Origin of the sequence: Streptomyces sp. NPDC102451, assembly GCF_044765485.1 — a bacterium.
Classification (GTDB): Bacteria; Actinomycetota; Actinomycetes; order Streptomycetales; family Streptomycetaceae; genus Streptomyces.
On record NZ_JBIWKD010000017.1, the window covers coordinates 114,955 to 172,625 of the forward strand.

At 71.7% G+C, this 57,671-nt stretch carries 47 protein-coding genes, 1 pseudogene and 1 riboswitch (2 of these 49 only partly in view); of the genes and pseudogenes, 31 read left to right on the forward strand and 17 right to left on the reverse strand.

What is annotated here, in order from left to right; translation table 11 throughout:
• On the reverse strand, positions 1–881 hold the 5' portion of the coding sequence (locus ACIRD8_RS29950; RefSeq protein WP_403998279.1) for a citrate/2-methylcitrate synthase. Its footprint begins 436 nt before the window's first position; 881 of the gene's 1,317 nt are visible here — the first part of the coding sequence; the start codon lies at positions 879–881; its stop codon lies beyond the left edge, outside the window.
• Positions 882–1,046: 165 nt separating this feature from the next.
• On the opposite strand from ACIRD8_RS29950, the gene ACIRD8_RS29955 reads away from it, so the two are divergent.
• Positions 1,047–2,210 carry a citrate synthase/methylcitrate synthase gene (locus ACIRD8_RS29955; RefSeq protein ID WP_403998430.1) on the forward strand — a complete coding sequence of 388 codons (1,164 nt, stop codon included), beginning with the start codon at positions 1,047–1,049 and terminating at the stop codon, positions 2,208–2,210.
• 21 nt (positions 2,211–2,231) lie between these two features.
• Positions 2,232–3,296, forward strand: coding sequence for a CobW family GTP-binding protein (locus tag ACIRD8_RS29960; RefSeq protein ID WP_403998282.1), 1,065 nt, complete (start codon positions 2,232–2,234; stop codon positions 3,294–3,296).
• Between the two features lie 76 nt (positions 3,297–3,372).
• Here the strand turns inward: ACIRD8_RS29960 and ACIRD8_RS29965 are convergent, their stop codons facing one another.
• Positions 3,373–5,823, reverse strand: coding sequence for a DNA topoisomerase (ATP-hydrolyzing) subunit A (locus ACIRD8_RS29965; protein ID WP_403998285.1), 2,451 nt, complete (start codon positions 5,821–5,823; stop codon positions 3,373–3,375).
• A 246-nt stretch (positions 5,824–6,069) separates the two neighbouring features.
• On the opposite strand from ACIRD8_RS29965, the gene ACIRD8_RS29970 reads away from it, so the two are divergent.
• From ACIRD8_RS29970 to ACIRD8_RS29985, 4 genes are all read left to right on the forward strand, one after another.
• Positions 6,070–7,422: a M16 family metallopeptidase gene (locus ACIRD8_RS29970; RefSeq protein WP_403998288.1), complete on the forward strand. Its 1,353-nt coding sequence runs from the start codon at positions 6,070–6,072 to the stop codon at positions 7,420–7,422.
• Positions 7,423–7,448: 26 nt separating this feature from the next.
• Positions 7,449–8,831: a M16 family metallopeptidase gene (locus tag ACIRD8_RS29975; RefSeq protein WP_403998433.1), complete on the forward strand. Its 1,383-nt coding sequence runs from the start codon at positions 7,449–7,451 to the stop codon at positions 8,829–8,831.
• A 191-nt stretch (positions 8,832–9,022) separates the two neighbouring features.
• Positions 9,023–9,222: riboswitch (cyclic di-AMP (ydaO/yuaA leader) on the forward strand.
• A 12-nt stretch (positions 9,223–9,234) separates the two neighbouring features.
• Positions 9,235–10,011, forward strand: a complete 777-nt coding sequence (locus tag ACIRD8_RS29980; protein WP_403998290.1) for a M23 family metallopeptidase — start codon at positions 9,235–9,237, stop codon at positions 10,009–10,011.
• Between the two features lie 223 nt (positions 10,012–10,234).
• Positions 10,235–10,933: a GntR family transcriptional regulator gene (locus tag ACIRD8_RS29985; protein WP_403998293.1), complete on the forward strand. Its 699-nt coding sequence runs from the start codon at positions 10,235–10,237 to the stop codon at positions 10,931–10,933.
• Positions 10,934–11,105: 172 nt separating this feature from the next.
• Here ACIRD8_RS29985 and ACIRD8_RS29990 read toward each other — a convergent pair whose 3' ends face one another.
• Positions 11,106–11,387: an HPr family phosphocarrier protein gene (locus tag ACIRD8_RS29990; protein ID WP_385507198.1), complete on the reverse strand. Its 282-nt coding sequence runs from the start codon at positions 11,385–11,387 to the stop codon at positions 11,106–11,108.
• Between the two features lie 214 nt (positions 11,388–11,601).
• Between ACIRD8_RS29990 and ACIRD8_RS29995 the strand changes: the two genes are divergently transcribed.
• The 12 genes from ACIRD8_RS29995 to ACIRD8_RS30050 all read left to right on the forward strand — a co-directional run bounded on the left by ACIRD8_RS29995 (position 11,602) and on the right by ACIRD8_RS30050 (position 26,107).
• Positions 11,602–14,595, forward strand: coding sequence for a GNAT family N-acetyltransferase (locus ACIRD8_RS29995; protein WP_403998296.1), 2,994 nt, complete (start codon positions 11,602–11,604; stop codon positions 14,593–14,595).
• A gap of 61 nt (positions 14,596–14,656) precedes the next feature.
• A complete protein-coding gene (locus tag ACIRD8_RS30000; RefSeq protein ID WP_403998299.1) occupies positions 14,657–15,253 on the forward strand; it encodes a DUF5998 family protein in 597 nt (198 codons plus the stop codon).
• The gene (locus tag ACIRD8_RS30005) at positions 15,253–16,440 is read left to right on the forward strand and encodes an alkaline phosphatase family protein (protein WP_403998302.1); all 1,188 of its coding nucleotides are present in this window, start codon (positions 15,253–15,255) and stop codon (positions 16,438–16,440) included. The genes ACIRD8_RS30000 and ACIRD8_RS30005 overlap by 1 nt, the downstream gene beginning before the upstream one ends.
• A 52-nt stretch (positions 16,441–16,492) precedes the next feature.
• Positions 16,493–17,143 carry a thymidine kinase gene (locus ACIRD8_RS30010; protein WP_403998305.1) on the forward strand — a complete coding sequence of 217 codons (651 nt, stop codon included), beginning with the start codon at positions 16,493–16,495 and terminating at the stop codon, positions 17,141–17,143.
• A 150-nt stretch (positions 17,144–17,293) separates the two neighbouring features.
• Positions 17,294–18,526, forward strand: a complete 1,233-nt coding sequence (locus tag ACIRD8_RS30015) for a sensor histidine kinase (RefSeq protein WP_403998308.1) — start codon at positions 17,294–17,296, stop codon at positions 18,524–18,526.
• Positions 18,526–19,200: a response regulator gene (locus ACIRD8_RS30020; protein WP_403998311.1), complete on the forward strand. Its 675-nt coding sequence runs from the start codon at positions 18,526–18,528 to the stop codon at positions 19,198–19,200. The genes ACIRD8_RS30015 and ACIRD8_RS30020 overlap by 1 nt, the downstream gene beginning before the upstream one ends.
• 170 nt (positions 19,201–19,370) lie before the next feature.
• Positions 19,371–19,802 (forward strand): hypothetical protein, encoded by a 432-nt coding sequence (locus ACIRD8_RS30025; protein ID WP_403998314.1) that lies wholly within the window; start codon positions 19,371–19,373, stop codon positions 19,800–19,802.
• 23 nt (positions 19,803–19,825) lie between these two features.
• Entirely contained in the window at positions 19,826–20,590 is a 765-nt protein-coding gene (locus ACIRD8_RS30030) for an ABC transporter ATP-binding protein (protein WP_403998317.1), read from the forward strand.
• Entirely contained in the window at positions 20,587–23,157 is a 2,571-nt protein-coding gene (locus tag ACIRD8_RS30035; RefSeq protein WP_403998320.1) for an FtsX-like permease family protein, read from the forward strand. Before ACIRD8_RS30030 ends, ACIRD8_RS30035 begins: the two co-directional genes overlap by 4 nt.
• Positions 23,158–23,339: 182 nt before the next feature.
• Positions 23,340–24,548: an MFS transporter gene (locus tag ACIRD8_RS30040; protein WP_403998323.1), complete on the forward strand. Its 1,209-nt coding sequence runs from the start codon at positions 23,340–23,342 to the stop codon at positions 24,546–24,548.
• Positions 24,549–24,692: 144 nt separating this feature from the next.
• Positions 24,693–25,553: an LLM class flavin-dependent oxidoreductase gene (locus ACIRD8_RS30045; RefSeq protein WP_403998326.1), complete on the forward strand. Its 861-nt coding sequence runs from the start codon at positions 24,693–24,695 to the stop codon at positions 25,551–25,553.
• Between the two features lie 2 nt (positions 25,554–25,555).
• Positions 25,556–26,107, forward strand: a complete 552-nt coding sequence (locus ACIRD8_RS30050; RefSeq protein WP_403998329.1) for a nucleoside deaminase — start codon at positions 25,556–25,558, stop codon at positions 26,105–26,107.
• Positions 26,108–26,178: 71 nt separating this feature from the next.
• Here the strand turns inward: ACIRD8_RS30050 and ACIRD8_RS30055 are convergent, their stop codons facing one another.
• From ACIRD8_RS30055 to ACIRD8_RS30095, 9 genes and pseudogenes are all read right to left on the reverse strand, one after another.
• Complete coding sequence (locus ACIRD8_RS30055) at positions 26,179–26,631, reverse strand: cupin domain-containing protein (RefSeq protein ID WP_403998332.1); 453 nt, start codon at positions 26,629–26,631, stop codon at positions 26,179–26,181.
• 70 nt (positions 26,632–26,701) lie between these two features.
• The gene (locus ACIRD8_RS30060) at positions 26,702–27,967 is read right to left on the reverse strand and encodes an MFS transporter (protein WP_403998335.1); all 1,266 of its coding nucleotides are present in this window, start codon (positions 27,965–27,967) and stop codon (positions 26,702–26,704) included.
• 8 nt (positions 27,968–27,975) lie between these two features.
• Positions 27,976–29,232 carry an ATP-grasp domain-containing protein gene (locus ACIRD8_RS30065; protein WP_403998338.1) on the reverse strand — a complete coding sequence of 419 codons (1,257 nt, stop codon included), beginning with the start codon at positions 29,230–29,232 and terminating at the stop codon, positions 27,976–27,978.
• 82 nt (positions 29,233–29,314) lie between these two features.
• On the reverse strand, positions 29,315–30,586 hold the full coding sequence (locus ACIRD8_RS30070) for an ATP-grasp domain-containing protein (RefSeq protein WP_403998341.1): 1,272 nt from the start codon (positions 30,584–30,586) through the stop codon (positions 29,315–29,317).
• Positions 30,583–31,881: a pyridoxal-phosphate dependent enzyme gene (locus ACIRD8_RS30075; protein ID WP_403998436.1), complete on the reverse strand. Its 1,299-nt coding sequence runs from the start codon at positions 31,879–31,881 to the stop codon at positions 30,583–30,585. Before ACIRD8_RS30075 ends, ACIRD8_RS30070 begins: the two co-directional genes overlap by 4 nt.
• A gap of 57 nt (positions 31,882–31,938) precedes the next feature.
• Positions 31,939–32,841, reverse strand: a pseudogene (locus tag ACIRD8_RS30080) (acetyl-CoA carboxylase biotin carboxylase subunit family protein); the annotation flags it as partial.
• A 49-nt stretch (positions 32,842–32,890) separates the two neighbouring features.
• Positions 32,891–33,499, reverse strand: coding sequence for a serine O-acetyltransferase EpsC (gene epsC / locus ACIRD8_RS30085; RefSeq protein ID WP_403998344.1), 609 nt, complete (start codon positions 33,497–33,499; stop codon positions 32,891–32,893).
• Positions 33,500–33,558: 59 nt separating this feature from the next.
• Entirely contained in the window at positions 33,559–37,566 is a 4,008-nt protein-coding gene (locus tag ACIRD8_RS30090) for an amino acid adenylation domain-containing protein (protein ID WP_403998347.1), read from the reverse strand.
• Positions 37,567–38,449: 883 nt separating this feature from the next.
• Positions 38,450–39,226: a VOC family protein gene (locus tag ACIRD8_RS30095; RefSeq protein WP_403998350.1), complete on the reverse strand. Its 777-nt coding sequence runs from the start codon at positions 39,224–39,226 to the stop codon at positions 38,450–38,452.
• A gap of 242 nt (positions 39,227–39,468) precedes the next feature.
• On the opposite strand from ACIRD8_RS30095, the gene ACIRD8_RS30100 reads away from it, so the two are divergent.
• Positions 39,469–40,296 carry a sulfurtransferase gene (locus tag ACIRD8_RS30100; RefSeq protein ID WP_403998352.1) on the forward strand — a complete coding sequence of 276 codons (828 nt, stop codon included), beginning with the start codon at positions 39,469–39,471 and terminating at the stop codon, positions 40,294–40,296.
• Between the two features lie 83 nt (positions 40,297–40,379).
• Here ACIRD8_RS30100 and sepH read toward each other — a convergent pair whose 3' ends face one another.
• The gene (gene sepH / locus ACIRD8_RS30105; protein ID WP_403998355.1) at positions 40,380–41,444 is read right to left on the reverse strand and encodes a septation protein SepH; all 1,065 of its coding nucleotides are present in this window, start codon (positions 41,442–41,444) and stop codon (positions 40,380–40,382) included.
• A gap of 498 nt (positions 41,445–41,942) precedes the next feature.
• On the opposite strand from sepH, the gene ACIRD8_RS30110 reads away from it, so the two are divergent.
• Positions 41,943–42,971: a hypothetical protein gene (locus tag ACIRD8_RS30110; RefSeq protein ID WP_403998357.1), complete on the forward strand. Its 1,029-nt coding sequence runs from the start codon at positions 41,943–41,945 to the stop codon at positions 42,969–42,971.
• Between the two features lie 13 nt (positions 42,972–42,984).
• Here the strand turns inward: ACIRD8_RS30110 and ACIRD8_RS30115 are convergent, their stop codons facing one another.
• On the reverse strand, positions 42,985–44,304 hold the full coding sequence (locus ACIRD8_RS30115) for a D-arabinono-1,4-lactone oxidase (protein WP_403998360.1): 1,320 nt from the start codon (positions 44,302–44,304) through the stop codon (positions 42,985–42,987).
• On the reverse strand, positions 44,264–45,520 hold the full coding sequence (locus ACIRD8_RS30120; protein WP_403998362.1) for an MFS transporter: 1,257 nt from the start codon (positions 45,518–45,520) through the stop codon (positions 44,264–44,266). The genes ACIRD8_RS30115 and ACIRD8_RS30120 overlap by 41 nt, the downstream gene beginning before the upstream one ends.
• A gap of 114 nt (positions 45,521–45,634) precedes the next feature.
• On the opposite strand from ACIRD8_RS30120, the gene ACIRD8_RS30125 reads away from it, so the two are divergent.
• Positions 45,635–46,759, forward strand: a complete 1,125-nt coding sequence (locus ACIRD8_RS30125; protein WP_403998365.1) for a ferrochelatase — start codon at positions 45,635–45,637, stop codon at positions 46,757–46,759.
• Between the two features lie 76 nt (positions 46,760–46,835).
• Positions 46,836–47,636 carry an inositol monophosphatase family protein gene (locus ACIRD8_RS30130; RefSeq protein WP_403998368.1) on the forward strand — a complete coding sequence of 267 codons (801 nt, stop codon included), beginning with the start codon at positions 46,836–46,838 and terminating at the stop codon, positions 47,634–47,636.
• Positions 47,637–47,736: 100 nt separating this feature from the next.
• On the opposite strand, the gene ACIRD8_RS30135 is transcribed toward ACIRD8_RS30130, so the two are convergent.
• Positions 47,737–47,910: a hypothetical protein gene (locus ACIRD8_RS30135; RefSeq protein WP_164992724.1), complete on the reverse strand. Its 174-nt coding sequence runs from the start codon at positions 47,908–47,910 to the stop codon at positions 47,737–47,739.
• Positions 47,911–48,273: 363 nt separating this feature from the next.
• Here ACIRD8_RS30135 and ACIRD8_RS30140 point away from each other — a divergent pair, with 363 nt between their 5' ends.
• The 4 genes from ACIRD8_RS30140 to ACIRD8_RS30155 all read left to right on the forward strand — a co-directional run bounded on the left by ACIRD8_RS30140 (position 48,274) and on the right by ACIRD8_RS30155 (position 51,840).
• Positions 48,274–48,927, forward strand: coding sequence for a response regulator transcription factor (locus tag ACIRD8_RS30140; RefSeq protein ID WP_359466041.1), 654 nt, complete (start codon positions 48,274–48,276; stop codon positions 48,925–48,927).
• A gap of 7 nt (positions 48,928–48,934) precedes the next feature.
• On the forward strand, positions 48,935–50,176 hold the full coding sequence (locus tag ACIRD8_RS30145; protein WP_403998371.1) for a sensor histidine kinase: 1,242 nt from the start codon (positions 48,935–48,937) through the stop codon (positions 50,174–50,176).
• A gap of 404 nt (positions 50,177–50,580) precedes the next feature.
• On the forward strand, positions 50,581–50,877 hold the full coding sequence (locus ACIRD8_RS30150; RefSeq protein ID WP_003965732.1) for a DUF4193 domain-containing protein: 297 nt from the start codon (positions 50,581–50,583) through the stop codon (positions 50,875–50,877).
• A 12-nt stretch (positions 50,878–50,889) separates the two neighbouring features.
• Positions 50,890–51,840, forward strand: a complete 951-nt coding sequence (locus tag ACIRD8_RS30155; protein ID WP_403998374.1) for a hypothetical protein — start codon at positions 50,890–50,892, stop codon at positions 51,838–51,840.
• Between the two features lie 4 nt (positions 51,841–51,844).
• Here ACIRD8_RS30155 and ACIRD8_RS30160 read toward each other — a convergent pair whose 3' ends face one another.
• Positions 51,845–52,300: a DUF3093 domain-containing protein gene (locus tag ACIRD8_RS30160; protein ID WP_403998377.1), complete on the reverse strand. Its 456-nt coding sequence runs from the start codon at positions 52,298–52,300 to the stop codon at positions 51,845–51,847.
• Between the two features lie 58 nt (positions 52,301–52,358).
• Here ACIRD8_RS30160 and ACIRD8_RS30165 point away from each other — a divergent pair, with 58 nt between their 5' ends.
• From ACIRD8_RS30165 to ACIRD8_RS30185, 5 genes are all read left to right on the forward strand, one after another.
• Entirely contained in the window at positions 52,359–52,943 is a 585-nt protein-coding gene (locus ACIRD8_RS30165) for a PaaI family thioesterase (RefSeq protein WP_403998380.1), read from the forward strand.
• Positions 52,943–53,470, forward strand: coding sequence for a dUTP diphosphatase (gene dut, locus ACIRD8_RS30170; RefSeq protein ID WP_403998383.1), 528 nt, complete (start codon positions 52,943–52,945; stop codon positions 53,468–53,470). Before ACIRD8_RS30165 ends, dut begins: the two co-directional genes overlap by 1 nt.
• A gap of 1 nt (position 53,471) precedes the next feature.
• On the forward strand, positions 53,472–54,242 hold the full coding sequence (locus tag ACIRD8_RS30175) for a DUF3710 domain-containing protein (RefSeq protein ID WP_403998386.1): 771 nt from the start codon (positions 53,472–53,474) through the stop codon (positions 54,240–54,242).
• A 155-nt stretch (positions 54,243–54,397) separates the two neighbouring features.
• Positions 54,398–55,132, forward strand: coding sequence for an ABC transporter ATP-binding protein (locus ACIRD8_RS30180; protein WP_403998388.1), 735 nt, complete (start codon positions 54,398–54,400; stop codon positions 55,130–55,132).
• A gap of 161 nt (positions 55,133–55,293) precedes the next feature.
• A protein-coding gene (locus ACIRD8_RS30185; protein WP_403998391.1) for an ATP-binding protein crosses the window boundary here: on the forward strand, positions 55,294–57,671 show its 5' portion. Its footprint extends 166 nt past the window's final position; only the first 2,378 of its 2,544 coding nucleotides appear in the window; its start codon is at positions 55,294–55,296; its stop codon lies off the right edge, out of view.

Sequence of the window (57,671 nt, forward strand, 5' to 3'; positions counted from 1 at the left end):
TCGGACAGCATGCGGTGCGCCAGCCCGCTCGCGGCACCGTGCAGCGGGCCCTCCAGCACGCCCAGCCCCGCGGAGACCACGGCGTACGGATGCGCGTGGGTCGACGCGGCGACGCGTGCCGCCAGGGTCGAGGCCGCGAGATCGTGGTCGGCCAGCAGTGCGAGCGCGGTGTCAAGCACGGCCAGTGCGGCCGCGTCGGCGGGACGTGCGGAGAGCTTGGGCCAGAGCCGGGCGGCGAGAGGGCCGTCGGCCGTGTCCCCGCCCTCCGGCCCCCCGGCCGTCGGCAATGCGCCCACCAGTGTGGGGATCAGGCTGCGCGCACTGTTGAGCACCCCCTCGGGGGAGAGGTCGAAGCGCAGCGGGTCGGCGGACGCGGCAGCGGCGACGGCGGCACGCAGCCGGTCCGTCGCGCTGCTGTGCCGCGGCATCGCGGCGGCCGTGCGCCGTGCCGCCGCGAGGGGTTCGGGCGCCGCGGCGAAGCGGATGCCCGGGCGGAGCTCCCCGGTCCAGATCCACTCGGCGACCTCCTCGTAGCCGTGGTGGCGGGCGAGCTCGGTCGCGTCGACGCCGCGGAAGAAGTAGCGGTCCGGCTCGATGAGCGTGATCCCGGTACGGAAGACCAGGTCCCCCGCGGCGGAAGGCGAAGGCTCCTTGCGGCCGGTGCGGCGGGCCAGGGCGTCGACCTCGGCCGCGTCGAACGTACTGCCGCGCCCGCCGGGGGTCCGCCTGCTGGCGAGCTGCCCCCGGCTCACGTACGCGTACACGGTCTCGGGCTTCACCCCGAGGCGTTCGGCCGCCTCCCGGGTGGTGAGCCTGGAGGTGGCCGCCCCTGCGGTTCCCGTGACCTGTGTACCGCTTCCGTGTGCCGCGTCATGCGTCATGGCGCCCACCGTATCCGTATCCATGGATGCCGGATCACTCCCAACGGGATTTCATATTGATTCAATCAACATTGACACCCGTTGAGTCAATCATGGACAGTCGAATCAATGTTCAGCTCATCGGTGGAGGAGAGACCTGCCATGCGTCCTGCCATGCAACCCGCCATGCCCGCCCCGCAGACGGAAGCCGCCCCGCCCGCCGTGCCCCGGGGTCTCGCCGGTGTGATCGTCACCGACACCGCCCTCGGAGATGTGCGCGGGCGTGAGGGCTTCTACCACTACCGGCAGTACTCGGCGATCGACCTCGCGCAGAGCCGCAGCTTCGAGGACGTCTGGTACCTGATGTTCCACGGCGAGCTGCCGGGGCGGGTGGAGAGCGAAGGCTTCGCCGCCCGTACGGCGGCCCTGCGCCGGCTGCCCGCCGAGGTGCGGGAGGCACTGCCCGCCATCGCGCGCGCCGGCATGGTCTCCGGCCCGCTCGCCGGACTGCGTACGGCGCTCTCGCTGCTCGGGGCCTCGGAGGGATTCCGCCCGGTGTACGACATCGACGCGGACCGGCGCCGCGAGGACGCGCTCGCCGTGTGTGCCGCGGTCCCGACCGTCCTGACCTCCCTGTACCGCCTCGGCCAGGGACTGGAGCCGGTCGAACCGCGTGACGACCTCCCGTTCGCCGCGAACTACCTGTACATGCTCACCGGCGAGGAGCCGGACGCCGCGCGGACCGCCGCCGTCGAGCGGTACCTCGTCTCCACCGTCGACCACGGTTTCAACGCCTCCACGTTCACCGCCAGGGTGATCGCCTCCACCGGTGCGGACGTCGCAGCCTGCCTCGGCGGAGCCGTCGGCGCGCTCTCAGGCCCGCTGCACGGCGGCGCACCCAGCCGGGCACTGGACACCCTGGACGCCATCGGCACCCCCGACCGTACCGACGGCTGGATCCGTGAACGGGTCCTCGCGGGGGAGCGGATCATGGGCTTCGGGCACCCCGTCTACCGTACGGAGGACCCGCGCTCACGCATGCTCCGCTCGGTCGCGCAGAGCTTCGGCGGCCCGCTCGTCGACTTCGCCGTCGAGGTGGAGCGCCAGGTGGAGGCGATCCTCGCCGAGCTCAAGCCGGGGCGCGAACTGCACACGAACGTGGAGTTCTACGCCGGAGTCGTCATGGAGCTCTGCGGACTGCCGCGTGAGATGTTCACCCCCACCTTCTGCGCCGCGCGCATGGTGGGCTGGAGCGCCAATATCCTGGAGCAGGCGGAGGACTCGAAGATCATCCGCCCGGCGGCCCGCTACACCGGGACCCCGCCCCCGCAGCCCGTACCGGCACTCTGAACGACCCGAGGAAGGCCCCCGTTGACCCCGCCCCACGCCCCGCAGATCCCGGTCGTCGTCCTCGCGGGGTTCCTCGGATCCGGCAAGACGACCCTGCTCAACCACCTGCTCCGCAACAGGGCGGGCAACCGGATCGGCGTCATCGTCAACGATTTCGGGGCCATCGAGATCGACGCCATGACCGTGGCGGGGCAGGTCGGTTCCACGGTCTCGCTGGGCAACGGCTGCCTGTGCTGCGCGGTCGACGCGAGTGAGCTCGACACCTACCTGGAGACACTGACCGGTCCGGCCGCCCGGCTCGACGTGATCGTCATCGAGGCGAGCGGTCTCGCCGAGCCCCAGGAGCTCGTACGGATGCTGCTGGCCAGCGACAATCCGCACATCCGGTACGGCGGACTGGTCGAGGTCGTCGACGCCGCCGAGTTCCCCGCCACCCGGGAGCGGCACCCCGAGATCGACCGCCACCTCGCGGTCGCCGACCTGGTCGTCCTCAACAAGACCGACCGGGTCGCGGACACGGAACTGCGGGCCGTGCGGGAGGCGGTCGGTGCGGCGGGCGGCGGGGCGGCCGTCATTGACGCCGCGTACGGGAGGATCGACCCGGAGCTGCTCTTCGATCCCGTGCTCCGGCCGGACGAGGACGACTCGTTCCGTCAGCTGACCTTCGAGGACCTGCTCCCGGAGGAGGACCGGGCGCACGACAGCCATCTGCACGCGTCGTACGAGAGCGTCTCCTTCACCTCGGACGTGCCGCTCAGCCCCCGCCGCTTCATGGCGTTCCTCGACTCCAGGCCCGCGGGCCTCTACCGGATCAAGGGCTTCGCCGACTTCGGCGCGGGCGACCCCGGCAACCGGTATGCCCTGCACGCCGTCGGCAGGTTCCTGCGCTTCGTGCCGCAGGGCTGGTCCCGCGGCGAACCGCGGCGGACCCAGCTGGTGCTGATCGGCTCCGGTATCGACGGCGAGGCGCTGCACAAGGAACTCGAGGGCTGCCAGGACGCGTGGCAGGACGCCACCGAGGAGCTGGAGCGCAGCATGTGGGGCGTCCTGCGTTACGTGCGGCAGCCGGACGGCGACGAGGCCTGAGGCCTCACCGTCCGGCGGAGGACTGTGCCCCCGCCGGAGGGCGGAGGCCTGAGCCCCCGCCGTCCGGCCAGGAGTCCTACAGAGGTCCTGCGACCACCGCGACCGGGCTCGTCAGCGGTGTGCCGGAGCCGTCACGGCGCGGATCCGGATCCGGCAGCTCGGCCGGTGCGCCGTTCTTCTGCGCCGCCCGCGCCGGTGTCTCGCCCGCCCAGGCGAACACCAGGACGTCCTCCCCCTTGAGGAAGCGCTGGCAGCGCACCCCGCCGGTGGCCCTGCCCTTGCGTGGGTACTGGTCGAACGGAGTCAGCTTCCACGTCCGCTCGGAGTCGTCCAGCGTGCCGTGCGATCCGGCGACCGTGAACACCGCGGCGTCCGCGGAGGGATCCACCGCGCTGAACGAGAGGACGGTGGCGTCCGCCGCCAGCTTCACGCCCGCCATGCCGCCCGCCGCGCGTCCCTGCGGACGCACCGACGCCGCCGGATAGCGCAGCAGCTGTGCGTCGGACGTGATGAAGACCAGGTCCTCCTCGCCCGTACGCAGCTGGGTGGCGCCCACGATCCGGTCACCGTCCCTCAGCGAGATGACCTCCAACTCGTCCTTGTTGGCCGGGTAGTCGGGCACCACGCGCTTCACCACCCCCTGCAGGGTGCCGATGGCCAGGCCCTGCGCCTCCTCGTCCAGGGTGGTGAGGCAGATCAGCTCCTCGTCCGCATCCAGCGTCAGGAACTCCGAGATCTGGGCACCGCCCGACAGGTTCGGAGCCGCATGGGTGTCCGGCAGCTGCGGCAGGTCGATCACCGAGAGCCGGAGCAGCCGGCCGGCGGACGTCACCGCGCCCACGTCCCCGCGTGCCGTCGCGGGGACGGCCGAGACGATCGCGTCGTGCTTCGCGCGCCTGGCGTCCTCGGCCTGGGCGACCGGCTCGGCGTTGGCCGTACGGGCCAGGAGGCCGGTCGAGGAGAGCAGCACCTGGCACGGGTCGTCGGCGACCTCCAGCGGCACCGAGGCGACCTGCGAACCCGCCGACTCCAGCAGCACCGTGCGCCGCTCGGTGCCGAACTTCTTCGCCACCGCGGCCAGTTCGGCCGAGACCAGCTTGCGCAGCTCCGCGTCCGACTCCAGGATCGCGGTCAGCTCGGCGATCTCCTCGGTGAGCTTGTCGCGCTCGGTCTCCAGCTCGATCCTGTCGAAGCGCGTGAGCCTGCGCAGCGGGGTGTCCAGGATGTACTGGGTCTGGATCTCGCTCAGCGAGAAGCGCTCCATCAGGCGCTCCTTCGCCTGCGCGGAGTTGTCGCTGTCCCGGATGAGACGGATGACCTCGTCGATGTCGAGAAGCGCCACCAGGAGCCCCTCGACCAGGTGCAGCCGGTTACGGCGCTTGGTCCTGCGGAACTCGCTGCGCCGGCGCACCACGTCGAAGCGGTGGTCGAGATAGACCTCCAGGAGCTCCTTGAGCCCCAGGGTGAGCGGCTGCCCGTCGACCAGCGCCACGTTGTTGATGCCGAAGGACTCCTCCATCGGCGTCAGCTTGTAGAGCTGCTCGAGCACGGCCTCCGGAACGAAGCCGTTCTTCACCTCGATCACCAGACGCAGACCGTGCGCCCGGTCCGTGAGGTCCTTGACGTCCGCGATGCCCTGGAGCTTCTTCGAGCCGACGAGGTCCTTGATCTTGGCGATCACCTTCTCCGGACCGACGGAGAAGGGCAGTTCGGTGACGACGAGACCCTTGCGACGGGCCGTGACGTTCTCTATGGCGACCGTGGCGCGGATCTTGAACGTGCCGCGCCCGGCGGCGTAGGCGTCCTTGATGCCGCCGAGGCCGACGATCCTGCCGCCGGTGGGCAGGTCGGGGCCGGGGACGAAACGCATCAGCGTCTCGAGGTCAACGCCCGGGTGCCGGATGAGGTGGCGGGCGGCGGCGACGACCTCCCCGAGATTGTGCGGGGGCATGTTGGTCGCCATGCCGACCGCGATCCCGGAAGCACCGTTGACCAGGAGGTTCGGGTACGCCGCCGGCAGGACGACCGGCTCCTGCTCCTGGCCGTCGTAGTTCGACTGGAAGTCGACGGTGTCCTCGTCGATCGACTCCGTCATCAGTGACGTGGCGTCGGCCATCCGGCACTCGGTGTACCGCATGGCGGCCGGCGGGTCGTCGTTGCCCAGCGAGCCGAAGTTGCCGTGCCCGTCGACGAGGGGCAGGCGCATCGAGAACGGCTGTGCCATGCGCACCAGTGCGTCATAGATCGACGCGTCACCGTGCGGGTGCAGTTTGCCCATCACTTCACCGACGACTCGTGCGCACTTCACGTAGCCGCGGTCGGGGCGCAGCCCCATCTCGTTCATCTGGGACACGATGCGGCGGTGCACGGGCTTCATGCCGTCGCGGGCATCGGGCAGAGCCCTGGAGTAGATCACCGAGTACGCGTACTCGAGGAAGGAGCCCTGCATTTCGTCGACGACGTCGATGTCGAGGATCTTCTCCTCGAAGTCGTCCGGCGGCGGGGTTTTCGTGCTGCGGCGGGCCATCGCGGCTGCGACTCCTTCACAGATTCTGTCGGGCAACCTCAGGTTCTGACGCCGACCATTGTGGACCGCCGCGCTGACAACGCCGACCTCGACCCGTCCGAAGCGGTCCTCGGGGGGTCCGCGGAGGCCCCGCGCGCGGCAGTGTCTACGACAACATTCACCCGGCGGGAACTTCGCCAGGTGCCCGTTCGCTTGCCTAGAGTGGCAGGTCCGGCAGGAAAACCTGTACCGATCGAAGGGACGTACATGCCCATGGGTCACACGGCCACAGCCCAGGCCGGTTCCGGCGGCTTGACGGCGACCGAGCACCGTCTGGCGAACGGCCTGCGGGTGGTGCTCTCCGAGGACCACCTGACCCCGGTCGCCGCGGTCTGCCTCTGGTACGACGTCGGCTCCCGCCACGAGGTCAAGGGGCGCACCGGCCTGGCTCACCTTTTCGAGCACCTGATGTTCCAGGGCTCGGGCCAGGTCAAGGGGAACGGGCACTTCGAGCTCGTTCAGGGGGCCGGTGGTTCCCTGAACGGCACGACCAGCTTCGAACGCACCAACTACTTCGAGACGATGCCGACACACCAGCTGGAGCTGGCCCTGTGGCTCGAGGCCGACCGGATGGGCTCCCTGCTCGCCGCGCTCGACGAGGAGTCCATGGAGAACCAGCGGGACGTCGTGAAGAACGAGCGCCGCCAGCGCTACGACAACGTTCCGTACGGCACGGCCTTCGAGAAGCTGACCGCCCTCGCGTACCCGGAGGGCCACCCGTACCACCACACGCCGATCGGCTCGATGGCCGACCTGGACGCGGCGACGCTGGAGGACGCGCAGGCGTTCTTCCGTACGTACTACGCGCCGAACAACGCGGTGCTCTCCGTGGTCGGGGACATCGACCCGGAGCAGACGCTCGCCTGGATCGAGAAGTACTTCGGCTCGATCCCGTCCCACGACGGCAAGCAGCCCCCGCGTGACGGCACGCTGCCCGGCATCATCGGCGAACAGCTGCGCGAAGTGGTCCAGGAGGAGGTTCCCGCGCGTGCGCTGATGGCCGCCTACCGGCTGCCGCACGACGGCACGCGCGAGTGCGACGCCGCGGACCTGGCGCTGACCGTGCTCGGCGGCGGCGAGTCGTCGCGTCTGCACAACCGGCTGGTGCGCCGCGACCGTACGGCCGTGGACGCCGGATTCGGGCTGCTCAGGCTGTCCGGCGCGCCGTCGCTGGGCTGGCTGGACGTCAAGACGTCCGGTGGTGTCGAGGTGCCGCAGATCGAAGCGGCCGTCGACGAGGAGCTGGCCCGCTTCGCCGAGGAGGGCCCCACTCCGGAGGAGATGGAGCGCGCCCAGGCGCAGTTGGAGCGCGAGTGGCTGGACCGACTCGGCACGGTCGCGGGCCGCGCGGACGAACTCTGCCGGTACGCCGTCCTGTTCGGCGACCCGCAGCTCGCCCTGACCGCGGTGGGCCGGGTGCTCGACGTGACGGCCGACGAGGTCAAGGCCGCCGCCCGGGCGCACCTGCGCCCCGACAACCGTGCGGTCCTGGTCTACGAGCCGGTCGAACCGGCCGACGAGACCGAGGGCACCGACGCGCCCGAGGGGGCCGACAAGTGACCGACGCCGCCGTGACTGGAGTAGCGATGGAGTACCACCCGCAGCCGACCGCCGGCGAGGCCAGGCCCTGGGCCTTCCCCGCGCCCGAGCGCGGCGCCCTGCCCAACGGGCTGACCGTGCTGCGCTGCCACCGGCCCGGCCAGCAGGTCGTCGCCGTGGAGATCTTCCTCGACGCCCCGCTGGACGCCGAGCCCGAGGGCCTGGACGGTGTGGCCACGATCATGGCCCGCGCGCTGTCCGAGGGCACGGACAAGCGCTCCGCGGAGGAGTTCGCCGCCGAGCTGGAGCGGTGCGGTGCCACGCTGGGCGCCCACGCGGACCACCCCGGTGTCCGCGTCTCCCTGGAGGTCCCGGCCTCCCGGCTGGCCAAGGCCCTCGGCCTGGTCGCCGAGGCGCTGCGGGCCCCGGCCTTCTCGGAGAGCGAGATCGAGCGTCTGGTGGGCAACCGCCTCGACGAGATCCCCCACGAGCAGGCCAACCCCGCCATGCGGGCCGCCAAGCAGCTCTCCAAGGAGCTCTTCCCCGCCACCGCACGGATGTCGCGCCCGCGCAGGGGCACCGAGGAGACCGTCGGGCGGATCGACGCCGCCGCCGTACGCGCCTTCTACGACGCCCATGTCCGCCCGTCCACGGCGACCGCGGTCGTCGTCGGGGACCTCACCGGGGTGGACCTGGACGCGCTGCTCTCCGACACCGTCGGGGACTGGTCGGGCAACGCGGGCCAGGCCCGGCCCGTCCCCCCGATCACCGCGGACGACTCCGGTCGTGTGGTCATCGTGAACCGTCCCGGCGCCGTGCAGACGCAGCTGCTGATCGGCCGGATCGGCGCGGACCGGCACGACAGCGTGTGGCCCGCCCAGGTCCTCGGCACCTACTGCCTGGGAGGCACCCTCACCTCCCGGCTGGACCGCGTGCTGCGCGAGGAGAAGGGCTACACCTACGGCGTCCGGGCCTTCGGACAGGTGCTGCGCTCGACGGCGCCCGGCTCCTCCGCGGGGGCGACCGGCGCTGCGATGCTCGCCATCAGCGGTTCCGTGGACACGGAGTCGACCGGCCCCGCGCTCGACGACCTCTGGAAGGTCCTGCGCACCCTGGCGGCCGAGGGGCTCACCGACGCCGAGCGCGAGACCGCCGTGCAGAACCTCGTGGGCGTGGCCCCGCTGAAGTACGAGACGGCGGCCTCCGTCGCGGGCACCCTGGCCGACCAGGTGGAGCAGCACCTGCCGGACGACTACCAGGCCGAGCTGTACGCGCGCCTGGCCGCGACCGGCACGGTCGAGGCGACCGCCGCCGTGGTCAACGCGTTCCCGGTCGACCGGCTGGTCACCGTGCTGGTCGGGGACGCCGCGCAGATCAAGGAGCCCGTGGAGGCACTCGGCATCGGCGAGGTGTCGGTCGTCAACGGCTGACGGAACGGGACATGACGGACCCCGGCGGGGGCACTCCCGCCGGGGTTCTGTCATTTGTCCGTTTTGAAAAGAAGGTTGGCATTCGTCCTGTGGGATGGGTGACAAAAGGTCCTTTCCGTTTGGCGGGGCCGAGGGGCGCGCTCTAGCGTCGGCTCGGCTGTCCGCCGGACGAATGCCGCATCCGCGGCGCCGGACAGTCATCGCCGAGTCCCCGTCAGGCGCGAGCCTGGGGAGCCGGGGACCCATGAAGTCCCTGGGGTGAATCGGATCCCTGCACCTCGTCGAGGGCCCAGTGATCCGTAGGAGACCTTCCTGCTCCGAACCCTCCCCCAAGGCCTAAAGGGCCAGGGGGCGCCCCCTGCTAACCCGGTAGGCGAGAAGGAAGGAAAGGACCAGCCCCTCCATGGCGTTCATCCGTGCCACCGGGAAGCACCGTGCCCCGAGCCGCCTGACGCGCAGGAGCGCCAAGGTCGCCGGCGTCGCCACCCTGGCCGCCACCGGCGTCATCGGTGCCACTGCCTCCCCGGCCCTCGCCGCGGATTCCGAGGCCGTCACCGCCACCGGACTGACCCAGACCGTCGCCCTCGACACCACCCTCGCCGCCCAGATCGAGGCCCAGGCGAAGGCACAGAAGCACCAGGCCGACGTCGCCGCGAAGGCCGCGGCCAAGGCGAAGGCGAAGGCCGAGGCCAAGCGCAAGGCGGAGGCCCGTGCCAAGGAGACCCGCGAGGAGAAGGCGCGCGCCGCCCGCGCCGCCGAGCGCGCCCGGCTGAACTCCTTCCACCTCCCGGTCGCCGGCTCCCACGTGACCACCGGCTACAAGTCCGGCGGCGCGCTCTGGTCCTCCGGCAGCCACTCCGGCGTGGACTTCCAGGCGGCGTCCGGCACCTCCGTCGTCGCGGTCGGCGCCGGCACGGTCGTCGAGGCCGGCTGGGGCGGCGCGTACGGCAACAACATCGTGCTCCGGATGAAGGACGGCACGTACACCCAGTACGGCCATCTCTCCTCGATCGGCGTCTCCGTCGGCCAGAGCGTCGGCTCGGGCGAGCGGATAGGCCTCTCCGGCTCGACCGGCAACTCCACCGGTCCGCACCTGCACTTCGAGGCCCGGACCACCCCCGAGTACGGCTCGGACATGGACCCCGTCGCCTACCTCCGCGCCCACGGCGTCCAGGTCTGACCCCACGCCGCACCACAGCGCTCCGACGAAGGCCCCGGCACCCGCCGGGGCCTTCGCCGCGTTCGGGGGCGGACGCGCGACGAAGCCCCCGCGGAAGTGCTCCCTGGCCAAAAGATATCCATGGATTCCACCCCGCCATCGGAAATTCCGGCCGGTTGCAATAGAGTCACAGAACAGGCGTCGATCGGCCGCGTTTCGCGGGGATTAAGGCGGAGGTTCGGACATGCGCATTCCCGCGCATTCGGTATGCACGGCAATCCGTGACGACATCGTCTCCGGTGTCTTCGAACGCGGCAGCCGCCTCACCGAGGAGGTGCTCGCGCGTCGCTACGGCGTCTCCCGCGTCCCCGTGCGCGAGGCGCTGCGCACCCTGGAGTCCGAGGGGTTCGTCGTCACGCGCCGGCACGCCGGCGCCTGTGTCGCCGAGCCCACGGAGCAGGAGGCCGCCGACCTCCTGGAGATCCGCATGCTCCTGGAGCCCCTCGGGGCGGCCCGCGCGGCCCAGCGGCGCACCGAGGCGCACCTCAAGGTGCTCCGCGGCCTGGTCAGGCTGGGTCAGGAGCGTGTGCGCCGGGGCGAGGGGGAGGATCTGCGCTCCCTGGGCGGCTGGTTCCACGAGACGCTGGCGCAGGCCTCCGGCAGCCCCGCGCTGATCGCGCTGCTGACCCAGCTCCGGCACAAGATCGCCTGGATGTACGCCGTCGAGCAGCCCGCCCGTCCCGCGGACTCCTGGGCCGAGCACGGCGCTCTCGTCGACGCCGTGGCGCGCCGCGACCCGGAGCGGGCCAGGGCGCTCGCCACCCAGCACGCCGAGCGGGCCACCGCGGCGCACCGGCTGCGACGCCCTCCCGTCCACACGCCGGGCGCGGCCCGGGTGAGGACTTCGCAACACCCCGTAAACACCGCGGGTGTCCGTCATTAACAATTGCGCCGTATACAAAGAGGGCCGTTATCGCAGGGCTTTATTTCTGCTGCCCTGAATCGGATTTTCCGGGGCTCCGGCCGCCCCGTACGGGAAACGGAAAAAGCCGCGGCTCCCGGTGGGGATGCCGCGGCTTTTCCGCAGAAAGAAATCCGGTTCGAAGTGGCCGGAATCAGACGGTCTCCGGGAGCTCCTCGAGCCCCTCGGTGACCAGCTTCGCCAGACGGTCCAGGGCGGCCTCGGCGTTGTCCGCCTCGGACGCGAGCACGATCTCCTCGCCGCCCTGGGCACCCAGGCCGAGCACCGCGAGCATGGAGGCGGCGTTCACCGGGTTGCCGTCCGCCTTGGCGATCGTCACGGGGACGCCGGAGGCCGTGGCGGCACGGACGAAGATGGAAGCGGGGCGGGCGTGCAGGCCCTCGGCCCAACCGACGTTGACGCGGCGCTCAGCCATGGTTCTGCCCTTCACGTATCAATGGGTTGTCTAGACCAGTCTCTCATGCAGTGCGGCATCGCTGTGCCCGGCGTCGCCGCCGGCCGTCCACCGCCCGCCGGCCCCCTCAGCGTGCCCCTGCCGCGACCCCGCCGCGACCGGTGCCCCCACGGCCTCCCGCCCGGTTCGGCCCGGGTTCGGGCCGAACGAAAAGCCCGAGCCGTAGGCTTTGCCCATGGAGCCCACTCCGGAGCAGAGTCCGCATCACGCGTACCCCGACCACTGGGAGGCGGACGTGGTGCTCCGTGACGGTGGCACCGCGCGGATCAGGCCCATCACCACGGACGACGCCGAGCGGCTGGTCAGCTTCTACGAGCAGGTGTCCGACGAGTCGAAGTACTACCGCTTCTTCGCCCCGTATCCGCGTCTCTCCGCCCGTGACGTCCACCGCTTCACCCATCACGACTACGTCGACCGGGTGGGACTGGCGGTGACGATCGGCGGCGAGTTCATCGCCACCGTCCGATTCGACCGGATCGACGGGCAGGGCCGGCCCGCCTCGGCACCCGCGGACGAGGCCGAGGTCGCCTTCCTCGTGCAGGACGCCCACCAGGGCCGCGGTGTGGCCTCCGCCCTCCTCGAACACATCGCGGCGGTGGCCAGGGAGCGGGGGATCCGCCGCTTCGCCGCGGAGGTGCTGCCCGCCAACAACAAGATGATCAAGGTGTTCCGGGACGCCGGGTTCACCCAGCAGCGCAGCTTCGAGGAAGGCTCCGTCCACCTCACCCTCGACCTCGAACCGACGGCCGAGTCCCTCGCCGTCCAGCGCGCCCGTGAACAGCGGGCCGAAGCGCGCTCCGTCCAGCGCCTGCTGGCCCCCGGGTCCGTCGCCGTCATCGGCGTCGGCCGGGCCCCCGGCGGCGTCGGCCGGTCGGTGCTGCGGAACCTCCTGGCCTCGGGCTTCACCGGACGCACGTACGCCGTGAACACGTCCTTCGCCGCCGGTACGGACACGGTCGAAGGGGTGCCCGCACACCGCTCCGTGAGCGAGATCGGTGAGCAGGTCGATCTCGCGGTCGTCGCCGTGCCGGCCGACCGGGTGCCCGAAGTCGTCGCCGACTGCGGCGAGAACGGGGTCCAGGGCCTCGTCGTCCTCTCCGCCGGTTACGCCGAGCGAGGCGCCGAGGGCCGGGAACGGCAGCGGGAACTGGTCCGGCAGGCCCGCTCGTACGGCATGCGGATCATCGGTCCGAACGCCTTCGGCATCATCAACACCTCCGGCGCGGTCCGGCTGAACGCCTCCCTCGCCCCCGAGTCGCCCAAGGCCGGGCGCATCGGGCTCTTCACCCAGTCCGGCGCCATCGGGATCGCCGTCCTGGCCGGTCTCCACCGCAGGAGCGCCGGACTGTCGGCCTTCATCTCGGCCGGTAACCGGGCGGACGTCTCCGGCAACGACTTCCTGCAGTACTGGTACGAGGACCAGGACACCGACGTCGCCCTGCTGTACCTCGAATCACTGGGCAATCCGCGCAAGTTCACCCGGCTCGCCCGCCGGACGGCCGCCGTGAAGCCGGTGGTCGTGGTGAAGGGCGCCCGGCACAGCGGAACCAACCCGCCGGGCCACGCCGTGCCCGTCAGCCGCATCCCCGACGCGACGGTCTCCGCGCTGATGCGCCAGGCGGGCGTGATCCGGGTCGACACGGTGACGGAGATGGTCGACGTCGGCCTGCTCCTCGCCGGCCAGCCCCTGCCGGACGGTCCCCGGGTGGCGATCTTGGGCAACTCGGAGTCGCTCGGCCTCCTCACCTACGACGCCTGCCTCGCGGAAGGGCTGCGCCCGCGCCCGCCCCGCGACCTCACCACGGTGGCGAGTCCGAAGGACTTCCGGAACGCGCTGGCGGAGGCGCTCGCCGACCGGACGTGCGACGCCGTGATCGTCACCGCGATCCCCTGGGTGGGGGAGGACGGCGAGGCCGAGACCGGTGACGGCGAGGTCCTGGCGGCGGCGCTGCGCGAGGCGGCGGCCACCGGCCCGGCCAAGCCGGTGGCGGTGGTGCACGTGGAGATGGGCGGCCTCGCGCAGGCGCTCGCGGCCGCCACGAGCACGGCCGCCCCACCCGCACACCGCCCGGCCGGCCCGGCCCCGCAGCCACCCGCCCCCGCGCCAGACGCCCCGGGCACGGGCGGATCCGCGGCCGGCACCCCGGGCACGGGCGGATCCGCGGCCGGCACCCCGGGCACGGGCGGATCCGCGCCCGACGCCCCTGGTGCGGGCGCCCCCCGGACCGCCGCTGCGGAGCCGGCCGCGTCCGGCAGGGGCGCGGGCGCCACCGGCGGCCCCGGGCCCTCCGCCGCCCAGATCCCCGCCTACCCCGCCGCCGAGCGAGCCGTCCGCGCGCTCGCCGAGGCGGTGAAGTACGCCCAGTGGCGGCGCCAGGCGGCCACCCCCGGCAAGGTGCCCGAATTCCTGGACGACACCATCGACGAGCACGGGACCGCCGCGCTGATCGGGACGCTGCTCGGCCCGGACCCCGACCCTCGCGGCCGTCCGCTCACCCACGACGAGGCCCGCGAGCTGCTCGCCGGTTACGGCGTCACCGTACGGCCGGCCCTCCCTGCCCCCGATCCGGAGGCCGCCGTCGCCGCCGCCGGGGAGCTCGGCTACCCGGTGGCCCTCAAGACCACCGCACCCCACCTCCGGCACCGCGCCGACCTCGGCGGTGTCCGGCTCGACCTCGCGGGCGAGAACGCCCTGCGGCGTTCGTACGACGAACTGACCGATCTGCTCGGCACCCCCGCCGAACTCCGGCCCGTCGTCCAGGCCATGGCACCCAGGGGCGTCGACACCGTCGTCAGGGCGTCCATCGACGCGGCCGCCGGAGCCGTCCTGTCCTTCGGGCTGGCCGGCGCGCCCTCCGAACTGCTGGGCGACACGGCCCACCGTCTCGTGCCCGCCACCGACCGCGACGCGGCCGAGCTGATCCGCTCCATCAAGGCGGCTCCGGTCCTGTTCGGCTGGCGCGGCTCCGCGCCGGCGGACACCGCGGCTCTCGAAGAGCTCCTCCTGAGGGTGTCCCGGCTGGTCGACGACCATCCCGAGGTGGTCTCGGTCACCCTGGAACCCGTGGTCGTGGCCACGCACGGCCTGACGGTGCTCGGGGCGAGCGTCCGGCTGGCCCCGCCGCCCGCCCGCAGCGATCTCGGTCCCCGCCGGCTCCCCAGCTACTGACCGCCCACGGACCCGCGCACAGCGTCCCCGGCAGCCACCGGCCCCCCGTAGGATGGTTCCCATGGCAAAGACCGGTACGACGACCCAGGGGCTGCGCGCGGCGATCGAGCGCAGCGGCTACTACCCGGCCCTCGTGGCCGAGGCGGTGGAGGCCGCCGTCGGCGGGGAGCCGGTCGCGTCGTACCTGGTGCACCAGGAGACCACCTTCGACTCCAACGAGGTCCGGCGCCACGTCACGGTCCTCGTCCTGACGGACACCCGCTTCATCGTCAGCCACACCGACGAGCAGGCCGCCGACACCAGCTCCCCGACGCCGTACGCCACGACGTCCACCGAGTCGGTCAAGCTCGACCGGATCTCGTCCGTCGTGGTCAGCCGGGTCGTCGCCAACCCCGAGAAGTACGTGCCGGGCACCCTGCCCCGCGAGGTCGTCCTGACCATCGGCTGGGGCGCGGTCTCCCGCATCGACCTGGAGCCCGCTGCCTGCGGGGACCCCAACTGCGAGGCGGACCACGGCTACACCGGCAGCTCCACCGCCGACGACCTGAGCCTCCGTGTCAGCGAGGCCGGGGACGGCCCGGACACCGTGCGCCAGACCCTCGCCTTCGCCCAGTCGCTCTCCGAGGCCACGGCCGCGACCGCGGCGACCACCCGCTGATGGCCCAGCCCGCCTGGCAGGACCCCGTTCTGCTCGCTCCCGAGGCCGCCCCCGTGCCCGAGTACGGCACCGGCTCGCTCGCCGATCTGCTGCCGACGCTCGCCGCGGGGCAGGGCGTGCCCGGCTTCGAGGCGGCGATCCCGGAGCTCACCCCCGCCGACCGGAACTGCGTCTTCCTGATCGACGGACTCGGCTGGGAGCAGATCAAGGCCCACCCGGACGAGGCGCCCTTCCTGCACTCGCTGCTCCCCACCTCGCGCGGGGGCACCGGCCGGCCGATCACCTCGGGCTTCCCGGCCACCACGGCGACCTCGCTCGCCTCCGTGGGCACGGGCCTCCCCCCGGGCGAGCACGGTCTTCCCGGCTACACGGTGCGCAACCCGGGGACGGGCGCGCTCATGAACCAGCTCCGCTGGAAGCCGTGGACCGACCTCAAGGCCTGGCAGCCGTACCCGACGGTCTTCGCGCTCGCCGACGCCGCCGGCGTGCGTACGGCTCAGGTCTCCGCCCCCGGCTTCGAGCAGACCCCCCTGACCAAGGTCGCGCTCAGCGGCGGTTCCTTCCTCGGCCGGCTCACCGGCGAGGACCGGATGGACCTGGCGGCCGAGCGGCTCGCCGCGGGTGACCGCTCCCTCGTCTACACGTACTACAGCGAGGTCGACGGCCAGGGGCACCGCTTCGGCGTCGACTCCGACGCCTGGCGCGGCCAGCTGATGTACGTCGACGGGTTGGCCCGTCGCCTCGCCGAGCAGCTGCCGCCCCGCTCGGCGCTGTACATCACCGCCGACCACGGCATGATCGACATCCCGTTCGACGAACAGTCCCGCATCGACTTCGACGAGGACTGGGAGCTGAGCGCCGGGGTCGCCCTGCTGGGCGGCGAGGGCCGGGCCCGCCATGTGTACGCGGTCCCCGGCGCCCAGGCGGACGTGCTGACCGTCTGGCGCGAGGTGCTCGGCGAGCAGTTCTGGGTGGCGAGCCGTGACGAGGCGATCGCGGCGGGCTGGTTCGGCCCCCGGATCGACGAGCGGGTGTACGGCAGGATCGGCGACGTGGTGGCGGCCGCCCATGACGACGTGGTGATCACCGCCTCGGCCAAGGAGCCGCACGAGTCGGCGATGGTGGGGATGCACGGATCGCTGACCCCCGTCGAACAGCTGGTCCCGCTCCTCGAAGTACGCTCGTAGCCGACGTTTTCCCGCTCCCCCCGCACCCACCTCCGAAAGGCCGCTCCCTCTCATGCCCGAGCTCGTGTTCTTCTCCGGGACGATGGACTGCGGAAAGAGCACCCTGGCTCTCCAGATCGGCCACAACAGGTCGGCGCGTGGCCTGCAGGGTGTGATCTTCACCCGGGACGACCGGGCGGGTGAAGGGAAGCTGTCCTCGCGGTTGGGGCTGGTGACGGAGGCCGTCGAGGCGGACGAGGGGATGGACCTGTACGCGTACCTCGTTGCCCAGCTGACCAAGGGCGGCAGGGCCGACTACGTGATCGTGGACGAAGCGCAGTTCCTGGCTCCGGCTCAGATCGATCAACTGGCCCGTGTCGTGGACGACTTGGACATGGATGTCTTCGCCTTCGGCATCACGACGGACTTCCGCACGAGACTGTTCCCCGGTTCGCAGCGACTGATCGAGCTGGCCGACCGGATCGAGCAGCTCCAGGTCGAGGCCCTCTGCTGGTGCGGCGCCCGTGCCACGCACAACGCGCGGACCATAGACGGCGAGATGGTCGTCGAGGGCGCACAGGTCGTGGTCGGTGACGTGAACCGGCCGATGGGCGAGATCGGCTACGAGGTGCTCTGCCGCCGTCACCACCGGCGCCGGATGACCGCCGCGTCCGCTCGCACGGGTGCACTGTCCCCGGACGTCCTGCCCGTGTCATCTGCTTGACGCCCGTCGCCGCCGTGCCGCGCACCGGTCCCGTGCTGAGGCAGTATGGGCGCAGGAGGGCGTCGCCCTCATCGTGAAGTCCTTCCCGCCCGAAGGTACTTGTGCCACGGGTCCCGGTTGCGCTTCTGCCGGATGAGAAAGGTGCGACGGTTGGCTGAGGAGACGACGGTCCCGGTCGCGTCGCCCTGGACGGCGCTGTCCGGCCGGTACGGACGCGCCGTCGCCCGGGCCTGCGACCTGGGTATCGCACTGGTGGTCCTGGTGGCGGCTGGGTACTACGACGCCGAGTACGACATGCTCCTGGGCGGGCTGATGGCGCTGTGCCTGCTGGCCCGCCGACGGTTCCCCGGCACGGTGATGGCAGTCGTCCTGGCGCTGGGCGTCGTCCAGTTCGTCCTGTACGGACTGCCCGAGCTCCCGCTGGTGTCGGCGCCGGCCTCGTACGACGTGGCCGTGCTGTTCGCCATGATGTCGGTCATCCACCATTCCCGGACGACCTGGATGCCGTATCTCGCGGGCGCCGTGGTGCTGCTCGCCACGGCGGCCGGGACGGTGGGGGCGCCGGCTCTCGGCATCGAGCCGTTCATCGATCCCGAAGCGCTCCTGATCTTCTGGGGACTGACGCTGACGGTCTGGCTGACGGCCTTCGCCCTGCACACGCGGCGCCTCTACGCGGAGAGCCAGGCGGCCCGCGCCTGGCACGTCGAGCGGGAACAGGAGCAGCGCGTCCGGCTGGCCGCGGCCCGGGAGCGGGCCGAGATCGCCCGTGAACTGCACGACGTGGTGGCGCACAGCCTGGCCGTGATGATCCTTCAGGCCGACGGCGCCGAGTCGGTGCTGCGGAAGTCGCCGGACATGGCGGAGTCCGCGCTGAGGACGATCGCCGCCACGGGCCGGGACGCGATCGACGACATGCACCGCATCGTCCGGGTGCTGCGCGAGGGAAACCAGGACCCGGCCGACGGCGACCCGCCACGGCGCCTGGTCACCCTCGACGAGATCCAGGTGGTCGCCGAACGCGCCCGGACCGCCGGGCTGACCGTGGACGTGTCGGTCGAGGTCGGCGAAGGACTGCTGTCGCCGGCCGAGGAGATAACAGCCTTCCGCATCGTCCAGGAGTGCCTCACGAACGTGCTCCGTCACGCCGGAGCCGGGGCCGGGGTCGACATCCGGCTCCACGAGGAGCAGGGCACCCTGCTGATCGGTGTGGTCGACGACGGAGCGGGCACCCTCGCCGGCCGGGGCGTCGGTGGGCGCCCCGGAGGGAACGGACTCGTGGGGATGCGCGAGCGGGTGGAGCTCGCCGGCGGCAGCTTCGAGGCCGGCCCCCGGCTCGGCAACGGATGGCACGTACACGCCTCGATTCCGACAAGGACGAAGTGATGACGCAGGCAGACAGACCGATCCGGGTGGCCGTCGTGGACGACCAGCCGCTGATCCGGGCCGGTTTCTCCATGGTGCTGGCAGGTCAGGACGACATCGAGGTCGTGGGGGAGGCGGAGAACGGGGCCGACGCCCTCGACCTGCTGCGCAGGGTCGAGGCGGACGTCGTCATCATGGACATCCGCATGCCCGTCATGGACGGCATCCAGGCCACGGAGCAGCTGATGCGGATGGACGATCCGCCCGGGGTGCTGGTGCTGACCACCTTCGACAACGACGAGGACGCGTTCGCGGCGCTGCGCAGCGGAGCGGGCGGCTTCCTGCTGAAGAACGCTCCCGCCGCGGACGTCGTGAACGCCATCCGGGTCCTGGCCGCGGGGGAGTCCGTGGTGGCGCCGCGTATCACCCGGCTGCTCCTGGACCGGGTCTCCGACCGGCTGGGACCGGCGAACGGACAGGCCGAACGGCTGGACGTCCTCACCGCGCGCGAGCGGGACGTGCTCGCCCTCGTCGCCCGGGGACTGTCCAACGCCGAGATCGCGGCGGAGCTGTATGTCGCGCAGGCCACGGTGAAGACGCACCTGGGCAACCTGATGGCGAAGCTGCACCTGCGCGACCGTGCCCAGGCCGTCGCGTTCGCCTATGAGTCGGGGCTCGTCCGTCCCTCCCCCTGAGGGTGCAGAAGCGCCGCCGGGTTCTGCCCCTGGGGGTGCAGGAGCCACCTCGTCCGGCGTACCAGATCCGCCGCGTCCGGTCTCGGATTCGTGGCCGATGTCCGGCGGGCCGCCGGACTCCAGACTTCTCACTGTCGCCGAACGCGGCCGAGAACACACTGGAGGACCCGATGAGCACCACGCCCACCACGCAGAACCGCAAGCGGAACCGCCTCGTCATCGGCGCGGTCGCGGCCGTGATCGCCGCGGCCCTGGCTGCCGGGGCGGCCTACTGGTGGCAGGACCGCAACGAGCTCAGCCAGGCGTCCGCCGAGGACTGCCGACTGGCGCAGCGCATCATCACCGAGGCCGAGGCGATCTCCACCGGCCCGGTGCCGGACGCGGAGAAGTGGTGGAGGGAAACCGGCGACGAGCGCCGCGCGCAGATGAAGGACGGCTACCTCGGAGCCAAGATCTCCCAGTACGAGGGGTGGGCGCTGGAGACCGCCAAGAAGTCCCCCGAAGCGCCGTCCACGAAGGACGTGAAGAACCTTCAGGAGGACACGCAGGGACACTGCTCGGATTCCGGCGTCACCCTCTCCATGCCGCCGCTCGGCTCCTGACCCGGACTGCGAGCACCGTCCCCATGGCTCTCCACATCGCCCGAGGCCACACACCGGACGACGTCATCACGGCCACCGCCCTGGTCAAGACCTACCGCCAGGGCACCGCCGAGGTGCGGGCCCTCGACGAGGTGTCCGTCGGTGTCCGGCGCGCCCGGTTCACCGCCGTCGTCGGCCCCTCCGGGTCGGGGAAGTCGACCCTGATGCACTGCGTCGCCGGACTCGACACCGTCACCTCCGGCAGCATCGTCCTGGACGGGACGGAGATCACCGGGCTGTCCGACCGGCAGCTGACCCGGGTGCGCCGGAAGCGGATCGGTTTCGTCTTCCAGTCGTTCAACCTGCTGCCGCAGCTCACGGCCTACGAGAACATCGTGCTGCCCGTCACCATGTCCGGCGGGCGCCCGGACCGCGAGCTGGTGGACCACCTCTGCGAAGTCCTCGGCATCGCCCACCGGATGTCGCACCGCCCTGCCGAGCTCTCCGGGGGCCAGCAGCAACGGGTCGCCGTGGCACGGGCGTTGGTGGCCCGGCCGGCCGTGGTCTTCGCCGACGAACCCACCGGCAACCTCGACTCCCGGGCCGGCGCCGAAGTCCTCACCGTGCTGCGCCGGTCCGTCGACGACCTCGGCCAGACGGTCGTGATGGTCACCCACGACCCCGCGGCCGCGCGGTACGCGGACCGGGTGCTGACCCTCGCGGACGGACGTGTCGTGAAGGACGAGCACACCGCCCCCTCCGGGCGGGCCGCCGCACTCACCACCGACGACTCGGGCAGGCGCCGATGAGGACTCCGTGGCGTGCGACCGTCCTCGGCTCCCAGGTGGCGGAACTCCTGAGGCGGCCCGGACGGTTCGCGGCGACCGGACTGTCGCTGCTGATCGCGGCGTTCGTCGTCTTCGGGGCCGTCATGGCCCAGCAGATCATCACCGCGACGGTCGTCGAGAAGTTCCGCGGAACACCCGAAGCGGTATCGCTGGTGGTCACACCCGGCGACGACGGTGAGGACATCGGCGAGGCCCGCCTCCGCGAGGTCCGGAGGACGCCCGGAGTCACCGAGGCCGTCGGCCGGATGGACGGCGGCAGCCCGCTGGCCGGCAGCGCCGTCGAGCGCTACCTCGATCTGTCCGCGGACCCGGGCACCGGCGCCCTGGCGGAAGTCCGCTTGCTCGACGGTACGTACCCCTCCGGCCCGGGCCGGCTTGCCGTCAACACCGTGGCCGCAGAGGAATACGCACTGGCTCCGGGATCGTCGCTCATCCTGCTGCAGCCCGAAGCCGATGGCGAAGGCACCCGACGGGTGACGGTCGAGGTCAGCGGCATCGTCCGCAGCACCGCCACGAACGACTCGGTGCCCACGGGGTACGCCCCCGGCCCCCAACTCGGGCAGCTGCTCGGCGTGTCGGGCTACTCCCGCATCGACATCCGCGCCGGCACCGCGTCCTCCGCGGCCGGTTCCGGGCCGGCGGAGCTGGCGGAGCGGATCCGGCAGACGGTGCCTGGAGCACGGGTGCGGCCCGGCGACGAGGTGCGGGAGGAGGAGGCCCGTGAGGCGGTGGCGGAGGCGAAGGACATCCTGGAGCTGGTCACCGTCTTCCTCGCTGTCGCGGTCGGCGCGGCCGTTCTCGTCGCGACCTCCACCTTCCGCATCGTCTTCGCACGGCGCGTACGCCAGCTGGCGCTGCTGCGCGCCATCGGCGCGACCCCGCGACGGCTGGCCGCCGCGCTCGTCGTCGAAGGGGCGGTGGTCGGCCTGCTGGCCGGCACGACCGGTGTGCTGGCGGCCCGGGGCTGCGGTCAGCTCGCCCCTCCGGTCGCCGGATGGTTCGGGCACGACCTGTTCGCCCCCTCCCGGGTCCCGCTGACGGAAGCCGTTCTCACCGTCCTCGGCACCGTCGTCCTGGCGGCTCTGGCGGTCCTGGCCCCCTCCCTGAGCGCCTCACGGGTCTCCCCGCTGCAAGCCCTGCGGAGCGCGGCGGGCGGAGAGGACGCCGCGGGCGGCACCGGACGGACCGTGCTGGGCCTGCTGTGCGCGGCGGGCGCCGCGTGTCTCGCCCGGCAGCAATACGCCGGGCTGCCCGAGCCCGGCGACACGGGGTACGACCGGTTCGAGGCGCTGACCGTCGTGGTGCTCTCGGGCGGGCTGGCCTTCCTGGCCCTGATCGCACTCGGCCCCCGTCTGGTCCGGCCGGTGCTGTCGGCCGTCGCCGTGCCACTGCGCCGCACCGGTGCCGCCGGACGCCTCGCGGTCGCGGGCGTCGGAGGCGCACCCGGACGGGCGGCCTCGGTCTCGGTCGTCGTCGCCCTCGGCATCTGCCTGGTCGGCACGGCCCTGACCTGCCTCGCCTCCCTGAACGCCTACGAGCGGTACCGGCAGGCGGTGGAGGCGCCCGCCGACTTCCACCTGTTCGCGAGGGACAGCGACTCGCTGGACCGGTCGCTGGCAGCCGATCTGGCCACTCACCCCGAACTGGCCGATGTCACCGCGTTCCGCACGGCGGAGGTCGTCGAGAGCACCCGCAGCGCGACGGTCTCCGACCTCGACCTCGGCACCGTGCGCTCCGGAGTGGGCCTGACCGCCCGTACGGGCTCCCTCGGCCAGCTCGACCCTGCCCACGTCGTGGTGGACGCCGACCACGCCCTCCGGCTCGGCGTCCGGGCGGGCGATCGCGTGACGCTGACGTTCGACGGCCGTCCCGTCCAGCTCACCGTGGCGGCGACGCTGCCCGGAACCGGACCCTACGGCGGGAACTTCTTCGTCCCCGCCGCGGACCTCAGCCGCATGGGAATGGAAGCGGTGCCCACCGCGGTCACCGCGAACGCCTCGCAGGGCGACGCGCAGGGGCGGATACGCGCCCAGCGTGCCATCACCGACACGCTGACCGGCCCGGAGCGGGGCGACGGCCGCGTCATCGCCGAGGACACGGCCGGACAGGCCGGGGAGTCGGACGACCTGCGGACGATGACCACGACAGTGATCATGGTCCTGGGGCTGACGGTCCTGGTGGCGGTCGCCGGAGTCGCGACCACGGCCGGTCTCACCGTCGTCGAACGCAAGCGCGAGTTCGGGCTGTTGCGTGCCCTGGGTCTCGGTGGAGCGGCCGTGCACCGCATGGTCACGGTGGAGTGCGCGCTCTACGGTGTACTGGGCGGAGTCCTCGGTCTGGCCCTCAGCATGCCGTACTCCTGGCTGGTGGTCCGTGTCGCACAGACGAGCGCCCCGTTCAGCGTCCCCGCCGGGGAACTCGCGGTGGTCTTCACCGTCCTCGTCCTGGTGACCGCCGCCGCGGGAATGGTGCCCGCTCTCAGTGCCTCCCGGACCTCCCCGACAGTCGCCGTGGCCCGGACCGAGTAGCCGGAGGGCGGGCAGGGGAGGGGAAGCCGTGGCCGCCGCCCTGCCCCGCGCCCCACTGTGAACTCCACGTGTACGGACGCCGTTTCGCCGCCCGGCGCGGGTACCTTCGTCCACGTGCCAGAGAAGACACCCCACGGCTTACGCGTGATCCACCCCCTGCCCATGGGGGCGGCCCGATCACGGTGATCACGCCGGCAGAACCGTCCGCGCCGGCGGGCCGCCGCCCGCCCCCGTCCGCCCGGCGGAGGCATGCGGCGGTCGGCGGCGCCCTGATCGCGGCGTTCGGCGGCTTCGCGAGCTTCAACCTGCTGCTCTCCGCCCTGCCTGCCTACGCCGTCCGCTCCGGCGCCGGGCCGGCGGGCGCCGGAGCGCTCACCGCCACCCTGATGGGGGCCACCCTGGCCGTCCAGCCGTTCACACCGCGGCTCTTCGCCCGGCTCGGCCGACGCAATTCCCTCGCGGTGAGCGGTGCCCTGCTGGGGCTGCCCTGTCTGGCTCTGCCGGCCGCCTCCACGCTGACCGCCCTGCACGGCCTCGCGGCGGTACGCGGGCTGGGCTTCGGCGTCTTCGTCGTCGCCGGGGTCACCTTCACCACGGAACTCTTCCCCTCCGCCCACCGGGGGCGGGCCATCGGCTGGTACGGCGCCGTGGTCGGTGTCTCCGGCGTCCTGGGCGCTCCGCTGGGAATCGCACTGGCCCGGCAGGAGGCGTACGGCCTCGTCTTCGCCCTCGCGGCGGGTGCGGCCGGTCTGGTCGTGGCCGGATCGTTCGGCTTCCCCCGGGAAGCGGCGTCCGCGCGCCCGGCTGCGCCCCGGGCCGGCCGGAACCGGAGCGGGACATGGACGTCGTTGCGCCCCATGACCGGCCCCCTGCTGCTGGAGATCGCCTCCACCACGGCGTACGGCGTCGTCTTCACCTTCCTGCCGCTGACCGCACCGGCCGCGGCCGAGGCGCTGTTCGCCGCGCAGGCATCCTCCGTGCTCGCCCGGCTCGGCGCCGGGTGGCTCATCGACCGGTACGGCGGACGGCCGGTGCTGGTACCCGCCGTCCTCCTCACCGCGCTCGGCACCGCTGCGGGCTCGGCGTCGCACGAGACCGCGCTGCTGGTGGCCGGCGCCGTGCTGTTCGGGTCAGGCTTCGGCGCCGTCCAGAGCGCCACCCTGGTGCTGGTCATGCAGGCGGCCGACGACAGCGCCGCCCGGCTCGGCCTGGCCGGAGTCGCGTGGAACATCGCCTTCGACGCCGGCACCGGAATCGGCTCGCTCGCGGGCGGCCCCCTGCTCGCCGCAGGCGGCCCGGCCACCCTCTTCGGGGCGACGGCGGCGGTCCTGGCCGGGCTGCTCCTGCTCCCCACGACCCGGCGCCTCTGTCGCCCGGACGGAGGGAGATGACGGCCGGCATATCGGCGTACACGCTCGCAAAGCCGCTCCCGCACGCCGTACGGAAAGCCGCCCGTCCAATTTCACCAATTCTGGTCGGCGTGGTCACTCGGCAGTAACTCTGCGCAGACGTACAGGAGTTGTTATTCTTGCACCATGCGGATAGGCGTAAATGTTCCTAACTTCGGCCCCGGAACCACCCCGGACAATCTCGTCCGATGGGCCAAAACGGTGGAGAGTCTCGGCTTTGACCTGTTGATGGTCTCCGACCATGTGGCGATCACACCGGATGTCGCCAAGCAGTATCCCGGCCCGTTCTACGAGCCGTTCACCACGCTTTCCTTCCTGGCCGGTGTCACGACCAGGCTCAAGCTGGGAACCACGGTCCTCATCCTGCCCTACCGGCACCCGTTGCTGACCGCCCGCATGGCGGCCAACCTGCAGCAGCTCTCCGGCGGGCGGCTGATTCTCGGCGTGGGCGTCGGCTGGGCGCGGGAGGAATTCGCGGCACTCGACGTACCTTTCGAAAAACGTGGCGCACTGACCGACGAATATCTTCGGACCCTGCGAACCGCATGGGACGACGAGGACGACTACCGGAGCGGACAGATTCCGATCTGGATCGGCGGCAACAGCGACGCCGCACTGCGCCGGGCCGCACGTCTCGGTATGCCGTGGCATCCGCTGCGTTTCACCATGCCCTGGTTCCTGGAAGCGGTGGAGCGCCTGAAGGTGATCGCTGCCGGGCTCGGGCGGCCGGTACCCGAACTGGTGCCGCGCATCAGGCTCCGGCTCACGGAGAGCCCGGTCGACCATCCGGACCGTCGCGCCGGCGAAGGCACCATCGACCAGATCTTCGACGACATCGAGCAGTTGCGCCTCACCGGTGCGGAAACCGTGCTGCTCGACCCCTACAGCGGTGACCCGGACGAGACGCTCCGGCCCGAGGCGGCATGGCAGGCCCTGGCCACCGTGGCCGCGCAACGGGCGCACCGATTTCCCACAGAGACGGAGTAGCAGTGGCCTCCACCGACCATGACCTTCCCGGGAGCGACGCCGATCGCTCCGCCGCCGTCACCGAGGCCGACCTGCCCTATCTGCGCCGCTGCGTGGAACTGGCGGCAGAAGCGGTGGAGGCCGGTGACTGGCCGTTCGGGTCCGTGCTCGTGGACGCGGACGGCAAGATCCTGGCCGAGGACCGCAACCGTGAGACGACCACCGGAGACCCGACGAAGCACCCGGAGTTCGAACTCGCGCGATGGGCCGCGACCCATCTGAATCCCGAGGAACGGGCCACGGCGACCGTGTACACATCGGGTGAGCACTGCCCGATGTGCGCGGCCGCGCACGGCTGGGTCGGCCTGGGCCGGATCGTCTACGCCAGCACGTCCCAGCAGGCCCGCGACTGGAAGGCGGAGTGGGGCGCGCCCATCACCTCGCCCCTGCGCCCGCTGTCCATCCGGGAGGTCGTCCCCGGACTCGACACGGCCGGACCGGTCCCCGAACTCGCGGCCGAGGTGAAGGCGTTGGCCCTCCGCGCCCGCACGGGGGCCGACGCGTCCGACGGCTGACCACGGCGGAGGCCCGGGCCCGGCAGCGGTTCTCGCTGCCGGGCCCGGGCCGTTCTCCGACGGGGTCGGGATCAGACCATGAACTGGTCGTACTTGGCCATGTGCTCCTGCAGCTCTTCCAGGCTGGGGTTACGCCCGTTCGCCGTGAGCCGCCCGAGACCGCGGAAGTAGTCCTCGCGGTCGTAGATCGGATAGAACATGATCAGCAGGGTCGCCTGCTCCTTGCCGACGTTGGTGAAGCCGTGCGGCTCGCCCTTGGGCACGTAGGCGAACGCGCCCGGCTCACCGACGACCTTGCGGTCGCCGATGGTGAACTGGATCTCGCCCTTCACCACGTAGAACATCTCCGTGGACTTCTTGTGCACATGCGGACTCGCACCGTTGGCCTCAGGGGCCATGTGGTGCTCGAAGAAGCCGAACTCTCCGTCGGAGTCGGGCGTGGTGAGCTTGAGGTACGTCCTCTTCGTGTCCCGGATATCGACGAACTCGCCCTCACCCGACGGGACATACAGCGGAACAGACACTTCTCTCCTCAGTGGTCGAAAACGATGTTGCTGAAACGGACGGCCCGCTCAGGAAGGCGGGCAGGGGCGGTCAGGTGGATTCGGCCAGGCTCGCGTCCGGCTGCGGCCGTTTGGCCGCCTGCGTCTGCGCCCACCGGCCGATGGCCGGTGCCGCGAAACCGGCGGCGGCGAACACCGCGGCCAGGACGACCCATCCGGTGGCTCCGACCGTGACGATCAGGCTGACCACGATCGGTGCCGCGATCTGCTGCACCGCCACGCCGAGCCAGAAGACCGAGAGGTAGACACCCTCCTGGCCCGGGACCGCGAGCAGGTAGGACCCGCCCCACCCGCCGGCGGACTGCCACAGCTCGCCGCCGGTCAGCGCGACCATGGCCAGCAGCAGCACACCGACGGCCAGGACGACCGGCAGCCCCGGTGCCGCGACGAGCAGCAGACAGCAGGCCGCGAGCGAGATGCCGGCGCGTACCAGTGCGCGCGCCGCGCCGGGGATGTCGTCGGTCCCCCGGCTCGCCCGTACCTGCAGAAGGACGGCCAGTACGGTGTTGACGGCCACCAGCGGTGAGATCAGCGCGGCCGAGACATCGGTGTGTCCCACGATCCACAGGGGGATGCCGATGCTGAGCAGGGTCATGTGCATGGTGAGGATGGCGTTGATCCCGGCGAACGAGAGGAACGAGCCGTCCCGCAGCACGCTGACCGAGAAGCGCCGACGGAGCTGCGTGGCCACCGCGTTGAGCAGCGGCAGCCGGGAGGCCAGGGACGCCAGCACGGCGAACGAGGCGGCGTTGAGCAGCAGGATCACGGTGTAGCCGGCCCGGGTGTCGATCAGCAGGCCGATACCGCCGAGCAGCGCTCCGAGGGTGAAGCCGACATTGCGCATCGAGCGCAGGATCGCGACCACCCGGACCCGCTCGGAGGTGGGCACCGCCTGCCCGACCAGGGCCTGTTCCATCGGAGCGGCCGCCTTGTCGACCAGGCCGAGCAGGCACACCACCGTCAGGAACTGCCACAGGTTCTGGACGAGCGGATAGACCACGAAGCAGGCGCACCGCCAGAGGCTCACCCCGACCAGGACCTTCTTAGGGCCGATCCGGTCCGCCAGGATCCCGATCGGAATCGCCGTGGCCAGCGCGATCGCGGCGGACAGGCCCAGGCCGAAGCCGAGGTTGCGCTCCGACAGGTGGACCGATCTGGTGATGAAGGGCACGGAGACGGCGAGGAAGGCACCGGTGCCCACCGCGTCGATCATCGCGATCACGGCCAGCTGTATGCCGACCGGGCCCCCAGGCATGGATCCGCGCCAACCGCGGATGCGCTGCCAGCGTTCAGACATGTTCGTCCTCAATCGGTTGCTATGCGGATGGCTGCTTCGGCGTCCAGGACGCGCCGCAGCGTGGTGTCCGCGTCCGGTCCGGTCGCGATGGCGTGCCCGGCACGGTCCCAGGAGGAGGCCCAGGGGCCGGTCTCCTGGCCCACCGCGACATCCACCTCCACGGCCCGGATGCCGGGCAGTTCCCTCGCCGTGTCCTCGCCGGCGACCTCGGTCACGGTCCCCGGCCCGGCTGCCAGGAACCGGATCGCCGAGGTCCGCTCCGCGGTCCGCGGCAGCGTGACCGGGCGGCCGGCCAGCAGGTCGATGAGGGTCAGCCTGATGGTGGTGTCGTAGGCGAGGTCGACCAGATCGATCAGGTAGTCACCGGGGCAGCGGCCGGCACACTCGACGAGCGTCGGACCGGACTCCGTCAGGATCCACTCGGCGTGCAGGATGCCGGTCCGGAAGCCGAGCGCGGCGACCAGTGCCCGGAGGGCCGTCCCGAACGCGGCCTGTGTGTCCTCGTCGAGCGGAGCGGGCAGCAGATGGCCGAGTTCGACCGGGTACGGCCCGGGGATCACCGTCTTGGCAGTGATGTTCTCGAAGACGATCTCGCCCTCCCGGACCAGCGCCTCGATGCTGTACTCGGCACCTTCCAGGCGCTCCTCGGCCAGGAACCGCCAGTTCAGCGGCCTGTCGGGCACCTGCTCGTACTCGGCGGCCGACGAGGTCCGCTCCCAGGCCTGTGCCGCAGTGGTGGCGTCCACGGAGTCCAGCAGCTGTACGCCGACACTCGCCTGCCGGTTCGCCGGTTTGACCACCACCGGGCCCCCGCCGGCGAAATCGAGGATGTCCTCCGGCCCGTGCACCTCCCGCCAGCGTGGATTGCGCACACCGCCCGCACCGGCGACCTCGCGCAACCGGACCTTGTCCCGGAGGGCCTGCGCGGCCGTCTCCGTCGCGCCCGGCAGCCCCAGCTTCTCGGCCAGTGCGGCCGCCGCGGGCACCGCGTACTCCAGCCCCGGGACGACGGCGGCCACCGGCCGCGCCGCCGACAGCTCGGCCGCCAGATCGAGGGCCTCGGCCGACTGCTGGTAGCTCGCCGGGACGATCCGGTCCAGGCAGTCGAAGGCCGCCGGTGCGTCCCGCAGTTCCCGCTTGCGGATGATGTCGGGTTCCTCGATCACCACGACGGACCCGCTGGGGACCCTCCCGTCGATCGCACGCAGGTAGGCCGCGTTGTAACCGACGAACAACACCTGGGCGTCCGTGTCGCGGACGGTCATGGTGACCTCCTGGTTGAGGGGACGGAGTACTGCATGGGACTGCCTTTCTCCATGGGGGGTGGGACCTCGTGCGCGACGCGGTTTATGCGGGTGCTCCGAGCACCTCGCTCCGGCCGGTGGCCCGCTCGGGCACTCCGTCGATGACGACCTCGATGGAGGCCAGCACCTCGGCGCAGCGGGCCCGCGCCTCCTCGGGAGAGGCGCCGGAGACGATGACGTGCCCGTGGCGGCTCTTGGAGTCGGTGACCGCCGGCACGGTGTCCCCGGGGCTCAGCCGGATGGTCAGCTCGTCGACGTTGCCCAGCTGTGCGGCTGCTTCGAGACCCCGTACGTCGTCGACGTGGCCGGGCGGAAAGGTGAAGAACCGCACGATCGCCGTCGCCGTCGGTGCGGACGGTCCGGGCGCGGTACCGGCCAGGCCGGCGAAGATCGCCTGTTCCATGTCCAGGCCGGTGGCCAACTGGACGAGCCTCGGTATGCGGTCCCCGCCGAGCCGTGCCTGCGACTCGACGATGCGCGGGCCCTTCTCCGTCCAGATGACCTCGGTGTGGGCGGGGCCGAAGCGGTAACCGCAGGCCGTGAGGAACTCCGCCGTCAACTCCTCGACGGCCCGCTCACGGTCCTCGGGCAGCGGCGCCGGATGGACGTGCCCCACCTCCACGAACAGCGGCGGCGGCCCCAGCAGCTTCTCGGTGATGCCGACGACCTGGTGACCGCCGTCCACGCTCAGCGTCTCCACGCTGTACTCCGGACCGCGCAGATACTCCTCGACCAGGAACGGCCCGTGGTAGGCGTACTGGTCGACCAGCTCGGTCCAGGGCAGCAGGTCCGCCGGTTCCTGCCACAGGAACACGCCCCGGCTGCCCGCGAGCGCGGCCGGTTTGACCACGGCGGGCCACCCGATCCGCCGGACCGCGTCGGGCACCCCCTCCCGGGTCGCCACCGCGGCGAAGGACACCGGTGACAGGCCGCGTTCCGCGAGCAGCTCCCGCATCGCATGCTTGTCCGAGAGGTAGCGGATCGCCGCGGCCGGATTGACCTCGGCGCCCAGCTCCTCGGCCACCTCGTAGCTGCTGACCATCGTCTCTTCGCGGCCGATGTGGTAGATCACCGGGACGCCGTGCTCCCGCGCCACGTCGCGGATGGTGCCGCGCAGCAGCTCCTCGTCCCCGAAGTCGGTCAGGACGAACAGGTCCGCCAGTCCGCGTACGTCGTCGAGGTACTCCGGCGACTCCAGCCGGGGGTCCCAGATCGCGCCGACCCAGAACCCCTCCTCCTGCGCCTTCCTGACGAACTGGCGGTACGGCATGACCATCAGCAGGCGCGGCCGGCCGTCGGCGGGGGCGGCGGTCACCGGGCACCCACGCCGACGCCTGCCCCGGCCGCCACCGGCTCGGCCGCGCGGCTCAGCAGGCTCAGGTACCGCTCCCCGGTGTCGGGCAGCAGGGTGACGACGCGCTTGCCCCGGTACTCCGGGCGGCCGGCCACGACACCGGAGGCGTACGCGACCGCGCCGGCCGAGACCCCGACCAGGAGGCCCGCGTGCAGCGCGAGGCGGCGCGTGGTCTCCAGCGCGTCGGTGTCGGAGACCGCGATGACCTCGTCGATGAGCGCCTGGTCCGTGGTCGGCGCGATGAAGCCGCCGTTGAACCCCGGGATGCAGTGCGTGCCGGGCTCCCCGCCGGACAGGAGCGGCGACCCCGCGGGCTCCACCGCCACGATGCGGACCGAGGGGTTCTTCTCGCGGAGGTACCGGCCCGCACCGCTCAACGTGCCGCCCGTACCGACCCCGCAGACGAACACGTCGACGCGGCCCTCGGTGTCGGACCAGATCTCCGGCCCGGTCGACCCGTAGTGGGCCCGCGCGTTGTCGGGGTTGTCGTGCTGGCGGCAGAACCACGACCCGGGGGTCTCCAGGTGGATCTCCTCGGCCCGGTCGACCGCCGCCTGGTACCCGCCCGTGTGCGGGGTCGCCACCACCTCGGCACCGAGCGACTTCAGGATGGCCACCCGCTCCTGCGTCGCGTTGTCCGGCAGCACGATCACGCAGCGGTAGCCACGGGCCGCCGCCAGCGCCGCCAACGAGATCCCCGTGTTGCCCGACGTCGCCTCGATGACGGTGCCGCCGACCGGGCCGAGCAGACCCTGTTCCTCGGCGCCGCGCAGCATCGAGAGCGCGGCCCGGTCCTTGCTGCTGGACCACGGGTTGAACAGCTCCAGCTTCGCCAGGACGGTGGCGTCACCCGGCGTGCCGTCCACGATCCGGTCCACCGGAAGCCGCAGCAGCGGGGTACCGCCGATCAGCTCGACGAGCGAGTCCGCGACCGGACGGCGGTCGACCGGCTCGGTCCTGATGCTGATCTCCTTGGCGGCGGCCTCTGCGGTACGCGCCGCGAGCTGAGCGGTCTCGGCCACCACGAGCACATGACCGGCCCGGTCCCCGTTGCGGCGGAGCTCCCGTATCTCGTCGCCGGGCTTCGGCTTGAGGACGACCTCCTCCACGCCGGGCAGTGCGGCGGCCCGTTCCTGACCGCTGATCGACACCACCCGGCCCGGCAGCGCCGTGAGATAGCGGATGGAGGTGCCGCCGACCGGCTGCTCCGGCAGGACCCGGGCCGGCAGCGGCCGGCCGAGGTACTGACGGGCCACCAGCTCCAGGGAGCGGATGCCGAGAGCGCGGTCGACCAGGTAGGTGATCTTCCCGCCGGCGGGCCGCGGGTTGATCTCGATGAGCTTGGGTCCTGACGCGGTCACCTTGATCTCTACATGGGCCATGCCCAGGTCGAACCCGACCGCGCGCAGCGCGTCCACGGCCAGTTCGCCGCAGGCGGTCACGACCGGACCGGGCAGGCTGGACGGGAAGGTGTGGCCCAGCTCCACGAAGTAGCCCAGGCCGCCGACCGACTTGTCGGTCACCCCGAACACCTCGTACCGGTCACCTTCGGCCAGCACCTCCACGCTGACCTCGGGACCGCTCACATACTCCTCGACCATCAGCTCGTGGTAGCGGCTCTGGCCACGGGTGTTCTCCACCCTGGACCGGATCAGCCGGACGTGCTCCGCGGCCTGAGCCGGGGTCTCCACCAGCCGGACGTCGGCGCTGCTGGTCTCGTCCGCGGGCTTCACGACGCAGGGCAGCCCGATCGCGGCCGCCGCCGACTCCGCCTCCTCGGGGGTCCGTACCGTACGGAACGCGGGCATCGGCACCCCCAGTTCGGCGCAGCGCCGGCGCATCAGCGCCTTGTTCCGGGCCACGGCCACCCCGTCCACGCTGACCGTGGGGAGCCCGAGCAACACCGCCACCTCGGCCGCCACGACCACGTCGTACTCGGCCAGGGTCAGGAAGGCGTCGAAGGGGTGCTCGGCTCCGGCCGCGTGCACGTGCGGCAGGAGCTCCTCGAGGACGTTCGTCTCGCAGTGGACGATCTCGTCGACGTAGTCGTCGAAGTAGGCCGGACCGCCCGGCACTTCCAGGTACCGGTCCAGGTCGCGGGTGAAGAAGGTGACGCGGCAGTCGAGTTCCTTGATGATCTGCAGGCCCTCGAAGCCGGAACCGGAGAGGTTGCTCTCCAGGACACCGACATGAATCACGTATGCCTCCGATGGCATGCCGACACACGGTCGGGTGGGGACGGGACGGACGGGGACGGGCGGGGCCTCACCAGCACCCGGAGGTGGCCAGGGCGCGCAGCAGCCGGGCGGCGTCCTCGCGTTCCTCGGCCGACGGCCGCCGCACGATCTCGGCCGCGGGAGCCACGACACGGGCACCGGGTGGCACATCGGTCAGTACGAGCGAACCCGCCCCGACCAGCGCGTCGTCGCCGACGGTGACCGGGCCGAGCACGATCGCGTTGGTGCCGATCACCACCCGGTCACCGACGACCGGGTGCCGGCGCGCACCGGGCTCGCGCCGGCCGTCCCGCCACCAGCCGACCGCGCCGAGCGTGACCTGATGGAAGATCGTCACGTCGTCGCCGACCCGCGCGGTCTCCCCGATCACCACGGCGGCCCCGTGGTCGATGAACACGCGCCGGCCGAGGCTCGCGGCCGGATGGATCTCGATGCCACCGGTCACGGAGCGTGCCACGTAGGCCAGGAACCGCGCGGTGTGACGGTGCCCGCGGGTGTGCAGGACATGAGCCACCCGGTGGGCCCACAGCGCGGGCAGCGCGGGATGCAGCAGTGCCTCCGCGCGGGAGCGCATCGACGGGTCTCGCGCCACGATCACGGCGAGGTCCTCCTTCGCCCTGGCGATCGTCCTGCGCATGCGGTCCTCCGTTGGTCATGGCCTGGTTCCCGGCGGCCCGTCGAATGCGGGCGGCGGGCTCAGTAGTTCGGGACCTTGATCAGGTTGCCGGTGCCGCCGGCTATCTCCGGCACGTACACCCGCTCGTTCCAGGCGTCCTGGGCCACCGGTTCGAGGGCGATCGACACCGTGCCCCCGTCGACCGAGAAGGCGGTCTGGACGGCGCTGGTGATCGCCTCGACCAGGGCGGACACCTGGTGCGCTTCGAGGTCGCCCGGGAAGTGTTTTATGTTGACGTGGGGCACTCCGATGGCCTTTCTGGTGAGCCGTGCGGACTGAACGGCGGTGACGAGTTCGTCCACCCCGCCGGTGCGGAGCAGGCCGTAGTGGTCGGCCTCGAGCTGACTGATCCTGGGAGGCGCGCTCGAAGGCACATGGCCGGAGTCGATGAAGGAGCCCTGGTCCCCCTCGGCCCTGAACACCGTGACCGGAGCGGCGATGCTGCGCTCGGCCAGCTCGTGCGGGGCGTACTCGAAGAGGAACGTCCGCCTCACCACGCCGACGATCCTGCGCACCAGATCGTGTTCCAGATGCTCGAACCGGTCGCAGACGAACGCGATGAACGAGTCCTCGTCGTGCGTGGCGGCCAGGCACTCGTCGACCGCCGGCTGTTCGAGCTTTCCGGCGAACACCGAGTACAGGATCGAGACGAAGGTGGTGTCGGCGAAGCTGACCGCCGCGCCGGCGGAGACCTCCCCGCGGACCTCCACCGGTGGCTTGCCCGGGGCGATGAGGATCACCTCCTCGACCTGCTGACCCTGGCGCTCCAGCTGGTACGCCACCTCGAACGCGACCCGGGCCCCGAAGGAGTAGCCCCACAGCACGTACGGGCCGACAGGCTGGATCCGTCTGATGAGTTCGATGTCCCTGGCGACCATTTCGTCGAACGTCGGGTACGGCGTCTCGCCCGCGTTGATGCCGTAGGACTGGACACCGAGGAAAGGGCGCTCCAGGTCCAGCCGGCCGGCCAGCAGCCGCAGGCTCATCGGGTAGCCGCCCAGCCCCGGCCAGCAGAAGACCGGCCGACGGCCGTCCCCGCCACGCAGCCGCACGGCCCGGGACAACGCGGTCGCCGGTTCCCGGTCGATGCGTCTGGCCAGCTCCGCGATGGTCGGTGAGTCGAACAGGACCTGGAGCGGCAGGGAGCTGCCCAGCTCCCGGTTGATCCGGCCCACCAGGTTGACGGCGGTCAGCGAATGGCCGCCGGCGGCGAAGAAGTTGTCCCGGATCGAGACCCTCTCCTGCCGCAGCACCTGCTGCCACAGCGCGGCGACGGCCTCCTCGGTGGGCGTACGCGGAGGTACGACCGGAGCATCGGTGCCGCGCATGGCGTCCTCGTCGAGGGCGCGCAGCGCCTGGTGGTCGATCTTGCCGTTGGCGGTGAGCGGGAAGGAGTCCAGCACGGTGACCCGGTTGGGCACCATGTACGGAGGCAGGGAGGCGGAGAGGTTGTCCCTGACGATCTCGGCCGGCCCCCGCGTGTGGACGGAGTCCTCCTTCATCCCCTCGCTGAGCCGCTGCTCCGCACTGACACGGCCGCCGAGGGCGAAGTAGGAGGCCCGGTCCGGTCCGAGGCCGGCGACGGCCGCGATGCGCCGGGCCGAGGGCAGGTCGTTACCGGTCTCCGAGCTGTAACCGGAGGACATCAGGCCCACCCCGATGTCGTTCATCTGGAGGCGCTGCAGCTCCCGGCCGAGGTCGACGTAGCGCTGCCACGGTGCGGCGGCGCCGCCGACCAGGGTGATGCCGAAACTCGCGCGCTCGTAGACCTCCTGGTTGATGGCGATGACGTGCTGCTTCAGGACCAGCTCGTCCGATACGCGCACCAGGCCGGCGCCGTCGTACCGGTACTGGCCGCCGGGCAGATCCGCGATCCGGCCCGGATGGGCCTGCACGTACACGTCCACCGGGCTGGGGACGGCCGGGGCGGAGGACGGCTCCACCTCGTAGGTGGCGAGGTAGTAGTCCTCGTCGGGGCACCGCAGGAGCCCCTTGACCTCGGGCACCCCCTCGCGGACGTTGATCCGCAGACCGTGCTCGGGCAGCAGCCTGTCGAACAGGCCGATCATGTGGCCGGCTTCGAACTGGAGGACTTCCCGGATGTTGTTGCGGTAGACCGGCTCGATGGCCGACCGGCGCCCGACGAGGTGGACCCGCAGCCTCGGTGTGCCGACGGCGGCGGGGCTGATCAGCGAGAGCTGATGGCTGACCGGGTTGTAGTAGTAGTGGCCGGGTTCGAGGTCGGCGACGCCGGACAGCTCCAGGTAGAGCTGGGTGGCGTACAGCGCCCCGGGGGAGGCGTACGCGTACTTGGGCAGCAGCCGTTCGGCGCTGGTGAACTGACCGAAGGACCGCAGCAGGGCGCCGAGTTCGGACCGGGTCAGGGTGTCCGGGGTGCGGGGCGCCGCGGGTGTCTCCGTCCGGGGGGCGAGCAGGCCCAGGATGTCGTCCCCGGTGACCTCGCCGCCTTCGAAGAAGCGGTAGGTCTTACGGGCGAACGCCGTGCGCCGCTGCTGGACCGTGGGAACACGCCCGGGCAGATCGATGACCTGTGGCGTCTCCTCCTGACGTACGCCCAGATCGGCGAGCTGGGCGCGGAGTTGGAGCTTGCTCTTCTTCGACTGGTGGTGGGCGCCGTGGTTGCCCTGGTCCATGAGGGCGGCGCGCTCGGCGTCGAGCTCGACGAACGAGATGAGGTTGGCACCGAGCCTCGGGTCGTCCCGGACCAGGACGGCGGCGCGCCGCACCCAGTCGTGCTTCTCGATGGCCACCTTGATCTCGTCCAGCTCCACCCGGAAGCCGCGCAGCTTGACCTGGCTGTCGGTGCGGCCGAGGAACTGGACGGTGCCGTCGTCGTTCCACCGGGCCAGGTCACCGGTGCGGTAGAGGCGGTCGGACAGCGGATCCGTGGAGAACGGGTTGGTGAGGAACCGTTCGGCGGTCAGGGCGGGGCGGTTCAGATACCCGCGGGCGAGCTGAGGGCCCGAGATGTACAGCTCACCCGATTCGCCGTGCGCGACGGGCTGCCGGGCGGCGTCGAGGATGTGGAAGCTCAGGTCCCGCACGGGCCGGCCGATGGAGAGGTGATCGGGACCGTGCTGGACGGTGCTCCGGTCGACGGTGTGGGACGACGCGTTGATCGTGCATTCGCTCGGGCCGTACAGGTTGATCAGCGCGCAATCGGGTAACGCGTCGAGCAGCTCGACCGCCAGGCTCTTGGTGAGTGCCTCGCCACCGCTGAAGACATGGGTGAGCGAGGTGCAGAGGGGCAGCCGGCCGGTGTCGACGAGCGCCTGCAGCAGGGTCGGCACTCCCTGGAGGGTGGTGACTTCGTTCGCCACGATCAGGTCGATGAGCCCGCCGGGATCGGCGTACACCCCCGGTTCGCTCATCACCACGCTGCTGCCGCAGGCAGGCGCGAGGATCTCCCACTGCGCCGCGTCGAAACTCATCGGCGTCTTCTGCAGCACGGTCCGGCGCCGGTCCAGCCCCTGCTCGTCGGCCAGCCACCGCAGCTGACTGACGATGCTGTGGTGCTCGATGCCGATGCCCTTCGGGTTGCCCGTGCTCCCGGAGGTGTAGATGACGTACGCGAGATCGTTCCCCTGCGCGGAGGGACGGGCCGGGGAGGCGGTCGCGGGCGTGTCCTGCGTGACCGGCCCGGCCTCGCGGCCGGCCCGCATGCGGCTGAAGGTGACGATCTCCGTGCCGGGTGGCGTCATCGTGGCCAGCCGGGCCGCCAGGGACTCGTCCGCCAGGATGACCTCGGTCCGCGAGTCCGCGATCATGTACCGCACGCGCTCGTCCGGATACTCCGGCGACAGCGGCAGGTACGCGGCGCCCGCGTGCAGGACGCCCCACACGCTCGCCACGAGATCGACGGACGGCTCCATGAACACGCCCACCAACCCGTCGGCCGCCACACCGAATCGGCGCAGGCGCTCCGCCACGTCCTCGCTGCGCTCGCCGAGTTGCTGAAAGGTCAGCCGCTCCGTGCCGCAGGTGACGGCGGTCCGGTCGGGCTGCATGCTTATGGACGCGCGTAGCATGCCCGACAGTGACAATTCCTCGGGTCCCTTTAGTTTCTCCATCATCCTTCGAACCTAGAATTCGTCATTGTGGAGCGCATTGCCGGTGAGAGGCATGCCGACATGACTGATGTCAAAGGCAGCAACAATGATCGACCACCTGTTGTCGCGTAACAAACCCTGGGGAAATCATGAAAAGGGGACCGGGGCCCGGGGCGGGGCTTCTTCCGGAGGGAAGCGGTCACGTTCGCGCAGTGCGTGGATGAACGGTCGCAAAACTGAAGGGAGTTCTTGCCGACCGTACCGGTTCTGCCGGCGCTCAGGCCGTCCCGGTACATCGCCGACACGGGTTCTGCGGTCGCGTGAAAAGTCCTGCGAGCATCCCTTTCACGCCTCCCCCCATATCGGTAAGCCTTCCACCCTCCAGGTGGAGGACGGGGCGCACGCCGGAACAAGACAAATTCTCTTCGGCGGGCAGCCAGAACGTACACGATGGACATGACCGGCGTCCGGCGCGATGACAGCCGGGCCCGCCCCTTTTGGGCGACTTGACGCCGAACCGCTTCCGGTGCGGACCAGGGGACCGAGCGTTACGTGATGCAAACAGAGAAGCGTTGTTCCGGATGGTTACCGTCGGTGCGGCGCGTGCTTTCCGGGCGCGTCACCTGCGGGGGGATTCGGCTGCCGCAGGTGTCGGAGCAGCGGATACGCGCGGGCCGCCGACACGCGCTCCGGTCGCACAACTCCCGTAGACGCGAACGCTTGTAGCCATCTTCTGTAGTGAACATCCCCCCACGGCGGCGTGCGCCGACGGCCGGCCGGGGGGATCAGGGCGTTCGGAAATCGTTCACAGAGCTGCAACGGACGGGACAAAAGCCCGACGTCAGCTGCCGGGCGGCCGCACGATCGTGAACACCGCGCCCTCCGGGTCGGCCACCGTGGCCAGCCTGCCGCTGGTGGCCTCCGTCGGCGGCTGCAGCACATGCCCGCCGAGCTCCACGACGCGCGCCGCCGCCTGATCGGTGTCGGCGACCTGGAAGTACGTCATCCAGTGGGGACCCCGGTCGCGGGGCAGGGCGTGCCCCACGCCGTGCAGGGCGGCCACCGGGCGGCCCTGGATGTGCAGGGTCTGGTAGTCGAAGTCGGCCGAGACGACCGCCTCGGTCTCGAATCCGAACACGGCCTGGTAGAACTTGGCGACCGACGCGGTTTCCCGGGTCACCAGCTCGTTCCACACGGGGGTGCCGGGTGTTCCCGCGAGCGCGGTACCGAGGTGCTCGGCGGCCTGCCAGACCCCGAAGACCGCACCGCTCGGGTCGGACGCGAGCAGGAGGCGGCCGGCGTTCCCGGCGTCGAGGGGGCCCACGGCCACCGTCCCGCCGCAGGAGCGGACCGACTCCGCCGTGGCGTCCGCGTCCTCCGTCGCGAGGTAGGTCGTCCAGGCGATGGGGAGGTGCCGGCCGGGCGGCAGCTGTCCGATGCCGGCGACCTCCTTGCCGCACAGCAGCGCTCGGACGTACGGACCCAGCTGTTCGGGCCCGGGCAGGAACTCCCAGCCGAACAGCCGGCTGTAGAACTCCTGGGTCGCGGTCAGGTCGTGCACGATCAGACTCACCCAGCACGGCGCTCCAGGCGTCCGCCGGGTGGCAGCCTCGGTCATCTTCTTCTCTCTCCTCGCACCATCGGGGTGGCCGTACGGGGGGACGGAGCCTGCACGGTGCCCAGCGGTACGGATACGGGTGCGTACGCTCCGTGCAGATGCTCGCACCACTGAGCCTCCGAGGCACCCCGGCCGCGCCGCGTTTTCCGGCTTCCCCTCAGGCCGAAGTCCGTTTTGGTGTGGTACATCCAATTCGGTGCTACGTCACCGAGGACGGCCGCCCCTGCGCGAAGATGGCACTCATGAAGCCCATCATCACCGCATCCGAATATTTGAGCGAGTCGACGGGGCCGCGCCCGCCGGTACTCCTGGACATCCGCTGGCAGCTCGGCGGGCCGAACGGCCGCGCCGACTACGAGGCCGGTCACCTTCCGGGGGCGGTGTACGTCGACCTCGACTCCGAGCTCGCGGGGCCGGCGGGCAGCGGCGGCCGTCACCCCCTGCCGGCCCCGGAGGCCTTCGGGGCCGTCATGCGACGGGCGGGGGTCGGCCAGGACACCCCGGTCGTGGTCCACGACGGCGGTCAGAGCTGGGCCGCCGCCCGCGCGTGGTGGCTGCTGCGGTGGACCGGGCACACCGACGTCCGGGTGCTGGACGGCGGTCTCGCCGCCTGGACCGGTGAGCTCACCACCGAGATCCCGGAGCCCGCTGAGGGCGATTTCCGGCCCAGGCCTGGAGCGCTCGTCCTCCTCGACGCGGACGCGGCCGCGAAGCTGGCCCGCTCGGGTCTGCTGCTCGACGCGCGGGCCGGTGAACGCTACCGGGGAGAGGTGGAGCCCATCGACCGCGTCGCCGGCCACATCCCCGGGGCGGTGTCCGCCCCGACCACGCAGAACGTCGGTGAGGACGGGCGCTTCCTGCCCGCCGACGCGCTCACCTCGCGGTTCGCCGCACTGGGGGCCGACGGCGACACCCAGGTCGGCGTCTACTGCGGCTCCGGCGTCTCGGCCGCCCATGAGGTACTGGCGCTGGAGCTCGCCGGACACCGGGCCGCCCTGTACGCCGGGTCCTGGTCGGAGTGGTCCTCGGACGAGTCCCGTCCCGTCGCCACGGGGCCGGACCCCCTCTGACGCGCCCGGCCTCCGGACGGAGCGAGGGCCCGTGCGCGGCTGCGTACGGGCCCTCCTCATGCCGCGGACACCCTGTCCGGACCTCAGTCCTGCTTCTTCCGGCGTGTGCCGAAGACGATCTCGTCCCAGCTCGGCACCGCCGCCCGGCGGCCCGGGCGTACGCCGTCCGCCTCGGCCTGGCGGTCCGTCGTCCCGGTCAGCCGGTCGCGGTGGCCGGCCACCGCGCGGGGCATCAGCACATCGGCGTAGGCGGAACCCGCGCCGGCGGACGCCGCCGCGGCCGGGGGCTCGTCGGCCTCGGGCTCCTGCTGCGGTGCGGGCTCGAGCGCGGGCGGCTCGGGCTGCGAGGGCCGCTCCGGGACGACCATGTCGCCACGGAAGCTCGGCACCGCCTCCAGGAGGCTGGTCAGTGAATCACGCTCGCTCGCGGACACACCGCTGACGCGCTCCTCCGGCTCCGGCGCGGGGGGAGCAGGACGCTCGATCTGCCGGTCCAGCGCGCGGTCCAGCGGACGGTCCCGCGGGAGTCGTGCGATCCGGGGCACGAACGGGAAGCTCGGCTCCGGCGCCGCGACGTCGTCGGTCTCGCCGATCAGCGAGCGCGCCTCCTCGTCCACGGCCTGGACGAGCCGCCGCGGCGGGTCGTACGTCCAGCTCGCGGAGTGCGGTTCGCCCGCGACGCGGTAGACCAGGAGGACCTCCCAGGTGCCGTCGTCCCGGCGCCAGGAGTCCCACTGGACGGTCTCCCGGTCGGCCCCGCGCAGCAGCAGCCGCTCCTGCACCGCCTCGCCGAGCTGGGGTCCGGTGTTCTCGCCGGGACGGCGCACAGGAGTCTTCCGGGCGCGCTCGGCCATGAACGCGCGCTCCGCGAGCACGGGGCCCTCGAAGCGGCGCACCCGGTCCACCGGGATGCCGGCGAACTGGGCGACCTCCTCGGCGGAGGCGCCGGCGCGTATGCGCGCCTGGATGTCGCGCGGGCGGAGATGGCTCTCCACCTCGATCTCGATCTGGCCGAGCCGGGCGCGGTCATTGCGCACGGCGGCACGCAGCCGCTCATCGATCGGAAGCGTGTACTCCGTGCTGTCCGCAGCCTTGAGCACCAGTCGTGTGCCGTCGTTTGAGACGGCCACGACACGCAGTTCGGGCATGGGAACCTCCCGGGTGGTGCCTGCCGACGTCACGTGCGTCGCTGCTTCCGCTAGTCGAGTGTGACCTGCCCGGGTTCAGCCTGCCACAACCTTGCCAAGTTACCCGGCGTGTCGGGCCTTGGCCCTGGAACGCCACGATGGCACGGTTACCTGTTTGCGACGCGGAGTGACCGGGTGGTCCCTCCATGCAGCAGGCGCCCGTGCGATGCCGCGGCGCCGCCGGTTCGGGTGCCGTCCTTCGGCCCCCTCCCGTAAGGTCCGGACACCCGTGTGGGAGTCCGGCCCCAGGGCTCGCCACAGTACTCCATTCGGGCCACCTGGGTGGACCGGCACGCCGCCGAAGTTCTCACCGGGTACGGGAGTTGGGTTACCCCGTTGCCGACGGTATGCCCTCGATGCGTGTGCTGCTTCACAAAATCTCCAGAATCGGAACTATCTGATTCGCTCATATGTCCCTTCCTGGTGCAAGGTGGGGTAGTTGTCGAGCAGGGGCTGATCATGGTTCAGAAGCCGCAGAGTGATGCGGAACGCAAGGAAAGGCGCATAGATCTGAGCCTCCCGCAGGTCGCGGGCAGCGCTGTCGCCGCGGTCGCGGCGGCGGTGATGGCCTCGCAGCTCGGTGTGTACGGGACCATCGCCGGTGCGGGCGTGATGAGCGTGGTGGCCACCTGCGGCGGCTCGGTCTTCCAGCACTTCTTCCGTCGCACCGGCGAGCAGATCCGCGAGGTCACCGTCCAGGTGAAGCATCCGGCGGGCCGTCAGGTGACGGTGCACACACGGGAGGCCACCACCGCCCCGCGGCAGCCGGAGGACGACGCGACCCGGGTCCTGCGCACCGTGGACGACGACGCGACCCGCGTCCTGCGCCAGGGCGACCCCGAGGCGACCCGGGCCCTGCGCACCGTGGGCCGGGACGCCGACCGCACCACGGTGCTGCGTCAGGTCCGGCCGGGCGGCGCGCACCCCGGCGAGGTGGTCACGGACGACTCCTACTCCGACGCCCGTACGCACGGCACCCGCGTCCGGGGCTGGAAGCGGTCGGCCCTCGCGGCCACCGGGGTCTTCGTCCTGTCGATGGCCGGCATCACCGTGTACGAAATGGCCTCCGGACACGATCTGGGGGGCAACGGAGGGACGACCATCGGCTCCGTCGTGAGCGGGGAACGCCACGGCGGGACGACCTCACCCTCTCCCTCGTCCTCGGACGGTACGGACCAGGAGGACGACGGCGGCCAGGGCGACCGGGATGACGACGGGAACATGCCCGGCAGTGGGAGCAGCACCTCGCCCGGAACCGGCACGGAGGACGGCGGGAGCACGCGGCCCGACCCCTCGGGCGGCGACGGTCCCACCACCGGCCCCACCCCCACGCCGTCGGCGTCCGGAGGGGCCACCACGCCTGAGGCCACCACCCCGGCCACGCCGGGCGGCGACGCCACCTCGCTGGCCGCACCGGACCCGACGGGCGCCGACGAGGCCCCGGCCCCGCAGGGCGGAGCCGCGGCAGGCACGGACACGGACCGCTGAACCGCTCCCGGGCTCAGTCCCCGAGCACGCGGCGCAGGTAGTCGTTGGCGAACAGCCGGTCCGGGTCGAGCCGGTCGCGTACGGCGGTGAACTCGCCGAACCGGGGGTAGCTCCCCGCCAGATAGGCGGCGTCACGGGTGTGGATCTTGCCCCAGTGCGGGCGGCCGTCGTAGCCCGTCATGATCCGCTCGACGGCCGTGAAGTACGCCTGGTGCGGCGTGCCCCGGTACAGGTGCACCGCGATGTAGGCGCTCTCCCGGCCCGAGGCCGTGGAGAGCGCTATGTCGTCCGCGGGTGCCGTGCGGACCTCCACCGGGAAGCTGATCCGCAGCGGCGAGCGCTCCACCATGGCCTTGAGCTCACGCAGGGCGTCGACCGCCGCCTCGCGCGGCAGGGCGTACTCCATCTCGACGAAGCGCACCCGCCTGGGGCTGGTGAACACCTTGTACGGGATGTCGGTGTACGTACGGGCGGACAGGGCGCGGCTGGAGATCCTGGCGAGGGAGGGGATGACCCCGGGGACCGCGCGGCCGACCGAACAGGCGACCTGGAAGATCCCGTTGGAGAGGAGCTCGTCCTCGATCCAGCCGCTCACCCGCCCGGGGGGAGCGGCGGGGCCCGCGCTCCGGTTGTTGCGCTTGGTGTTGCAGTTGCCGGTGTGCGGGAACCAGTAGAACTCGAAGTGCTCGTTCTCGGTGACCAGCTGATCGAAATCCGCCGTGACCCGGTCGAAGGTCATCGGCTCCTCGCGGGCCGTCAGCAGGAAGACCGGCTCGACCGCGAACGTGACCGCGGTGACCACACCGAGCGCCCCCAGTCCGATCCGGGCCGCCGCGAAGACGTCGGGATGCTCCTCGGCCGAGCAGCTCAGGACCGTGCCGTCCGCGGTGACCAGCTCCAGCGCGCGGATCTGCGCGGAGATCGACGCGGAGTCGCGGCCGGTGCCGTGGGTGCCCGTGGAGGTGGCCCCGGCGACCGTCTGCTCCATGATGTCGCCCATGTTGGTGAGGGAGAGCCCCTCGCGGGCGAGCGCGGCGTTGAGGCGCTTCAGCGGGGTGCCGGCCTCGACCGTCACGGTCATCGCCCGGCGGTCGATCCCGCGTATGCCGGTGAGCAGGTCCGGGCGTATGAGGACCCCGTCGGTGGCCGCGGTCGCGGTGAACGAGTGTCCGGTGCCGACCGGCTTGACCGTCAGACCGTCCTCGGAGGCCCGGCGGAGCACCTCGGCGAGCTCGTCGACGGAGGCGGGGGACTCCACGCGGGCGGGCCGCGCGGTGACGTTGCCCGCCCAGTTACGCCACGTGCTCGTCGTCCGTGCGTAGGTGTCGGTCATCTTCCCCGCGCCCTCCCGTAGGAACTCCCGTAGGAACCGGCTCCGCGAGCCGGCGATACCCCAGGAACGCCACCGCGGCCGCGAGCGCTCCCGCCACGACGGGCACCGCGTACCCCGCCGCCGCCCCGGAGGCGTCGACCACCCAGCCTGCGGCGGAGGAGCCGAGCGCCACTCCGACCGCGAGCCCGGTGCTGGTCCAGGTCATGCCCTCGGTCAGCTTCGTGCGCGGTACGTGCTGTTCGACGAGGGCCATGGTGGTGACCATCGTCGGTGCGATGGCCAGGCCCGCGACAAAGAGCGCCACGGCCAGGAACGGCAGGCTCCCGGCCAGTTGGAGGGGGATCATACTCACGGCCATCGCGCACACCCCCACCAGCCACCGGGTGGACGGCTTCCCCCGCAGGTGCACCAGACCGAAGACGGCACCGGCGAGGCAGGAACCCAGGGCGTAGACAGCGAGCACGAGACTGGCCGCCGCCTTGTGCCCGCGCTCCTCGGCGAAGGCCACGGTCACCACGTCGACCGCCCCGAAGATCGCCCCGGTGGCGACGAAGGCGGTCACCAGCACCTGGAGTCCGGGCGAGCGCAGGGCCGAGCCGCCCGAGTGGTGCTCCTTCGGGTGCGGCCTGGGCTCGGTGGCCTTCTGGGCCGTCAGCCAGAAGACGCCGGTCACCAGGAGGACACCCGCGACCAGGGGGCCGGCCTCCGGGAACCACGCGGTGGACAGACCGATGGAGACGATCGGCCCGAAGATGAAGCACACCTCGTCGACGATCGACTCCCAGGAGTACGCGGTGTGCAGCTGACGGCCGGAGCCCCGGTAGATCGCCGCCCACCGGGCCCTGACCATCGAGCCCATGCTGGGCACGCAGCCCGCGCCGGCCGCGAAGACGAACAGGGTCCAGTCCGGCAGCCGCTGCTGGGCGCATATCAGGAGCCCCGTGACCGCCGCCGCCGCGACCAGGGTGACCGGGCGCAGCACCCGCCGCTGCCCGTACCGGTCGACCAGCCTGGAGACCTGCGGGCCCATGACGGCCGCGGCCATGGCGAGCGTCGCGGAGAGCGCTCCGGCGAGCCCGTAGCGGCCGGTCATCTGCGAGACCATCGTCACCACGCCGATGCCCATCATGGCCAGCGGCATCCGGCCGAGGAATCCGGCCGCCGAGAACCCCAGGCTTCCGGGGGCGGCGAAGATGGCGCGGTAGGGGCTGGGCAAGGGGGGCTCCGGGAAGCGTGTCAGGCGTATGGATGGCCGATACAGCTTACGGGCGCCACTGACCCGCCGGTGGCGGTTGCCGCACTGTCGGAGGCGGGTGGCAGGATCGGGGGCATGTCCGATCTGCGTGGTCCCGCTCCCTACGACGCCCTGCTGCTGCTCTCCTTCGGCGGTCCCGAAGGCCCTGACGACGTGGTCCCGTTCCTGGCGAACGTGACGCGCGGCCGGGGCATCCCCGAGGAGCGGCTCAAGGAAGTCGGCAAGCACTATTTCCTCTTCGGCGGCGTGAGCCCGATCAACGCCCAGAACAGGGCGCTGCTGGACGCACTGCGCAAGGACTTCGCGGACCACGGCCTCGAACTCCCGGTGTACTGGGGCAACCGCAACTGGGCCCCGTACCTCACCGACACCCTCCGAGAGATGATCACGGACGGCCACCGGCGGATCGCCGTGCTGGCCACCAGCGCCTACGCCTCGTACTCCGGCTGCCGTCAGTACCGCGAGAATCTCGCCGAGTCGCTGTCCGCGCTGGAGGCGGAGGGGCTCCCGGTGCCCCGGGTGGACAAGCTGCGGCACTACTTCAACCACCCCGGCTTCGTACGGCCCATGGTGGACGGCGTGCTGGCGTCGCTGGCCGACCTCCCCGAGGACGTCAGGGCGGGGGCGCACCTCGCGTTCACCACGCACTCCATCCCGACCTCGGCGGCCGACACCTCCGGGCCGGTGGAGACCCACGGCGACGGCGGCTCCTACGTGGCCGAGCACCTGGACGTCGCCCGGCTGATCACCGAGGCCGTGCGCGAGGAGACCGGCGTCGACCACCCCTGGCAGCTCGTCTACCAGTCGCGCAGCGGCGCCCCGCACATCCCGTGGCTGGAGCCCGACATCTGCGACCACCTGGAGACGCTCCACGGCGACGGTGTCCCGGCGGTCGTCATGGCCCCCATCGGCTTCGTCTCCGACCACATGGAGGTCCTGTACGACCTCGACACGGAGGCCACCGCGAAGGCCGCCGAGCTCGGACTGCCGGTGCGCCGCTCCGCGACGGTCGGTGCGGACCCCCGGTTCGCCGCCGCCGTGCGTGAGCTCGTCCTGGAGCGTGCCGCCGCCGAACAGGACCGCCCGGTCACGCCGTGCGCCCTGGGCTCCCTCGGCCCCTCCCACGACCTCTGTCCGGTCGGCTGCTGTCCGGCCAGGGCCCCCAGGCCCGCCGCCGCGGGCGCCGACAGCCCGTTCTAGCCGACGACACCCGCCCCTCCCGCCGCGCGGGCACCCACCCGCCTGCCGCGGCCCCGCGAACCACCTCTGGAGCGCTGTGACCGACCCCCTCCTGTCCGAACTGCTCGACCTCGCCCTGGAGGCGGCCCGCCGGGCCGGCGCGCTCCTGCGTGACGGCCGTCCCGCCGACCTCGGGGTGGCCGCGACGAAGTCCAGCCCGATCGACGTCGTCACGGAGATGGACATCCGGGCGGAGAAGCTGATCACCGGCTACCTCTCCGAACACCGCCCCGCCGACGGTTTCCTCGGCGAGGAGGGCGCCAGCGCCGAGGGCAGCAGCGGCATCCGCTGGGTCATCGACCCGCTCGACGGCACGGTGAACTACCTCTACGGTCTGCCGACCTGGTCCGTCTCCGTCGCCGCCGAGCGCGACGGCGAACGGGTCGTCGGCGTGGTGGAGGCCCCGATGCGGCGCGAGACGTTCCACGCGGTGCTCGGCCGCGGGGCGTACGGCAACGGGGACGCGCTGGGCTGCCGCCCCACGGCCCCCCTCGACCAGGCCCTGGTGGCGACCGGCTTCAACTACGTCACCGAGGTCCGCACCCACCAGGCCGCCGTGGCCCAGCAGCTGATCCCGCGGCTGCGTGACATCCGGCGCGGGGGATCGGCCGCCATCGAGCTCTGCGACGTGGCGGCGGGCCGGCTCGACGGCTACTACGAGCGCGGACTGCACCCGTGGGACGTCGCGGCCGGCGATCTGATCGCCCGGGAGGCGGGAGCCCTCACCGGGGGACGGCCCGGCCGGCCCGCGGACGGCGACCTCACGGTCGCGGCGACCCCCGGCGTCTTCGAGCCGCTCCAGGCGCTCCTCGAGGAACTGGGCGCCTGGCACGACTGACGTATGACCTCCTGAGGCCGTCCAGCCGCCCGGGAGAGCACCGGAACGCGGAGAGGGCCCCAGGAGACCGTGATGGCTCCCGGGGCCCTCTCGTGGCGGCTCAGACGCTTGTGGCGCCGATTTCCACGCCGTGCTCGGCGGCGAGGCGGTGCAGGTCGTCCAGCTCTCCCTGCTCGACATCCGCGAGGAAGTCGTCGCCCGTCTCGCGAGCCCTCGTGAGGTCGGACTCGGTGGTCTTGATTCGTTGCAGCAGACCTGCGGTGAAAGCGTCCATGAAGCGCCCCCTCGTCGTGGGTCGGTGGCACGGGGGTGTGCCCGGTGGTCCTCCGGCCCGCGGGCCGGAGTGCGGGTGATCACGCAGTCCCTCTGGAAGCAGGACGGGCTGTGGTGCGCCACATGCATGGCGTGATCGCGGGTGTGAGAGCGTCCTCCCCGCCGCCGCCCGGCGAGAAACCTCAACTGGCCCGGAAATCCGATCGATTCCCTGGAGCAGCGGCCCGGGCCGCGCCGTCTTACCGCCGGTTTATGCGCGTTACGGGCAGGATGGACGCGCACAGTCGGTACCGCTGACGTGCGGCGAGCGGCCGGAACAGGGGCGGCTCGCCGTTTTTTCGAAGACCTAGGGAAGGACTGCGCCGTGCGCGTACTCGTCGTCGAGGACGAGCAGCTGCTCGCCGATGCGGTGGCCACCGGGCTGCGCCGGGAGGCCATGGCCGTCGACGTCGTCTACGACGGAGGGGCGGCCCTTGAGCGCGTCGGGGTGAACGACTACGACGTCGTCGTGCTGGACCGGGACCTCCCGGTGGTGCACGGCGACGACGTCTGCCGCAAGATCGTCGAGCTCGGCATGCCCACCCGGGTGCTCATGCTCACCGCCTCCGGTGACGTCAGCGACCGGGTAGAGGGCCTGGAGCTCGGTGCGGACGACTACCTGCCCAAGCCCTTCGCCTTCAGCGAGCTGACGGCACGCGTGCGCGCCCTGGGGCGCCGCACCACGGTCGCGCTGCCGCCCGTGCTGGAGCGGGCCGGCATCAAGCTCGACCCCAACCGCCGCGAGGTGTTCCGGGACGAGCAGGAGATCCAGCTCGCCCCGAAGGAGTTCGCCGTCCTGGAGGTCCTGATGCGCAGCGAGGGCGCGGTCGTCTCGGCCGAGCAGCTGCTGGAGAAGGCGTGGGACGAGAACACCGACCCGTTCACCAACGTGGTGCGGGTGACGGTCATGACCCTGCGCCGCAAGCTCGGCGAGCCACCCGTCATCGTCACCGTCCCTGGCTCCGGATACCGGATCTGAGGGCGTGATGGCAGCATCACCGGCCCCCATGAAGGCGCCCCCCAAGCCGACCTGGGAACCGAAGGCGCAGGAATCCCCGTACCCCTGGCTGCGGCCGACCATCCGGATACGGCTCACGCTGCTGTACGGCGGCATGTTCCTGATCGCGGGCATCCTGCTGCTCTCGATCATCTACATGCTGGCCGCCCAGGCACTGCACGACGCCGGCGGGCTGGAGTTCCAGGTCAAGGGCACGAACGTGCAGATCTCCAGCGACATGTGTCCGCAGCTCGGCGCCGCGCTCAACAACACCCAGCTCAACGAGGCGATCAAGAACTGCACCGCGGCCCAGCGCCAGCACGCCCTGGACTCCCTGCTGAACCGCGCGCTGCTGGCCCTCGTCGGCCTCAGCATCATCGCCTTCGCCTTCGGCTACGCCATGGCGGGCCGTGTGCTGTCCCCCCTGGGCCGGATCACCCGCACCGCCCGCCGGGTGGCGGGAACGGACCTCTCCCGGCGGATCGAGCTGGACGGCCCGGACGACGAGCTGAAGGAGCTCGCGGACACGTTCGACGAGATGCTGGACCGCCTGGAGCGGGCCTTCACCGCCCAGCAGCGGTTCGTGGGGAACGCCTCGCACGAGCTGCGTACGCCCCTCGCGATCAACCGCACGCTCCTGGAGGTCCATCTCTCCGACCCGGAGGCCTCGCAGGAGCTCCAGCAGCTGGGCAAGACCCTCCTGGCCACGAACGAGCGGAGCGAGCAGCTGGTCGAAGGGCTGCTGCTCCTCGCCCGCAGCGACAACCAGATCGTCGAACGCAAGCCCGTGGACCTGGGCGAGGTCGCCGACCGCGCCATCGACCAGACCAGGGCCGAGGCGGCGCTGAAGGGGGTCGAGGTCCGCGGCGAGCGGGCCCAGGCCGTCGTCCAGGGCAACGGTGTGCTCCTGGAGCGGATCGCGCTGAACCTCGTGCAGAACGGCGTGCGCTACAACGTGGCGGAGGGCGGCTGGGTGGAGGTCACCACCGAGCTCCAGCACGGGCAGGCACTCCTGACCGTCTCGAACACCGGCCCGGTGGTGCCCGCCTACGAGATCGACAACCTCTTCGAGCCGTTCAGGCGGCTGCGCACGGAGCGCACGGGCAGCGACAAGGGGGTGGGGCTCGGCCTGTCGATCGCGCGGTCCGTCGCGCGGGCGCACGGAGGCCGTATCATCGCGGAGCCCCGCGAGGGCGGTGGTCTCGTGATGCGCGTCACCCTTCCGGTCTGAGAAGCTTCACGGTGTGAAGCCGCATTGGATCGCTCTGTTCGCTTTGGGCGGAATTTTCGAACCCTGTTTCCGTTCTGTCCCTGTGTGATCGATCACAAGGGCGATTTCCGGTCCCTCTACTCTCCGTGATCACAACTCTGCCCGAAAGCCTGGAAACGTCCGGGTTTTCGGGGGGCGATATCACGGGAAGTACACGGGGTGGCGCCCGTGAACTGCAGCAATCGGACCGTGTACGGTCCCCATCGCCACCCAAGCTGATCGCTCACGAGAGATCCGGTTGGGTGTCGATTGAGTAACAGACCTTGATGTGAGGCAAAATCTCCGCCTCAGGTCGGGCACAAGTCCGGCCTCTCACGCGTTACGTGCGCTGAGACACCGCAGACACCCATGAGGGGGAGAGCGACATGGCAACGGATTACGACACCCCACGCAAGACCGACGACGACGTGGACCAGGACAGCCTCGAAGAGCTCAAGGCTCGTCGGAGCGACAAGACGGCATCCGCCGTCGACGTGGACGAGTTCGACGCGGCAGAGGGACTGGAGCTGCCCGGCGCAGACCTGTCCAACGAAGAGCTGGCCGTGCGGGTTCTGCCCAAGCAGGCTGATGAGTTCACCTGCATGAGCTGCTTCCTCGTGCACCACCGGAGCCAGCTGGCGCGCGAGAAGAACGGCCAGCCCATCTGCCGCGACTGCGACTGAGGCCGGCCGGCCGTGGCAGGCGACACACCGTTCCGGAAGCGGCGCTTGCGGCGCACGAAGTCGTCGGAGGCACATCAGGGCGGCGCAGGCCCGGCAGAGGGCGAGAGCCCCACTGCCGAGCACCAGGCCGCCCTGCCTGCCTCTCCCGGCACACCTGACGACGAGCGGGGCCGTCCGGCCTCGCTCGAAGCGGTAAGGGCGGCGGACCCGCCGGCCGGACAGGACGGTCCGGCCGAGGCCCGTAAGGGCTCCGGCCGCCTGCACACACTGAAACGAGGCGTACGCAGGAGCCGGGAGAGCGCCGTGGCCGCAGTCGGCATCGTGGCCGACCGCATCATCGACACGGCACCCCGTGTCCCGGTGCGGGACCTCGCCACCCTGCGCAGGCAGTTCCCGGGGCTCGGCCCCGAAGAGCTCGCCGACAAGCTCGTCGCGGGCGCCTGCAACGCCACCGCGACCGTCGGCGCGGGCATCGGGGCGGCGGCGATGATGCCCGTACCACCCGCCATGCTCGCCGAGCTGGCGGCGGAGATCACCGGAGTGGCCACCGTCGAGATGAAGCTCGTCGCCGAGCTCCACGAGGTCTACGGCCAGCGCCCGCCGGGCAACCTCGCCCAGCGCAGCACCGCGTATCTGACGTCCTGGACCGAGGAGCGCGGCATCGACGTCTCGCGCCCCACCACGCTCAACGCGGCGCTGGGCGGACAGATGAAGCGCGAACTGCGCCAGCAGATCATGAAGCGCACCGTGCGCGACCTCCCGAACCTCATCCCGTTCATGATCGGGGCCGCCGTCGGCGCGCTCATGAACCGGCGCGACACCAGGAAGCTCGCCGAACGGGTCAGGAACGACCTGCGGCGCCAGCAGATCCCCTGGGACCGCCTGCCGGAGCTTCCCCCGCTGGAACAGCCCGCGGAGCCCGCCGAGGAGCTGCCCGGGGGCCTGGACGGCCCCGGCCGCTGACGTCTCAGGCGGGCACGGGCGTGAGGGCCGCCACCAGAGCCTGCGGCTCCCGGGTCGACAGATAGACGTACGGCGTCGGATCGGCCGGATCCGTGACCTTCACCCGCACCGCCGTCGGGATGTAGCTGCGCAGCAGCATGAACGCACGGGGATCCGCCTTGTACGAGCGCCAGGCGCGCGCCTCGTCCCCGTCCAGCACCTCGGCGTCACCGAGCGCCTCCAGGGGGATCCGGGCATCACCCGCGACGAGGGCGCCCGCCACGACCCGGATGCGCGCGGAGCCGTACGAGCTCACGCCCACGCACGCCGCGGCCGTGCCGGCGACCAGGCCGCCGAGCATCGGCAGGGTGCCGAGCGGCAGGAACATCAGCGCGCAGGCGACGCCGATCCCGAAGGCGATGAGCCACCACGTACGGGGTGCGGTGAGACGTTCGTCGAAGGGAGGTGCGGAAGGCTGCATGAAAGCAAGCTTGGCACGGCGCGACCGGTGACAGGCAGCGCGGGTAAGGTCTGCGGCTGTGAGTGGAACATCTGCACGTCTGACACCCCCCGCCGACGCGGTGAAGCCCGTCCGCCATCCCGACGCCCCCGCGCCCGGTGAGCTTCTCGGGTCGCACTACGAACACTGTTTCGGCTGTGGTGGCGGACAACCGCACGGACTGCACCTCCAGGCGACGGCCGGCGAGGGCGTGAGCGTCACCGCGGAATTCACCGTGAAGCCCGCCCACCAGGGCGCTCCGGGGCTTGCGCACGGCGGTGTCCTGGCCACGGCGATGGACGAGACGCTCGGCGCGCTGAGCTGGATGCTGCGGGTCATCGCGGTGACCGGACGGCTGGAGACCGACTACGTCCTGCCGGTGCCGGTGGACACGGTGCTCTTCCTGGAGGCCGAGGTCACGGCCGTGCACGGCCGGAAGATCTACTGCCGTGCGACGGGCCGGACCGGTGGCCCCGAGGGGCCCGTGGCGGTCCGTGCGGAAGCCCTCTTCATCGAGGTCAAGGTGGAGCACTTCATCGACAACGGACGGCCGGAGGAGATCCGGGCCGCGATGTCCGACCCGAACCAGATCAGGCGTGCCCGCGCCTTCGAGGTGAACCCCTGATGCGCCACCCCGTCGACGTACTCATCCGCAGGGTCGACCCGGACGTGCCGATTCCCGGCTACGGACACCCGGGCGACGCCGGCGCGGATCTGGTCACCACCGAGGCCGCCGAACTCGCCCCGGGTGAGCGGGCGGTCCTCCCCACCGGGGTGTCGGTCGCGCTGCCCGACGGCTACGCCGCCTTCGTGCACCCCCGTTCCGGCCTCGCGGCCCGCTGCGGAGTGGCCCTCGTGAACGCCCCAGGGACGGTCGATGCCGGGTACCGTGGGGAGATCAAGGTCATCGTGGTCAATCTCGATCCACGCGAGACCGTGAAGTTCGAACGGTTCGACCGGATTGCCCAACTGGTCGTCCAGCAGGTCGAGAAGGTGCGCTTCCACGAGGTGACGGAGCTCCCCGGCTCGGCGCGGGCCGAGGGGGGCTTCGGATCCACCGGCGGTCACGCCGCCGTGGACGGCGTCACGGGCGGTAACAACCAGGGTGGGAACAGCTACGCTTCGGTCGTATCCGACCGGGAAGGACATTGACGTGTTCGGACGTCGCAAGAACAGTGGTTCCGCCAACGACACGGCGGACGAAGCGCGCGAGGCCGAGCAGGTCGCCGACGAGCTCGACGACAACGGGGCCGAGAGCGGCTCGCGCCGCACGAACCTTCCGCCGGCGCCCCGCCCCGACGGGCCGTGGGACATCTCCGAGGTCTCCCAGCCCGGCGAGGGCCGGGTGGACCTGGGCGGCATCTTCGTGCCCGGGGTCGAGGGCATGGAGCTCCGGGTGGAGGTCGCCGGTGACGCGATCGTCGCCGCCACCGTCGTGCTGCGCGACAGCGCGGTCCAGCTGCAGGCCTTCGCCGCTCCCAAGCGGGAGGGCATCTGGGGCGAGGTCCGCGAGGAGATCGCCTCGGGCATCACCCAGCAGGGCGGGATCATCGACGAGGTCGAGGGCCCGCTGGGCTGGGAACTGCGCGCCCAGGTCCCCGTACAGCTTCCGGACGGGAAGAACGGCGTACAGCTGGTGCGCTTCGTCGGCGTCGACGGACCTCGCTGGTTCCTGCGCGGCGTGATCTCCGGTCAGGGCGCGGTCCAGCCGGACGCCGCCGGGCTGCTGGAGACGATCTTCCGGGACACCGTCGTGGTGCGCGGTGAGGGCCCGATGGCTCCGCGTGACCCGATCGTCCTCAAGCTTCCCAACGACGCCCAGATGGTGCCCGAGGGTGTGCAGCAGGAGGACCAGGAGAACTCGAAGTTCTCCGGCGGCATGGGCCAGCTCCAGCGCGGCCCGGAGATCACCGAGGTGCGCTGACCCCGCCCCGGCTCGTCGGAGGCCGGTGGGCCGCACCCCGGGGAAGGGGGTGCGGCCCACCGGCCTTTCCATTGCCTCACCGGGTGCCTCGTGCACATACTGGCGGCTGCCGGATAAGAGCGGTACGCGCGACTGCGTACGCACGGGGGAGAGCGATGACACGGAGCACCGACGGACGGAGCGGCACGGCCCTGGCCGAGAGCCCCCTCGACGGGCCCATGATCCGGGTCGAGGACCTGCACCGCTCGTACGGCACCGGGGCGGCGGCCGTGCACGCCCTGCGCGGGGTGTCCTTCGAGGTCCCGCGCGGCGAGCTCGTCGCGCTCAAGGGCCGCTCCGGCTCCGGCAAGACCACCCTGCTCAACCTCGTCGGCGGGCTCGACGCACCGGACGGCGGCCGGATCACCGTCGGCGGCACCGACCTCTCCGGGCTCGGGGAGGACGGGCTGCTGGAGCTGCGCAGGGACCGGATCGGCTTCATCTTCCAGTCGTTCGGCCTGATCCCGATCCTGACCGCGGCGGAGAACATCGGCGTACCCATGCGCCTGCGCAGGACCGACCCGCACGAGCGCGAGGAGCGGGTGGCGCTGCTGCTCGCCCTGGTGGGCCTCGGCGACCACGCCCAGCAGCGCCCCGGGGAGCTCTCCGGCGGCCAGCAGCAGCGCGTCGCCATCGCCCGCGCCCTCGCCAACCGGCCCGCCCTGCTGATCGCCGACGAGCCCACCGGGCAGCTCGACGCGGAGACGGGGCTCGCGGTCATGCAGCTGCTGCGCGCCGTCGTGCGCAGCGAGGGCGTCACCGTGCTGGTCGCCACCCACGACCCCCAGCTGCTCGGCTTCGCCGACCGGGTGCTGGAACTCAGCGACGGGCACATCGTCGAACACGGCTGAGCGAGCGCGGGCCACCTGAACCGACCCGGCCACCCGCGTCAGAATCCCGTCAATACGGACCCCGCGGACACCATCCTGGGCCGTGCCCCGCACCTCACCGAGGTAGCTTCGACCAGGACCGCCGCATCGGCGACGGCCGCCCGGAAGAAGACAATGGGGCCATGGCACGCGGCAAGCTACGGATCTACCTGGGTGCGGCACCCGGCGTCGGCAAGACCTACGCGATGCTGTCCGAGGCCCACCGACGGGTGGAGCGGGGCACGGACTGCGTCGTCGCGTTCGTCGAGCACCACGACCGGCCGCGCACCGAGGCGTTCCTGCACGGCCTGGAGCAGATACGCCGGCGCGACATCGAGTACCGCTCGCGGGTCTTCGCCGAGATGGACGTCGACGCCGTCCTGGAGAGGGCGCCGGCCGTCGCACTCGTCGACGAGCTCGCCCACACCAACGTGCCAGGCTCCCGCAACGCCAAGCGCTGGCAGGACGTCGAGGAACTCCTCAAGGCCGGCATCGACGTGGTGTCCACCGTCAACATCCAGCACCTGGAGTCCCTCGGCGACGTCGTGGAGGCGATCACCGGCGTACGCCAGCAGGAGACCATCCCCGACGAGGTCGCCCGGCGCGCCGACCAGATCGAGCTTGTCGACATGTCGCCCCAGGCGCTGCGCCGGCGCATGGCCCACGGCAACATCTACCAGTCCGACAAGGTCGACGCGGCCCTGTCCAACTACTTCCGCCCCGGCAACCTGACCGCCCTGCGCGAGCTGGCCCTCCTCTGGGTCGCCGACCGGGTCGACGAGTACCTCCAGCAGTACCGCGGCGAACACGACATCAGCGCCCCCTGGCAGGCCCGCGAACGCATCGTCGTCGGACTGACCGGCGGACCCGAGGGCCGTACGCTCATCCGCCGGGCGTCCCGGATGGCCGCCAAGGGCTCCGGCAGCGAGATCCTCGCGGTGTACATCGCCCGCAGCGACGGGCTGACCTCCGCCTCGCCCAAGGAGCTCGCGGTCCAGCGCACCCTCGTAGAGGACCTCGGGGGCACCTTCCACCACGTCATCGGCGACGACATACCCACCGCGCTCCTGGCGTTCGCCCGGGGCGTCAACGCCACCCAGATCGTCCTCGGCTCCAGCCGCCGCAAGACCTGGCAGTACATCTACGGCCCCGGGGTCGGCGCCACCGTCGCCCGGGAGTCCGGCCCCGACCTGGACGTGCACATCGTCACGCACGAGGAGGTCGCCAAGGGGCGCGGGCTGCCCATCGCACGCGGGGCCCGGCTCAGCCGCACCCGGATCATCTCGGGGTGGCTGGCCGGCGTCGGCGGACCGGCGCTCCTCACCCTGCTCCTGCACGGCATGGAGAACGGGCCCGGGCTCGCCAACGACGTCCTGCTCTTCCTCTTCCTGACCGTCACCGCCGCACTCCTCGGGGGCCTGGCCCCCGCGCTCGCCTCGGCGGCGGCGGGATCCTTCTTCCTGAACTACTGGTTCACGCCGCCCACCCACACCCTGACCGTCCAGGACCCCGAGAACTTCGTCGCCATCGTGATCTTCTTCGCGGTGGCGGTGGCGGTCGCCTCCGTGGTCGACCTGGCGGCCCGGCGTACCCATCAGGCGGCCCGGCTGCGTGCGGAGTCGGAGATCCTCTCCACCCTCGCCGGCAGCGTCCTGCGGGGCGAGACCGCCCTGGACGCCCTGCTGGGCCGGGTCCGCGAGACCTTCGGCATGGAGTCCGTCGCCCTCCTGGAGCGGCAGAGCGACGTCGATCCCTGGACCTGCGCCGGATCCGTCGGCCCGGCACCGGTGGCCCGGCCCGACGACGCGGACGTGGACATGCCCGTCGGCGACCACATGGCGCTGGCCCTCTCCGGCCGGGTGCTCCCCGCCGAGGACCGCCGGGTCCTCGGCGCCTTCGCCGCGCAGGCCGCCGTGGTGCTCGACCGGCAGCGCCTGGTGGGGGAGGCGGAGGCGGCCCGGCGGCTGGCCGAGGGCAACCGGATCAGGACCGCGCTGCTCGCCGCCGTCAGCCATGACCTGCGTACCCCGCTGGCCGCCATCAAGGCCGCGGTGAGCTCCCTGCGCTCCGACGACGTGTTCTGGTCCGACGCCGACGAGGCGGAGCTCCTCGCGGCCATCGAGGACGGCGCCGACCGCCTGGACCACCTGGTCGGCAATCTGCTCGACATGTCGCGCCTGCAGACCGGCACCGTCACCCCGCTGATCCGCGAGATCGACCTCGACGAGGTCGTCCCGATGGCCCTCGGCGGCGTACCGGAGGGCAGCGTCGACCTGGACATCCCCGAGACGCTGCCCATGGTCGCCGTGGACCCGGGACTGCTCGAACGCGCGGTGGCCAACATCGTCGAGAACGCTGTCAAGTACAGCCCCGGCCGGGAACGCGTCACCGTCGCGGCCAGCGCCCTGGGCGAACGCGTCGAGCTGCGGGTGGCCGACCGCGGCCGAGGAGTCCCCGACGAAGCCAAGGAACGGATATTCGAGCCGTTCCAGCGGTACGGTGACGCACCGCGCGGCGCCGG

What these genes read in the sequence shown, in the direction of transcription:
- ACIRD8_RS29955 (WP_403998430.1), top strand. Translation starts at nt 1,047, where the DNA reads ATGCCCGCCCCGCAGACGGAAGCCGCCCCGCCCGCCGTGCCCCGGGGT.
- ACIRD8_RS29965 (WP_403998285.1), bottom strand. Translation starts at nt 5,823, where the DNA reads ATGGCCCGCCGCAGCACGAAAACCCCGCCGCCGGACGACTTCGAGGAG.
- ACIRD8_RS29970 (WP_403998288.1), top strand. Translation starts at nt 6,070, where the DNA reads ATGCCCATGGGTCACACGGCCACAGCCCAGGCCGGTTCCGGCGGCTTG.
- ACIRD8_RS29975 (WP_403998433.1), top strand. Translation starts at nt 7,449, where the DNA reads ATGGAGTACCACCCGCAGCCGACCGCCGGCGAGGCCAGGCCCTGGGCC.
- ACIRD8_RS29980 (WP_403998290.1), top strand. Translation starts at nt 9,235, where the DNA reads ATGGCGTTCATCCGTGCCACCGGGAAGCACCGTGCCCCGAGCCGCCTG.
- ACIRD8_RS29985 (WP_403998293.1), top strand. Translation starts at nt 10,235, where the DNA reads ATGCGCATTCCCGCGCATTCGGTATGCACGGCAATCCGTGACGACATC.
- ACIRD8_RS29990 (WP_385507198.1), bottom strand. Translation starts at nt 11,387, where the DNA reads ATGGCTGAGCGCCGCGTCAACGTCGGTTGGGCCGAGGGCCTGCACGCC.
- ACIRD8_RS29995 (WP_403998296.1), top strand. Translation starts at nt 11,602, where the DNA reads ATGGAGCCCACTCCGGAGCAGAGTCCGCATCACGCGTACCCCGACCAC.
- ACIRD8_RS30000 (WP_403998299.1), top strand. Translation starts at nt 14,657, where the DNA reads ATGGCAAAGACCGGTACGACGACCCAGGGGCTGCGCGCGGCGATCGAG.
- ACIRD8_RS30005 (WP_403998302.1), top strand. Translation starts at nt 15,253, where the DNA reads ATGGCCCAGCCCGCCTGGCAGGACCCCGTTCTGCTCGCTCCCGAGGCC.
- ACIRD8_RS30010 (WP_403998305.1), top strand. Translation starts at nt 16,493, where the DNA reads ATGCCCGAGCTCGTGTTCTTCTCCGGGACGATGGACTGCGGAAAGAGC.
- ACIRD8_RS30020 (WP_403998311.1), top strand. Translation starts at nt 18,526, where the DNA reads ATGACGCAGGCAGACAGACCGATCCGGGTGGCCGTCGTGGACGACCAG.
- ACIRD8_RS30025 (WP_403998314.1), top strand. Translation starts at nt 19,371, where the DNA reads ATGAGCACCACGCCCACCACGCAGAACCGCAAGCGGAACCGCCTCGTC.
- ACIRD8_RS30030 (WP_403998317.1), top strand. Translation starts at nt 19,826, where the DNA reads ATGGCTCTCCACATCGCCCGAGGCCACACACCGGACGACGTCATCACG.
- ACIRD8_RS30035 (WP_403998320.1), top strand. Translation starts at nt 20,587, where the DNA reads ATGAGGACTCCGTGGCGTGCGACCGTCCTCGGCTCCCAGGTGGCGGAA.
- ACIRD8_RS30045 (WP_403998326.1), top strand. Translation starts at nt 24,693, where the DNA reads ATGCGGATAGGCGTAAATGTTCCTAACTTCGGCCCCGGAACCACCCCG.
- ACIRD8_RS30060 (WP_403998335.1), bottom strand. Translation starts at nt 27,967, where the DNA reads ATGTCTGAACGCTGGCAGCGCATCCGCGGTTGGCGCGGATCCATGCCT.
- ACIRD8_RS30065 (WP_403998338.1), bottom strand. Translation starts at nt 29,232, where the DNA reads ATGACCGTCCGCGACACGGACGCCCAGGTGTTGTTCGTCGGTTACAAC.
- epsC (WP_403998344.1), bottom strand. Translation starts at nt 33,499, where the DNA reads ATGCGCAGGACGATCGCCAGGGCGAAGGAGGACCTCGCCGTGATCGTG.
- ACIRD8_RS30090 (WP_403998347.1), bottom strand. Translation starts at nt 37,566, where the DNA reads ATGCAGCCCGACCGGACCGCCGTCACCTGCGGCACGGAGCGGCTGACC.
- ACIRD8_RS30095 (WP_403998350.1), bottom strand. Translation starts at nt 39,226, where the DNA reads ATGACCGAGGCTGCCACCCGGCGGACGCCTGGAGCGCCGTGCTGGGTG.
- ACIRD8_RS30100 (WP_403998352.1), top strand. Translation starts at nt 39,469, where the DNA reads ATGAAGCCCATCATCACCGCATCCGAATATTTGAGCGAGTCGACGGGG.
- sepH (WP_403998355.1), bottom strand. Translation starts at nt 41,444, where the DNA reads ATGCCCGAACTGCGTGTCGTGGCCGTCTCAAACGACGGCACACGACTG.
- ACIRD8_RS30110 (WP_403998357.1), top strand. Translation starts at nt 41,943, where the DNA reads ATGGTTCAGAAGCCGCAGAGTGATGCGGAACGCAAGGAAAGGCGCATA.
- ACIRD8_RS30115 (WP_403998360.1), bottom strand. Translation starts at nt 44,304, where the DNA reads ATGACCGACACCTACGCACGGACGACGAGCACGTGGCGTAACTGGGCG.
- ACIRD8_RS30125 (WP_403998365.1), top strand. Translation starts at nt 45,635, where the DNA reads ATGTCCGATCTGCGTGGTCCCGCTCCCTACGACGCCCTGCTGCTGCTC.
- ACIRD8_RS30135 (WP_164992724.1), bottom strand. Translation starts at nt 47,910, where the DNA reads ATGGACGCTTTCACCGCAGGTCTGCTGCAACGAATCAAGACCACCGAG.
- ACIRD8_RS30145 (WP_403998371.1), top strand. Translation starts at nt 48,935, where the DNA reads ATGGCAGCATCACCGGCCCCCATGAAGGCGCCCCCCAAGCCGACCTGG.
- ACIRD8_RS30150 (WP_003965732.1), top strand. Translation starts at nt 50,581, where the DNA reads ATGGCAACGGATTACGACACCCCACGCAAGACCGACGACGACGTGGAC.
- ACIRD8_RS30160 (WP_403998377.1), bottom strand. Translation starts at nt 52,300, where the DNA reads ATGCAGCCTTCCGCACCTCCCTTCGACGAACGTCTCACCGCACCCCGT.
- dut (WP_403998383.1), top strand. Translation starts at nt 52,943, where the DNA reads ATGCGCCACCCCGTCGACGTACTCATCCGCAGGGTCGACCCGGACGTG.
- ACIRD8_RS30180 (WP_403998388.1), top strand. Translation starts at nt 54,398, where the DNA reads ATGACACGGAGCACCGACGGACGGAGCGGCACGGCCCTGGCCGAGAGC.